Source organism: Aliihoeflea sp. 40Bstr573 (assembly GCF_024105655.1).
In the GTDB taxonomy this organism is placed as follows: Bacteria; Pseudomonadota; Alphaproteobacteria; order Rhizobiales; family Rhizobiaceae; genus Aliihoeflea.
This window is the reverse complement of record NZ_JAAAMH010000011.1, coordinates 1-54,248: the sequence shown is the minus strand read 5'-3', so window position 1 is coordinate 54,248 and position 54,248 is coordinate 1. Positions and strand designations below refer to the sequence as shown.

Genomic DNA, 54,248 nt, shown 5'->3' with positions numbered 1-54,248 from the left:
GGAATGCTTACAAATGCAGGCGTTTCGCGATCGAGACCCGACAGTAGGCGCTGCGCGACGGCCGATTGGACCGGGTCGTCGTCCAGCATCGCACGTAGGAGGATATTGGTGTCGAGACCCCTCAAGAGTCCTGCTCGCCATGCAGAGAGGAGACGTGGTCGCTAATTCCTTCGCCGACCGCTCGTTTGTAATCCTCGATCGTCGTATTTGGAATTGCATAAGCGGCGAGCAAGCCGAAAAGGCTCTCGGCGGGTCGGTTGCGAGGAACGACGAGAAACCCATGCTCGACTTCAATGAAGGCGATGCGATCGCCGGCATGTAATCCAAGCCGCTCGCGAACCTCCACTGGAATGGTTGCCTGCCCCTTGCTGGTTATCTTTGCTTCGAAACCCATGTCGACCTCGTTTCCTTACCTTTATCAAAATGTAAGGAAAAATGCGAGTGTGATACTCACCGCGCCAGTTCTTTCAATCCAAGCCGGATCAGCTTCGACGAATCTGCATCCTCGCCGGCCGCCTTGAGGGCGGCCGAGACGGCGTTGGCGGCAATGTCGCGGGAGTAGCCGAGATTGACGAGCGCGGAGACGGCATCGGCTATGGGAGCGGGGGCGACGCCTTCGCCAAGTTCCTGCTTGAGGCCGATCGTGCCGGTGGCCTCGCCTGCATAGGCGGGCGCCTTGGTGCGCAATTCGGTGACGATGCGCTCGGCGACCTTCTTGCCGACGCCGGGCGCGCGGGCGACCATGGTAACGTCGCGCAGGGCAATGGCGTTGGCGAGTTCGGACGGGGTCAGCGTGGAGAGGACGGCGAGCGCGACCTTGGCGCCGACGCCCTGGACGTTGTTCTGCAACAGGCGGAACCACTCGCGCTCGAGCTGCGATTTGAAGCCGTAGAGCCGGATCATGTCCTCGCGGACATAGGTTTCGATGAATAGCGTGGCCGCTTCGCCGACCTTGATGCCAGCCAGCGTGCGCGTGGAGCAGTAGGCGACATAGCCGACGCCGTGGATGTCGACGATGCAATGGTCCTCGGCGATCTCGTCCACGGTGCCTTTGAGCTTTCCGATCATCGGCGCAGGTCCTAACCGGCCATCGCGGCGGCCATTGCCAGGCGGCCGGTCACGCTCTGGCGGTGGTGGGCGTGGCAGATGGCGATGGCGATCGCGTCGGCCGCATCGTCCGTGTCGAAGGTCGCGCGCGGCATCAGCACCTTCACCATCATGTGGATCTGCTTCTTGTCGCCGTGACCGACGCCGATGACGGACTTCTTGACCGCGTTGGGCGCGTATTCGGCGACGCGCAGGCCGCTGCGTGCAGGGACGAGCATGGCGATGCCACGGGCCTGGCCAAGCTTCAGCGTCGCGGTCGCATCCTTGTTGACGAAGGTCTGCTCGACAGCCGCCTCGACCGGCATGTGCTCGTGGAGAATGGCTTCCAGCCCGTCATGCAACTGGCAAAGCCGCGAGGCGAGGTCCATCTCGGAGTCCGAGCGGATGGTGCCGGAGCCGACAAAGCGCAGCGAATTGCCGATGGCGTCGATGATGCCCCAGCCGGTGCGGCGCAGGCCCGGGTCGATGCCGATGATGCGAATCGTCTCTGCCATGAAGTCCCCGTCTTTCACATCCGCTATGACATGAAAGCGTGAACAAAGCAGCAACGAAAATTCGGAGAATCCGGTTTAGCGCATTTGCACGACGCCGGACGCAAGCGCGCCGGCTGCGAAATGCTCAGCGCCCGAAGGCGGTCTTCAACAGCGTGATCTGGTCAGAGACGGGATTGAGGGCACGACGCTCGAAGCTGTCGTCGGCCCCATAGACCTCGCCATCCATGCGACGAACGAGCGACTGGAGGCGCAGCGAGCGGTCGACGAGATCGCGGAAGGCGGCCGGCAGTTCCCCCCAGGAATTGTCGGTATCGAAAGCCGACGCGGTGTCGAGGCGGACCTTGGACTTCTCGGCGGCGACCTGGTCGCGCGTCATTTCGCCGGAATTGGCAGCGCGCTGGAGGAGGAGCCACGAGGCGATCTGCATCAGGCGCGTGGTGAGGCGCATCGATTCGGCTGCATAGAGCGTGGCGGCAATGCGCGTCAGCGACTTCGCCTCGAGCCGGCCCTGGCCGTCGAGATACTCGGCAGCTTCCTCGACGAGATGCATGCCTTCGCCGTAGAGCTTCTTGAACGAGCCGGAAAAGACGCGGTGTTCCGCCAGATTGATCGTCGCGGCCTGGCCGCTTCCGGCTTCCATTCTCATCAAAATGCCCCGATGTTCTTGATTTTCCGCGCCTGCGTGCCGACAACGGCGAGGCGGAGCCTGAGGTTCCACGAATTGCCGCCGGTCACAAGGACGATCATGCGCCTTGTCCACGACAGGGGCAACCGGATGTTTAACAAAGGGTTAACGCGCTTCGTGCCGCTCGTGCCGCCCCTTGCCAGGCGGGCAAAAAAAAGAGCCACGGGAAGCGCGGCTCTCAGGAGTTTAACAGGGAGGCGTCAAACGGAGTGGTCCGACCACTCGGTAAGAATCCAGAAGACTGGATGGGGACAGTAAACACCCGTAAAGCTTAACGATCGGTAAAATTCTCAGAAAATCCGTCGAAAACTGTCCCGTTTTGACCGATTCCGTCAAAGCTGGCGTGCCATCTCCCGCAGGCGGAACTTCTGGATCTTGCCGGTCGAGGTCTTGGGCACCTCGCCGAAGATCACCGTGCGCGGGCATTTGTAGCGCGCGATCAGCGTGCGGCAGTGCTCGATGATCTCGTCCTCGCTCGCCGTGCGACCGGGCTTCAGTTCGACATAGGCAACGGGTGTCTCGCCCCATTTTTCATCGGTGCGGCCGACGACGCCGCAGGAGGCGACTGCGGGGTGCTTGTAGAGTGCGTCCTCGACCTCGATCGACGAGATGTTCTCGCCGCCGGAAATGATGATGTCCTTGGAGCGGTCCTTCAGCTGGATGTAGCCATCGGGATGCATGACGCCGAGGTCGCCCGAATGGAACCAGCCGCCGGCGAAAGCTTCGTCGGTCGCCTTCGGGTTCTTGAGGTAGCCCTTCATGACGATGTTGCCGCGGAACATGACCTCGCCCAGCGTCTCGCCGTCGGCGGGCGTGTCGCGCATCGTCTCGGGGTCCATGACGGTCAGGCCCTCGAGCGCGGCATAGCGCACGCCCTGCCGGGCCTTCTTGGTGGTGCGCGCGCCCTTGTCGAGTTCGTCCCACGCGCCCTTCCACTCGTTGACGGTCGCGGGGCCGTAGGTCTCGGTCAGCCCGTAGAGATGAACGACGGCAAAGCCCGCATCGGCCATGCCGGAGAGTACGGCCTCGGGCGGCGGGGCGGCGGCGGTGTTGAAGGTCACGGTCTGCGGGAAGTCGCGCTTGTCCTTGTCCTCGGCGTTGATCAGCGTCGCCATGACGATCGGCGCGCCGCACAGATGCGTGACGCCATGGTCGGCGATCGCGTCGTACATGGGCTTGGCGCGCACCCAGCGCAGGCACACATGCGTGCCGATCTGGACGGCCAGCGTCCACGGGAAGCACCAGCCGTTTGCGTGGAACATCGGCAGCGTCCACAGATAGACGCAGTGCTTGCCCATGCCGGCATGGATCGTGTTCGCATAGCACATCAGGGCCGCGCCACGATGGCTGTAGACGACGCCCTTGGGATTCCCGGTGGTGCCGGACGTGTAGTTGAGCGAGATCGCGTCCCACTCGTCGTCGGGCATCGACCAGGCGAAGTCCGGGTCGCCGCCGGCGAGCAACGCCTCGTAGTCCTCGGTGCCGATGCGCTCGCCCTTGGGGTGAGGCGCTTCGTCGGAATAGTCAGGGTCGTCGTAGTCAATGACGAGCGGCTTCACCGAGGCCAGCGCCAGCGCGTCTGCGACGACCTTCGAATGCTCGCGGTCGACGATGAGCACCTTCGTCTCCGCATGGTCGAGCTGGAAGGCGATGGCGGCCGCATCGAGCCGCGTATTGAGCGAGTGGAGCACCGCCTTGACCATCGGCACGCCGTAATGCGCCTCGAGCATCGGCGGCGTGTTGGACAGCATCACCGTCACCGTATCGCCCTTGCCGATGCCGCGGTCGGCGAGCGCCGAGGCGAGGCGAAGCGCGCGCTCCCAGAACGCCTTGTAGGTCGTGCGGGTCCTGCCGTGGACGATCGCGACGTGATCGGGGAAGACCTTCGCCGCGCGCTCCAGGAAGGTGAGCGGCGTCAGGGGCTGGTGGTTGGCTGGGGTCTTGCCGAGATGCTGCTCGTAGACGTTCATGCTGGTCGTGTCCTCCCGAAATCGGACGCCGAGAAAAGCGCCCCGGCTCCTATCCGTCAAGCAGCGCGGAGAGCCCGTCCCAGATGAGCTTGAGCGCGACGATGAAGACCATGGCGTACATGAAGGGGTAGAAGACCTCCGCGCGCATGCGCCGGACGATCCACGCCCCGGCGATGGTGGCGAGCGGGGCGATGGGCATCAGCACGGCGGAGGCCGTCAGGTTCGCCGCGTCGAACTGGCCGAGCGCGAAATAGGGCACCAGCTTCACCGCGTTGACGATGGCAAAGAAGATGACGCTGGTGCCGACATAGATGCGCGGCTCCTGCCCGAGCGCCAGGGCGTAGACCTGGAAGGGCGGCCCGCCGGCATGGGCGACGAATGAGGTGAAGCCGCTGACCGCGCCCCAGAAGGTGCCGCGCGCGACGGAGTGCCCGGTGCGGTGCTCCGTGCCTGCCATGCGGGTGGCGAACCAGCGCAGGAAAAAGGCGAGCGCGACGACGCCGACGATGAGACGCACCATGGCCTCGGTGACGATGGCGGCGGTCAGCCAGCCGATGGCGATGCCGAGAAGCGCGCCGGGCAGCATGATGCGTAAGGTCGCCCCGTCGCGATTGCCGCGCCAAAGCCAAAGCGAGACGATATCCATCAGGATCAGGATCGGCAGCAGAATCGCGGCGGCCTGGACGGGCGGTACGACCAGCGCCATCAGCGGCACGCCGATGAGCGCAGCGGCGCCGCCGAGCCCGCCTTTCGACAGGCCGACGAGCAGGACGGAGGGGATGGCGGCGGCGTAGAACCAGGGATCGGTCAGCAAGGCGCGGGGTCTTCGTGGCTTCTGGTCAAGTCGTGTCGCATGGCTTATGCCGCAATCACAACAAGATCGCGCGCCAAATCGGCGTCCAACGCCCAGAGAGTGCAATGCCAGACGCCTTACCCACCCGCTGCCGCCTCGTCCTGATCGCGCCCTCCACCGGCAATGTGGGCGATGCGATTTCCTCGGCGCTGGCCGGCGGCGACGTCGCCTCGGTGATCCTGCCGCGCGGCGAACGCTCGGAGCAGGAATACCTCTCCTTCGTCGAAACCGTGACGCCTGCCATTCAGGAGAAGGGCGTCGCCGTCATCGTCGAGGGCGATGCGCGCGTCGCCATGAGGGCCAAGGCAGACGGATTGCATTTCGAGGGGTCGAAGGCGGACCTCGCCGACATGATCGAGCGCCACGGCAACAAGATCATGGTTGGCACCGGCGGTGTAAAGACGCGCGACGACGCGCTGGAATTCGGCGAGACGCAGCCCGACTACATGTTCTTCGGCCGGTTCGGCTACGACACCAAGCCCGAGGCGCATCCGCGCAATCTGGCGCTCGGCGGATGGTGGGGCGAGATGGTGGCGGTGCCGTGTATCGTCATGGCGGGCTCTTCGGACGAGAGCGTGGCGGTGGTGGCCGAGACCGGCGTCGATTTCGTCGCCGTCGAGCAGGCAGTCTTCGCCCATGATAATCCGTCCGCGCGAGTTGCAGCGCTCAACGCGCTTCTTGACGAAAGGGCGCCGCGTCTCGATGAGGAATGATCCGCTTCTCGCGCTCCTGATTGTCGCCGCGCTGGCAACGCCCGCGCTCGCGCAGGATGGTGGCCAGGTGACCGGACCGCAGGCTTCCGAAGTCGCGCCCAGCCGGTTCGGCGGACGCGAGCCAGACCTGGCCTATGGCGCCTATCAGCGCGGCCTCTACATCACGGCGCTAAAACTCGCGCTGCCGCGCGCCGAGGCCGGCGACAAGGCCGCGCAGACGCTGGTCGCGGAAATCTATGCACGCGGGCTCGGCGTTCGCCGCGACGGCGCGCAGGCCGCCAAATGGTACGAGGCGGCGGCGGAACAGGGCGTGCCCGAAGCGCAGTTCCAGACCGCACTGATGCTGATCGACGGCGAATTCCTGCCGCGCGACCGGACGCGGGCCTACGAGCTGATGAAGGCGGCGGCGGATGCTGGCAATCCGATGGCGCAGTTCAATTTCGGCCAGCTCCTGATCAACGAAGCCGGCAACGAGGCGGACGAGCGCGAGGCGAGGGTCTATTTCGAGCGCGCGGCGCGCACCGGCCTTGCCGACGCGCAATATGCGCTGGCGCTGATGCTCACGCAGGGCGGGGAGCCCGACCTCGAAGCCGCGCGCGGCTGGCTCGCCCGGGCCGCGCAGCAGAATTTCGACACGGCGCAGGTGGAACTCGGCTCCTGGCTCGTCGAGGGCATCGGCGGGCCCCGCGACATGGAGGCCGGGTTCGGCTGGATCCAGCTTGCCGCCAATGGCGGCAATGTCGCCGCGCGCAACCGGCTCGCCAAGCTCTACTGGGCCGGCATGGGCGTCGAGGGCGATTCGATCGCAGCGGCCGCCTGGTACATGCTCGCCAAGCGCGAGGGGCTGGTCGATCCGGTGATGGAGGACCATCTGGCCGGACTGGGCGAGGCCGAGCTCGATGCGGCGCGCGCGCGCATGGCCGAGATCGAGCAGGGCGGTTCGGGACCGTCGGCGCTGACGGAAACGCAAGATGGCGGGGCCGCGGCCGAAACCGAGGCCGAGAACACGCGGCAAGATCAGCCTTAGCCTTGCCTGACGGCGCGTTTTATGGTCTTGGAGGCCGCAATTGCGGCCCTGCGCCCATTTCCCCATTTTGCGAAAGACGATCATGGCGAAGATCAACGGCAATGAAATCCGTCCCGGCAATGTCATCGAGCACGATGGCGGGCTGTGGGTCGCGGTCAAGACCAATGCGGTGAAGCCCGGCAAGGGCGGCGCCTACAACCAGGTCGAACTCAAGAACCTCATCAACGGCACCAAGCTCAACGAGCGCTTCCGCGCCGCCGAGACGGTCGAGAAGGTCCGCCTCGAGCAGAAGGACTTCTCCTATCTCTACGAGCAGGGCGAGGCGCTGGTCTTCATGGACGACGAGAGCTACGAGCAGCTCGAACTCGACAAGGAGTTCGTCGGCGAGCGTGCCGCCTTCCTGCAGGACGGCATGAAGGTGACGGTCGAACTCTACGAGGACAAGCCGATCGGCATCTCGCTGCCCGACTACGTCACGCTGACGATCGCCGAGGCCGATCCTGTCGTCAAAGGCCAGACGGCGGCGTCGTCCTACAAGCCGGCAGTCATGGAAAACGGCGTGCGCGTCATGGTCCCGCCCTTCATCTCGTCGGGCGAGAAGATCGTCGTCGATACCAACGAGATCACCTACGTGCGCCGCGCCGATTAGGCTGCACCGCTATTTCGGCCGGGACGGCCTGCAAATGGCTGCTCGCTGCGCTTCCGGCGCTCACGTACTGATGTACGCTTTGCTCCGGTTCTCGCGATCAGCCATTTTCGCCTCGCCCCGCCCAAAATCCCGGCGCACCCGGCTCGCGCCCAACCTTGGAACATTCTGATGGCACGCTCTGCTCTTCTCAACGTGATGGTTCAGGCCGCAATGAAGGCCGGGCGCTCGCTTTCGCGCGATTTCGGCGAGGTGCAGAACCTTCAGGTCTCGCTCAAGGGACCGGGAGACTATGTCAGCCAGGCGGACCGCAAGGCCGAGGAAATCATCCACGCGGAACTGTCGCGCGCGCGGCCGGGATATTCCTTCCTGATGGAGGAGCGGGGCGCAATCGAGGGCGATGACGGCCAGCATACCTGGATCGTCGATCCGCTCGACGGCACCACCAACTTTCTGCACGGCATCCCGATCTTCGCCATCTCGATCGCGCTCGAGCGCCAGGGCCAGGTGGTCGCCGGCGTGGTCTACAATCCGGCGATGGACGAGCTTTACACGGCGGAGCGGGGCGGCGGCGCATTCATGAACGACCGGCGCCTGCGCGTGGCGGCGCGTTCCAAGCTTTCCGACGCGGTGATCGCGACCGGCATCCCGCATCTTGGCCGCGGCCATCACGGCAAGGCGCTGGTCGACCTGCGCAACGTGATGGGCGAGGTGGCCGGCATCCGCCGCATGGGCGCAGCCTCGCTCGACCTTGCCTATGTCGCCGCCGGCCGCGTCGACGGCTACTGGGAAGACTGGCTGTCGGCCTGGGACATGGCGGCCGGCATGCTCATCGTGCGCGAGGCGGGCGGCTTCACCTCCGACCGGACCGGCGGGCAGGACGTGCTTTCGGGCGGTTCGATCGTCGCCGGCAACGAACAGATCCACAAGGCGCTCCTGAAGACGCTGGCGAAGCCGGTTTAGGCGGCATCCCGATCTTCCCCGGCATTCGGACGGCGCGTTCTTTCAATTTCGCCATGATTGCGTTTACAGTCGTGAACGATTGAAAATGCGGCACGAATCCGGGGCGGCAGGCATGGCCTTATTCAGAACCCTGGGTGCAGACAGCGCGGCCGAGGATGCGGATTACGATCCGCGCGGCCTGTCCAGCCCCCAGGTCTTTCTCTTTTCGATGATCATCTTTCTGGCGATCGTCGGCTTCATCGCCGCCATCCTCTATCGCCAGATCTCGTCCGCCTTCCAGACCAATCCGGGTCTCAACGGCTTGATCCTGGGCGTTCTGCTGATCGGCATCCTGCTCGCATTCGGCCAGGTCATCCGGCTGTTTCGCGAGGTTAAATGGGTCAATTCGTTCCGCGCCGGTTCGGCCGAGACGGAGCCTGTCCTGCTTGCGCCGATGAGGACCTTGCTGTCGCGTTCGCAGACCATGGCGCTGTCGACCTCGTCGCTGCGCTCGATCCTCGATTCGATCGCGACGCGCCTTGATGAAAGCCGCGACATCTCGCGCTACCTGATCGGACTTCTCGTCTTTCTCGGCCTGCTCGGCACGTTCTGGGGCCTGCTCGGCACGATCGGTTCGATCGGGAGCACGATCCAGTCGCTCGACCCGGGCTCGGGCGATGCCAACGACGTGCTCAATTCCCTGAAATCGGGCCTTTCCGCTCCGCTCGAGGGCATGGGTACGGCCTTCTCGTCCTCGCTCTTCGGCCTTTCCGGCTCGCTGGTGCTCGGATTCCTCGATCTGCAGGCAGGGCGGGCGCAGAACCGATTCTACATCGAACTGGAAAACTGGCTTTCCTCGGTGACCGACCTCGGCTCCGACATGGCGGTCGCGGACCCCTCCAAGGTGAGCTCGGCGGAAGAGATCAAGGCGATGTCGGAGCGGCTGCGCGCCATGCAGGAGCAAGGCGGCGGCTCGAGCCCGCGCGTGGCAGCCGCGATGGCCAACCTTGCCGACGGCATTTCGGGCCTCGTCAAGAACATGCGCTCAGAACAGCAGATGATGCGCGACTGGGTGGAAAGCCAGGCGGCCGAGCAGCGCGAACTGCGCGCCACGCTGGACCGCATCGCCGGCGCCCTCGAAAAGCAGGACAAGATCTGACATGGCGCTCGCGCGCGGCAGGCGCAGCCAGCGCAACGTCGACTACTGGCCGGGCTTCGTCGACGCCCTGTCGACGCTGCTGCTCGCCATCATGTTCCTGTTGTCGGTCTTCGTGCTGGCGCAGTTTCTTCTCAGCCAGGAAATCAGCGGCCGCGACCAGGCGCTGATCCGGCTCAATGCACAAATCAACGAACTGACGCAATTGCTGGCGCTCGAGCAGTCGAGCAGCCAGGACATGGAGGATGCGTTGTCCTCGCTGCAGGCCTCGCTGGCCGATGCCGAAAGCGAACGCTCTCGATTGCAGCAGCTTCTCGATGCGGGATCAGGCGCGGGCGCGCAGGCCGAGGCGCAGATCGGTTCGCTGTCGGGCCAACTCGACGAGGAGCGGCAGGTTTCTCAGCGCGCGCTCTCCCAGGTCGAGCTTCTCAACCAGCAGATCGCGGCGCTCAGGAGCCAGATCGGTGCGCTCGAAGCCGCGCTCGACGTCTCCGAGGCGCGCGACCAGGAATCCAACGCCAAGATCGCCGATCTGGGGCGCCGGCTGAACGTGGCGCTCGCGCAGCGTGTGCAGGAACTGAACCGCTATCGCTCCGACTTCTTCGGCCGCCTGCGCGAAATCCTGTCGGACCGCGAGAACATCCGCATCGTCGGCGACCGTTTCGTGTTCCAGTCGGAGGTGCTGTTCGCCACCGGGGCGGACGTGATCAACCCGGCCGGGCAGGAGGAAATGGCCAAGCTCGCCGATGCGATCCTCGACCTGCAGCGCGAAATCCCGCCAGAAATCAACTGGGTGCTGCGCGTCGACGGCCACACCGACAACATCCCGCTTTCCGGCACTGGCCGCTTCCGCGACAATTGGGAACTGTCGGCCGCGCGGGCGATTTCGGTGGTCAAGTTCCTCGTCAGCGAGGGCGTGCCCGCCGAACGGCTGGTCGCGGCCGGCTTTGGCGAATTCCAGCCGCTCGACGAGGCGAACACGCCGGAGGCGCGCGACCGCAACCGCCGCATCGAGCTGAAGCTCACCGAAAGGTAGCATCTGCAACTTGAACGGTTGCAGCGGTCATGCTTGCCTTTGGCAAAAGGGAGGCATGCCATGGATTGCGACGTGATCATCGTCGGTGAAGGGCTGGCGGGGCTGGTCGCGGCGGCCGAACTCGGCGATCGCGGAAAACGCGTGGTCATCCTCGACCAGGAGGGCGAGAATTCGCTGGGCGGGCAGGCCTTCTGGTCGCTCGGCGGCTTGTTCATGGTCGACACGCCCGAGCAGCGGCGCATGCGCATTCGCGACAGCCGCGAACTTGCCCTGTCCGACTGGATGGGCTCGGCCGCGTTCGATCGCGATGAAGATCATTGGCCGCGAAAGGTCGCCGAAGCCTATGTCGATTTCGCTGCCGGCGAGATGCGCTCTTGGCTCGGTGAAATGGGCATGCGCTGGTTTCCCATCGTTGGTTGGGCCGAGCGCGGCGGGGCGCTTGCCACCGGGCATGGCAATTCGGTGCCGCGCTTCCACCTGACATGGGGAACAGGACCGGGCGTCGTCGCGCCGTTCGAACGACGCGTGCGCGCGCATGTTTCGGCCGGGCGGATTTCTCTGAAATTTCGCCATCGTGCGAGCCGCCTGGTCAAGATCAATGGCGCGGTGACGGGCGTCGCCGGCGAGGTGCTGGCGCCGTCGACAGTCGGGCGCGGCGAGAAATCTTCGCGCGTGGTGACCGGAGATTTCGAGCTGTCGGCCGGCGCGGTGATCGTCGCCTCCGGCGGCATCGGGGGCGATTTCGAACTGGTGCGCAAGAATTGGCCGGTCGAGCGGCTCGGGCCTGCGCCGAAGTCGATGGTCGCCGGCGTGCCGCACCATGTGGACGGACGGATGATCGGCATTGCGCGCGAGGCTGGCGCGGCGGTCATCAACGAGGACAGGATGTGGCACTATACGGAGGGGCTGAAGAACTGGAACCCGATCTGGCCGAACCACGGCATCCGCATCCTGCCCGGCCCGTCCTCGCTCTGGTTCGACGCTTTCGGCTCGCGTCTCGAGGCGCCCTGCATGCCGGGCTTCGATACGCTCTCGACGCTGAAGCGGATTCTCGCGACCGGGCGTGAGCATTCCTGGTTCGTGCTGACGCAGAAGATCATCGAGAAGGAATTCGCGCTGTCGGGCTCGGAGCAGAACCCGGACCTGACCTCCGGCGAATGGCTGCAGGTGGTCAAGAGCCGGCGCGGCAAGGGCGCGCCGCCGCCGGTGGAAGCGTTCAAGCGTAACGGGGAAGACTTCGTCGTCTCTTCCTCGCTCGGCGAACTCGTCGCTGGCATGAACCGGCTCGTCGGCGAGGAACTGATCGACCACGACCGGCTAGAGGCCCAGATTGCCGCGCGCGACCGGCAAATCGACAACCCCTTTGCCAAGGATACACAGGTGACCGTCATTCGCGGCGCGCGCGCCTATCTCGGCGACAGGCTGATTCGCACGGCCAAGCCGCACAAGATCCTCGATGCGAAGAACGGACCGCTGATCGCGGTGCGGCTCAACATCCTCACGCGCAAGACGCTGGGCGGCATCCATACGGATCTCGACGCGCGCGTTCTGGATGGATCGGGCGAGGCGATTGCGGGGCTCTATGCCGTCGGCGAGGCGGCGGGGTTCGGGGGCGGGGGCTATCACGGCTACAACGCGCTGGAAGGCACGTTTCTCGGTGGCTGCATCTTTTCGGGACGCGTCGCCGGGCGCACAGCGGCGCAATGAATTCGAGCAGGGACAATTTCATGCAACTGACCAACAGCGACATCGCGGAACTGACGGCATGGCGGCGCAAGCTGCACGAGCAGCCGGAAATCTCGGGCGAGGAGGAAGAAACGGCGCGCGAGGTCGTGTCCTTCCTGACGCCGACCGAGCCGGACGAAATCCTGACCGGGCTCGGCGGGCACGGCGTCGCCGTCATCTATGACAGCGGCAAGCCGGGACCGACCGTGCTGTTCCGCTCCGAAACCGACGCGCTGCCGATCGAGGAACTGGGCGACGTGCCGCACCGCTCGAAGGTGCCGGGAAAGTCGCATATGTGCGGCCATGAAGGCCATACGACCATCCTCGTCGCCGTCGGGCGCCAGCTCGGGCGCGAGCGGCCGGCAAGGGGCCGTGTGGTGCTGATGTTCCAGCCCGCCGAGGAGACGGGCGCGGGGGCAGCCGGCGTCGTCGCCGACCCGCGCTATGATGCGATCCTGCCCGACTTCGCCTTCTCCTTGCACAACCTCCCCGGCACGCCGCTGGGGCATGTGCGACTGAAGGAAGGCGTCGTCAATTGCGCCTCGCGCGGGATGCGGGTCGTCCTGACCGGCAAGACCGCGCATTCGTCGATGCCCGAGACGGGCGTCTCGCCGATGCAGGCGGTCGCCGAACTGATGCCGAAGCTTACCGCGCTCGGCGGGGGGCGGTTCAGTGAAGACGATTTCGCGATGGTCACCGTGACCCACGTGTCGATGGGCGAGGCGGTGTTCGGCATCGCTCCTGGCCGTGCCGAGGTCTGGGCGACCTTGCGGACAAGGCTCGACGAACGCATGGCCGATCTCGTCGCCTCGGCCGAGGCGCTGGCCAAGGACGCCGCGACGCGCGCGGGGCTTTCCTGCGAGATCGACTATCACGAGGTTTTCGTCGCCAGCCTCAATGCGCCGGAGGCGGTCTCGCACCTGCGCGCGGCGATGGACGCTGAGGGCATTTCGCACGACGAGGCCGAACTTCCGATGCGCGCATCCGAGGATTTCGGCCATTTCGGGCGGCGGGCGAAATCGGCGATGCTGTTCCTTGGAGCCGGTGAGAACCATCCGCAACTGCACAATCCGGACTATGATTTCCCGGATGATCTGATCCCGATCGGCGCGCGCATATTCATGCGGACGGCGCGGAATCTGCTGGGGTGAGGCGTGGTCCGCGTCAGCCGACGATCTGGCTTTCGGATGACGAACGCCCGGAGCCACAGCGAAGGACCGAAGGCTATTCGGCTGCCCTCTTGAACGCCTCGGCGCCTGCATCGAACTGGAGGCTGGCGAGGCGGGCATAGACGCCCCCCTGGCGCACCAGGCTTTCATGCGTGCCGGTCTCGACGATGCGGCCCTGGTCCATGACGAGGATGCGATCGGCCTTGAGGACGGTTGCCAGACGGTGGGCGATGACGAGGGTGGTGCGGCCATCCATCAGGCGTTCGAGCGCGGCCTGCACGAGCGTCTCGCTTTCGGCGTCGAGTGCGGACGTGGCTTCATCGAGGAGCAGGATGGGCGCATCGCGCAGGATCGCGCGGGCGATCGCGACCCGCTGGCGCTGCCCGCCGGAAAGGGTGACGCCGCGCTCGCCGAGTGCGGTGTCGAAGCCGGCGTCGAGATTGCGGATGAACGTTTCGGCATGGGCATCGCGGGTGGCCGCCTCGATCTCGGCGCGGGTCGCACCGGGCCGGCCGAAGCCGATGTTTTCGGCAGCGGACGCGGCGAAGATCGTCACGTCCTGCGGCACGATGGCGATGCGCGCGCGCAGCTCGTCGAGCGCGGCCTTCCGTATGTCGACGCCGTCGACACGGATGGCGCCAGCGGACGGATCGTAGAAGCGCAGGAGCAGCGAGAAGATCGTGCTCTTGCCGGCGCCGGACGGGCCGACGATCGCGACAGTCTCACCAGGCTGGACGGTGAAGTCGAGCGACTGGATGGCCGACTGGCCGGGCCGGACCGGGTAGGCGAAGGAGACGTTTGAGAAGACGACCTCGCCGCGCGCCGGGGCGGGCAGGGGCGTGGGGTTGGCGGCCTCGGCGACGTGCGGTTCTTCGGCGAGGAGTTCCGTCAGGCGCTCGGCCGCGCCGGCTGCCTGCGAAAGCTCGCCCCAGACCTCGGACAGCGCGCCCAGCGCACCTGCGGCGAAGACGGCATAAAGCAGGAACTGCGACAGCGTGCCCGGGCTCATCTCGCCGGTCAGAACATCGCGCGAGCCGAACCAGAGGACGCCGACAATCGAGGAAAAGATCGTCAGGATGGCGAAGAAGGTGAGAAAGGACCGGGCGAAGACGGAGAGCCGCGCGGCCTCGAAGGCTTCCTCGACGGCGCTGGAATAGTGGCCCGTGACCAACGCCTCATTGGTGAAGGCCTGGAGCGTACGCACCGAGCCGATCTGCTCGCTTGCATAGGCGGTGGCGCTTGCGAGCGTGTCCTGCGCGTGGCGCGATTTCGCCCTGACCGAGCGCCCGAACGCCACGAGCGGCAGGACGATCAGCGGGATCGCGGCGATGACGAGGGCGGAAAGCTTGGGGCTGGTGACGACCATCATCGTCAGCGCGCCGGTTCCCAGGATGACGTTGCGCAGCGCGACGGAGGCCGTCGCCCCCATGGCCGACTTGATCTGCGTCGTGTCGGCGGTCAGGCGCGAGATGATCTCACCCGACTGCACCGTGTCGAAGAAGCCCGGCGACAGGCGTGCCACATGGGCGAAGACGTCGCGGCGCACGTCGGCGACCACGCGCTCGCCCAGCGTGATGACGAAATAGTAGCGCCCGGCGGAGGCGGCGGCCAGCACCACCGCGATGACGATCAGCATCGAGAAGTAGTTGGTGATGAGCTGGTCGTTGGAGCCGGTGAAGCCGTGGTCGATCATGCGGCGCACGGCCAGCGGCAGCGTGAGCGTGGTCAGCGCCGCCAGCGACAGGAAGAACAGAGCGCCCGAAACCTTGCCGCGGTAGCGCAGCATGTAAGGCAGCATGGTGCGCAAGGGGCGAAGCGAGCGCCGTCGGGCTTCGGCTTCAGCGTCTGCGGGTCTCATGATCGCCTGGGCTTCCTCGGGTCGGCGCGCCTTGCGATTTCGCCGGCGCGCTCTTGTGATTCAAATTCGGCTCCTGTATAGGCCAGCCGACGTTTTTCGAAGCCGTAGACCCAGACGGTCACCGCTTCAAGTGTTCGGAGCGGGCGCAATCGCCGCAGGCATTGGCTGCGTGCTCCCCATCGAGAATTAGGACAAGACCGATGAAAGCCGATATCCACCCCGATTACCACACGATCAAGGTCGTCATGACCGATGGCACCGAGTACCTGACGCGCTCCACCTGGGGCAAGGAAGGCGACACGATGAACCTCGACATCGACCCGAGCACGCATCCGGCCTGGACCGGCGGCAACCAGTCGATGCTCGATCGCGGCGGCCGCGTCTCCAAGTTCAAGAACAAGTTCGCCAATCTCGGCATCTAAGCCGGAGGCGAAACTCCATCTGCGAAAAACCCGCCCGCGTGGCGGGTTTTTTTGTTGGGCGCAGGTGAAGCGTCGCATGGCGTGCGAAGCGCAAGGCGAGGCTCGACCCTCGCCTATCGATCCGAATGGCCCAGATCGCGCTCGGGCCAGACGACGTCGCGCACGCGCTGCTTCAGCACTTTCGCCTCGGGAAAGCCGCCATCTTGCGTGCGATCCCAGATCGTCTTGCCGTCGACCTTGATGATGAATACGCCGCCGGTGCCGGGAACGAGCGCGACTTCGGCCAGATCCTGGCCGAAAGTGGAGAGCAATTCCTGCGCCATCCAGGCCGCGCGCAGCAGCCAGCTACATTGCGTGCAGTAGGTGATCGCGACGCGGGGAGGGACCGTCTGGCTCATCAGGCGGCCGAGAGCTTGGCCATCGTGGCCTCGTCGACCTCGAAATTGGCGTAGACGTTCTGGACGTCGTCGTCGTCGTCGAGCGTGGCGACGAGCTTCAGGATAGACTGCGCCTTTTCCTCGTCGACCGGGGTGCCGGTCTGCGGACGCCAGATCGCCTTGACCGATTCGGCCTCGCCGAGCGCGGCCTCCAGGCCCGAGGTGACGTCGCCGATATCCTCGAAGGCGCAATAGATGGTGTGGCCGTCCTCGTCCGACTGGACGTCCTCGGCCCCGGCCTCGATCGCCGCTTCCATCACCTTATCTGCATCGCCGGCTTCGGGCTTGTAGACGATCTCGCCGACGCGATCGAACATGAAGGCGACCGAGCCGGTTTCGCCCATCGCTCCGCCGGCCTTGGTGAAGGCCGCGCGCACGTTGGAGGCGGTGCGGTTGCGGTTGTCGGTCAGGGCCTCGACGATGACGGCGACGCCGCCCGGTCCATAGCCCTCGTAGCGCACCTCCTCGTAATTGTCGCCCTCGCCACCTGCCGCCTTGTTGATGGCGCGCTGGATATTGTCCTTCGGCATGGACTGGGCCTTGGCGTTCTGGACGGCAAGGCGCAGGCGCGGGTTCATCGCCGGGTCGGGCGCGCCCATCTTGGCGGCCACGGTGATTTCGCGCGCGAGCTTGGAAAACATCTTGGAACGCACCGCATCCTGGCGGCCCTTGCGGTGCATGATGTTCTTGAACTGTGAATGGCCGGCCATGGCACCCCTGTCGATCGTTCGGCTGAATGGAAATTTGGCCGGGTTATAATGAAAACGGTCTTGGGCGTCCAGAAGCCCGGGCTCGCGCAATCGTGACCCAGCCCGCTGTGCTCAGACGGTACGCTGCGGCAGGAATCGATTGGAGTTTTGCCGATGATGCGCCTCCTTGCCGCCTGCCTGTTCACGATGCCGGCCTTTTCGGCCATGGCGCAGGACGCGCCCGTCCCCAGCCAATGCCTGGCGATTGCGAGGACGACGCCGAACGTCGTCTATGCGAACTTCACGCCGGCGCAGGCGCAGGACGAGGCGATCACCATCACCTATGCCGGACACTCGACCTATCTGATCGACACGCCGGCGGGCGTTCGAATCGCGACGGATTTCTCCGGGGCCTATGGCGGCGATCCGGTGCCCGTCGTCGTGACCATGAACCGGGCCCACGGGACGCACTTCACGCTCAATCCCGATCCGCGCATCGCGCATGTCCTGCCCGGCTGGGGCGAGGAAGGGCCGGCGAGCCATGCAGTCGTCGTCGATGACGTCTACATCCGAAATGTGCCGACCGACATCCTGCGCTGGGGCACGAGCGAAGAGGGCGGCAATTCGATCTTCATCTTCGAGGTGGCGGGGCTGTGCATCGGGCATCTGGGCCATCTGCACCATGCGCTTTCGCCCGAGCATTACGGTGCGATCGGACGGCTCGACGTGGTGATGGTGCCCATTGACGGGGGCATGACGCTGTCACTGGGTGACGTGTCGGAGATCACAACGCGGCTGCAATCCTCGATTGTCCTGCCGATGCATCGCTTCTCGACGCCGATCGCGACCTTCTCGGCGATGCTCGGCGAGACTTTCGAGGTGGAGTATCGAGAAAGCCGCTCATTCGAGGTGTCGCGGCGTTCGCTGCCGCGTCGGCCGACCGTGCTCATCCTCGAAGGCGTTTGAGCACGGCCGGCGCGCGCTGTTTCAGTGCTTCGGCGCGGCGGGGTCGGCGGCGACCGAGGAAGCCTTCGCCTTCCTGCTCCGGGCCAGCATGTTCAGACCCTCGACCAGGGCCGAGAAGCCCATTGCCGCGTAGATGTAGCCCTTGGGCACATGGAAGCCCATGCCTTCGGCAATCAGCGTCATGCCGATCATCAGCAGGAATGCCAGCGCCAGCATCACGATCGTCGGGTTCTTGCCGATGAAGTTTGCAAGCGGGGTGGCGGCGATCAGCATCACGGCGACCGTGATGATGACGGCGATGTACATGATCGCAATATGCTCGGTCATGCCGACGGCGGTGATGATCGAATCGACCGAGAAGACGAGGTCGAGCAGCAGGATCTGGAGGATGGCGCCGCCCAAGGTGACGGTCGCCGTGCGGGAGACCATGTCTTCCTTGTGGTCGACCGGGTCGACCGTATGGTGGATCTCCTTCGTCGCCTTCCAGACGAGGAAGAGGCCGCCGACCAGGAGGATGATGTCCTTCCAGGAGAACGGTTCGCCGAACAGAGTGAAGACGGGCTGCGTCAACTGGACGATGAATGCGACCGTCGCCAGCAGCAGAAGGCGCATGACGAGCGCGGCGCCGATGCCGAGCCGGCGCGCGCGCTCGCGCTGATGTTCGGGCAGCTTGTTGGAGAGGATCGAGATGAAAATCAGGTTGTCGATGCCGAGCACGACTTCCAGGGCGATAAGGGTGGCGAGTGCGACCCAGGCGGTGGGGTCATTGACCCAGTCGAAGTAGCCGGTAAGCCATTCCATGTTCGATTATCCAGCCGCAAAGGATAGGGTGCGGGTGCCCTCAGGTCGCGGATCGCTGAACGCTGGCGCAATCAACGGTTCGCAACAATGGCGCGATATGCGCTTTAGTTCCAGAAGGGGGGAACGGTTTCTTCCAGCCGGGGCCCGAGCCGCAGCGGCGCGATCTTCTCGGCAAGGCCCGTCCGGTCGGAAATCTCGACGCTGACGCCGCAGATCGTCGCCGGGCCCGAAGCGGCCTCGAAGCGGCCCTTCGCCACCTTGGAGAGGAAGCGGTTGAGCGGCTCTTCCTTGTCCATGCCCAGCGAGGAATCGTAGTCGCCGCACATGCCGGCATCGGTGAGATAGCCGGTGCCGCCGTTCAAGATCTGATGGTCGGCAGTGGGGTGGTGCGTGTGCGTGCCGACGACGAGGCTGGCACGTCCGTCGACGAAATGGCCGAAGCACATCTTCTCCGATGTCGCCTCGGCATGGAAGTCGATCACGACCGCGTCGGCCTGTTCGCCGAGCGGGCAGACGGCGAGTTCCTCTTCGGCGCATTTGAACGGGTCGTCGAGCTCCGGGTGCATGAAGACCCGGCCCATGATGTTGGAAACGAGTACGCGCGCGCCGTTCTTCGCGATATAAAGCCCGGTGCCGCGCCCCGGCGTGCCCTTCGGGAAGTTCGCGGGCCGCAGGAAGCGCTCCTCATGCGGGGCGAACTGCAGCGCCTCGCGCTGGTCCCAGACATGGTTGCCGGTGGTGACGACATCGGCGCCGGCGTCGAGCGTCAGGCGGAAGATCTCTTCCGTGATGCCGAAGCCGCCGGCGGCGTTCTCGCCATTGACGATGACGAAGTCGAGCTTGAAATCGGAAATGAGGCCCGGTAGCCGGTCCCAGACCGCCGTCCGGCCCGTCCGGCCCACCATGTCGCCCAGAAAAAGAAGTCGCATCGCCTCCCTATAGCCCGTTCGGAAAGGGGCGCAACCCGCTTTCGGTCAGGATCTGCGGCAGTTGCACGTCATGATCCTGGTCAGGCACGCGCGTTACCTCCTGGCAGTCAAAGGCGATGGCGACGAGGCGCGGGTCGCGTCCGCTCGCCTTCATCTTGTCGATCGCGCGGTCATAATAGCCCGCACCATAGCCGATCCGGTGGCCGCGATCGTCGAAGGCGGCGAGCGGAATCAGCATCAGATCGGGATCGAGGACGGCGGCATCGGGGCCGGGACCGTAGGTGCCGAAGCCCATGTCGACCATTTCGGCCCCGCGCACGAGTTCGCGAAAGACGATGGTCTGCTTGTCCAGAATCGCGGGCAGGCACAGCCGCGCGCCGCGCTCACTCAACGCGAACATCAAGGGACGCACATCGACCTCCGAGCGCATGGGCCAGAAGCCGGAGACGACCATGCCCGGCTCGACGCCAAGGAGTTCGGCGGCCTCGGCCATCCGAAGCGATGCTTCGATGCGCCATTGCGGATCGAGGCCGTCGCGCCGCGCAAGCGCTTCCTCGCGCAGGGCCTTCTTGAGTTCACGTGGGTTCATGCTCTGCCCTCCTGTCCACTCCCGATTACAGATCGAAGCGGGAAAACGGAAGGGGAGAAGGCGACATGGCGGCGTCGCGGGCGAGCGAATGGAAAGAGGAAAAAGCGAACCGCGACATCCGATGGAGAGGTTGATCCCGGGTGCCTACAAAGTAGGTGGGCGCCGTGTGCCCGAACCCACGGGTCCGGCCAGGGACAGCTCCCTTGAGATCAGTAAGGCCCCGAGAATTAAGTTACTCCTGTCGAGAAGCGCAGAACGCCGTGACCAATATAGGCGGGCGGGCACCGTTTCGCCAGCCGGCTTCACGCAGCCGCGCCGGATTTCGTGACGAAGCGCGTGAGGCGCGTCACGAAGCGTCGACGGCGAGGTGCGTGCGCGTCCCGGCGGGTTGCTTTGCCAGTGAATTCGCAAGCGCTCATATTCCCGTCCATGCCAAGTGGCCTTGGGCGGACGGTTCCAGGGGTTTGGTCACGAAGCCGCGATGAAACCGGTGACAGATTGTTCAACGTTGAACACATTGCGAGCGATTAGCCGGTTTCCCAAATGCCACCCATCGGACGGCGACAGCGCCGCCTCGAAATTCAACGGCCAAACGGCGCATCCTCCCAAGGGCGTCAGGTCACTATCAAGGAGTACCACCATGAACCGCATTCTTCTCGCTTCCGCCCTCGTCCTCGGCGTTTCCGGCGCAGCCTTCGCCCAGCAGGCTCCCTACTATGCCGGCAATTACGACGACGCCGTCCTGACGCAGCTCAACGACGCCCTTTCGGGTTCGAACACCGCAGTCGCTCCGGCCGGCAACGCCCAGACGATGACGACCGCTTCGATCGACGACATGTCGACCGCCTCGGCCGTCGATCAGGGCACGTCCTCGGCATCCGGCGAACTGGATGTCTACGACGCCTGGCAGGAAACGGCTGGCCGCTAATCGCGACCCGCTACCGTCTCAAAGCCCCGCAGCGCTTCGCGCCGCGGGGTTTTTTCATGGCGGTTCTTGCGCCGCCGAAAGCGTCTCCGTACTGTCCGGACCTGTTTGAAAACGGAGTTCGCGGATGCGTTTCGAAGGGACATCGTCCTATGTCGCCGACAAGGATCTGATGGTTGCGGTCAATGCGGCGATCGCGCTGGAAAGGCCGCTGCTGGTCAAGGGCGAGCCGGGCACCGGCAAGACCGAACTGGCCAAGCAGATCGCAGCCGCGCTCGGGCTCGATCTTCTGGAATGGCACGTCAAGTCGACCACCAAGGCCCAGCAAGGCCTCTACGAATATGACGCCGTCTCGCGCCTTCGCGACAGCCAGCTCGGTGACGAGCGCTTCAACGACATCAAGAACTACATCAAGCGCGGCAAGTTGTGGGAGGCGTTCGCGACCGACCGCAAGGTCGTGCTGTTGATCGACGAGATCGACAAGGCCGACATCGAGTTTCCGAACGATCTCCTGCAGGAACTCGACAAGATGGAGTTCTATGTCTACGAGACCGGCGAAACGGTGAAGGCCGTGCACCGGCCGATCGTGATCATCACCTCCAACAACGAGAAGGAACTGCCGGACGCTTTCCTGCGCCGCTGCTTCTTCCACTATATCCGCTTTCCCGACGCCGAGACGCTCGGCAAGATCGTCGACGTCCACTATCCGGGGATCAAGCAGGAACTGGTACGCTCGGCGCTGACGCAGTTCTACGAGGTTCGCGAGGTGCCGGGGCTGAAGAAGAAACCCTCGACCTCCGAGGCGCTGGACTGGATCAGGCTGCTCGTCGCCGACGACGTCGATCCCGCCGACCTTCGCGCCGACCCGAAGAATGCGCTACCGAAGCTGCACGGGGCGCTTTTGAAGAACGAGCAGGACGTGCACCTGTTCGAAAAGCTCGCCTTCATGGCGCGCCGGCAGGGCTGATATGGCGGGCGTCACGGTCCGCGACCTGACGCGGGACGACCAGGCTGACTGGAAGCGCCTGTGGACCGGATATCTCGCCTTCTACAGAACGGAACTGCCTGAAGAGGTCTACGAGACGACGTGGCGACGCCTCTTCACGCCGGGCGAGTTCGAGCCGCGCGCAATGCTGGCGATCGCCGACGGCAGAGCCGTCGGGCTCGTCCATTTCCTCCAGCATCGGACCTGCTGGTCGACCGCGAACAATCTCTATCTGCAGGATCTGTATGCCGCGCCGGACATGCGGGGCAAAGGCGTCGGCCGGGCGCTGATCGAGGCCGTCTATGCGAAGGCGGACGCTGCCGGTATTCGCAACGTCTACTGGATGACCGAGGAAGACAATACGGTGGACCGTCAGCTCTACGATCGCGTTGCGCGACGTACTGGCTTCATCGAATACGATCGCGGGTGACGCGCACGAAAAAGCCCCGCTGAAAAGCGGGCTCGATCGTTGCGAAAGCTTGTTACTCGGCCGGTGCGGGCGCCGGAGCCGTCTCGGTGGAAGCCGGAGCGGTATCTTCGGCGGCAGGTGCGGCCGGAGCGGCATCAGCCGGCTCTTCCGCTGCCGGTGCCGGAGCGGCCGTATCGCCGGCCGGAGCGGGCGCCGTCGCCGCCGGTTCCTCGACGATCGCGCCGCCGGGATCGACCGGGGTGTCCGTGCCGGGCGACCAGTTCATGAATACGAGAAGCGCGACGACGATCGCGGCGGCAACGACGCCGAGAACAAGCGCGTTAGACCCGCCGCCAGAACGGCCCGTATTATCGACAACGATCGTGTCCGACGGGCGCGCGGCGCCGGTCGCGGGATCGACCGCACGCGGGTCGTTTGCTACATAATTGGGGTCCGCCGGATCGGCGGGGTTCACCGGATCATGCGCGCCAGGATCGCGGTTACGCAGGGGGTCGGCCATGGTTCAGGCTCCTCAAGATGACTTATCGTAACCCAAACGTGCGTAACGGCCCGCAGTTCCCGCGTCCCTAGTTGCGGGCAGGCAGGGCGGTGGCCGCATAGCCGGCCTTTTCAAGCAGCGCGACCACGCCGTCCTCGCCTGGAAGATGCAGCGCGCCGATCGCCACGAAGGCGCCGCCGGCATCGAGCATCGGCGCCAAGCGCCCGGCCATGGTGCGGTTGCGGTCGACGATCACCGACTGTTCGAAGCCGGCGATGGCGACGCCGTCCGGCGCGTCACCCGGTAGCGCGGCCTCGAAGAATGGCCAGAAGAGGCCCGTTTCGCCGCGCGCATGGATGACGACCATCGTCTCGATGACGTCGTCGATCGCATCGCCCAGCGCCAGCGTCTCGGTGAGCGCGCGCATGTGGAAGTCGAGAGGCAGGGCGGCCATCGCGCCGAGCTGTTCGGCGGTCGTCTCGAGCCCTTCGATCTCGATACCGGCGGCCTTGGCGCGGGTGGCAAGGGCGACATCGAGGATTTCGGCGCCGGCGGACTTGCGAGCGAGTTCGCAGGTCGGCAGCGTCACCATCGCAGCGATCATCCACGGCTTCATCTTGTCGACGGCACCGAGCGTGAGACCGCGCTCGTCGAGGGCCTGCTCTACCTTCTTGCGGTCTTCGTCGGCGAGCAGCGAGGAAAGGGTGGTCGCGTCGGTGAACATCATCAGGTCGGGATGCTCGGCCATCGTCGCCATGATCGCGGCCGGGTCGAGGATATCGGTCGTCTCGATGACCAGCGTTGCGGAAGTATCAAAGGCGGCGCTCGCCTCGGCGTCCAGTTGGACGATACGCGGATCGGTGACGTGCATGGTGCCGTAGAGATGCGAGACGGCGCCGTTCGGCGCCTTGATGCGCCAAAGCATCGCCTCGCCGTTCGGCGTTTCGGCGGATGCCGCGAGCAGGCGGGCATAGGAGGCCGGATCGTCGCGTTCCATCGCGGCGAGAAGGTCGTCGCCGGTGCAGACGGCCTCGGCCTGCGCGGCCCAGGTTCCGGCGAAAAGGATGAGCGTGAAGCTTGCAAAGGCGAGCGTCGTCAGCGCGGCAAGGAGGCGCAGCGCGGCATCTGCAAGGCGGTCGGGATCGAAACGCAGCAACATGCGTGCGAGCCTAGCGTGCATATGAGGCGAAATGGTTAAGCGGCGGCCGGCTTCGACAAGTGCCCGCGGGGATGGGTCTTGTCGTAAATCTCGAGGAGGCGGGCGGAATCGACTCCCGTATAGATCTGCGTCGTCGACAGGCTCGCATGGCCGAGCAGTTCCTGGATCGCACGCAGATCGCCGCCGCGGGCGAGAAGGTGCGTGGCGAATGAATGGCGCAACGCGTGCGGCGTCGCCGTATCGGGCAGGCCGAGCGCAGAGCGCATCTTCTTCATCTCGCGCTGGACGATGGCGGCGGCAAGTGGCCCGCCCTTTGCGCCGCGAAAGAGAGGCTTGCCGGCGTCCAGATGGTAGGGGCAGAGCCGGCGGTAGGCGGCGATGGCGGCGAGTGCCGCGGGCAGGACGGGGACGAGCCGCGTCTTGCCGCCCTTGCCCGTGACGCGCAGGACCGTGTCGGCTTCGGTTGACAGATGGTCGCCGGTCAGACCGAGCGCTTCTGAAATGCGCAGGCCGCAGGCATAAAGGAGCGTCAGCACGGCCGCGTTGCGGGCCGCGATCCAGGGCTCCTCTGCGAGCTGGTCGCCGGCCGAGACGACGCGGCGCGCGTCTGGTGCCGTCAGCGGCTTGGGCAGCGATTTTGGCTGCTTGGGCGAGCGCAGCGCCGACGCGCCGGCAGCGTTGACGAGGCCGCGCCGCTCCAGAAACCTGAGCAGCGATCGGACGCCGGCAAGGCCACGCCCAAGCGTGCGCGCACCTGCGCCCTCGCCGCGCCGTGCGGCAAGCCAGGCGCGCAGGTCAACCGGGCGCAGATCGGCGATATCGCGGATTGCAGGCGGGGCGCCCAGATGGGCGGTGAGGAAGACGAGGAACTGGCGCGTGTCGCGCTCGTAGGCCTCGACCGTCAGCGCAGCCAGGCGGCGCTCGACGGCCAGGGATTTCAGCCAGGCCGCGCGGGCGTCCTGCAGGTCGTGCCGGGCGATGACGAGAAATTCGGACATGGGGCCATCTTCGTCGTGCAAGGTTGACAGGCGGTGAAGGGCGGCGTTTGAAGCTGCCCCAAAAGGAAGAGAGTGAAATGAGCGACGACCAGCGAGTTCTGATGGCGGTGATCGGCGCGCCGCACGGCGTGCGCGGTGAGGTGCGAATCAAGACCTTCACCGGCGATCCGCTGGCGCTCGGCGACTATGGAAAGCTGACCGACGCCAAGGGCGCGGTCTACACGATCGCCAATCTGCGCCCGTCCAAGACCGTCGTGGTCGCGCGCATCAAGGAGATCACCACGCGGGAAGCTGCGGAAGCCGCGAACGGAACGGAACTCTACGTCGCCCGCAGCGCCCTGCCGGACGATCTCGACGAGGACGAATACTACCATGCCGACCTGATCGGCCTCGAAGCTGTCGACGCGGCAGGCGCGAAGGTCGGATCGGTGAAGGCGATGCACGATTTCGGCGCCGGCGACATCATCGAGCTGACGCTTTCGACGGGCGGTACGGCGATGGTGCCGTTCACCCGCGCCGCGGTGCCGCAGGTCGCGCTCGCCGATCGGCGGATCGTCATCGACCCTGCAGCGGCAGGGCTGCTGCCCGACGAAGACGAGCAAGAGGAAAGGCAGTGACCTTCCGCGCGACCGTTCTCACGCTTTATCCGGAGATGTTTCCCGGCACGCTTGGCCTGTCGCTTGCCGGCCGCGCGCTCACCGAGGGCACGTGGTCGCTCGACACGCTTCAGATCCGTGAATTTGCCACCGATCGCCACCGCACCGTGGACGACACGCCGGCAGGAGGCGGCGCGGGCATGGTGCTGAAGGCCGACATTATCGCCAAAGCGGTGGACCATGCCTCGCCGCAGGGCGATCCGCGGCCGCGCCTCCTGATGAGCCCGCGCGGGCGGCCGTTGACGCAGGCGCGGGTGCGTGCGCTTGCCGATGGACCCGGCGCGGTGATCCTGTGCGGCCGCTTCGAGGGGGTCGACCAGCGCGTCATCGACGCGCGCGGCCTCGAGGAAGTATCGATCGGCGACTACATCCTGTCGGGCGGAGAAATCGCCGCGCAGGTGCTGCTCGACGCCGTCGTGCGGCTTCTTCCGGGCGTCATGGGCAACTTGGCCTCGGGCGAAGAGGAAAGCTTCGAAAGCGGCATGCTGGAGCATCCGCACTATACGCGTCCGGCCGAGTTCGAGGGCATGGCGATCCCGGACGTCTTGACCTCTGGAAATCACAAGAAGATCGCCGAATGGCGGCGCGCGCAGGCGCTGGCACTGACGCGGGCGCGGCGGCCGGATCTCCTGGACGAAAAATGACGCGGCGGGCGTGACAATCGCGCCAAAGCCATGTATGAGCGCGTCGCTGAGCCCGGATTGCGTGTCCGGACCCGTCAAGAATTACTGACCACCGCTCCTGCTTCCGGCCCTGGCCGGTTCGCATAGCCTGCCGGTCCATCGAGACTGAGAAGGCGAGTGCCGAGCGCTCTGGCTGTTCGAAGAACAAGAAGAGGTTTAGTCCGATGGACATCATCCGTCAGCTCGAGGCCGAACAGGCCGCCAAGATCGAAGAAAAGCGCAAGCTCCCCGAATTCCAGCCGGGCGACACCGTCCGCGTCATGGTCCGCGTCACGGAAGGCACGCGCACCCGCGTGCAGGCCTATGAGGGCGTGTGCATCGCCCGCTCCGGCGCCGGCCTTAACGAGAACTTCACCGTCCGCAAGATCTCCTATGGCGAAGGCGTGGAGCGTGTGTTCCCAGTCTATTCGCCGATGGTCGAGGGCGTCGAAATCGTCCGCCGCGGCAAGGTGCGCCGCGCCAAGCTCTATTACCTGCGCGATCGTCGCGGCAAGTCGGCCCGCATCGTCGAGAACACGAGCGTTCGCGCCCGCAAGCTCAACGACGCCGAGCGCGAAGCCGCCAACGCAGAGAAGGCCCGCATCGAGGCCGAGAAGGTCGCAGCCGCACAGGCGCTCGCCGCCGAAAAGGCCGCGGCCGACAAGGAAGCCGCTGACAAGGCTGCTGCCGAAGCCGACAACGCATAAGCTTCCTGCCTTTCAGGCAGATCGCAAAGGGCGCGGGTTTCCGCGCCCTTTTTCGTTTTTCGGCGGGAGAAAGCCGGCTATGGATGACGACGCCGTCAACCGGACAACGACATAAACATGAGTGACATCCTCGCCGATTTCGGCCATCCGACCTACCTGCCATTTGGCGTCATCACGGCCCGGCTGCTCGTCGCCGCGCTGTTCGGAGCGATGATCGGCTTCGAGCGCGAGTGGCGCGACCATCCAGCGGGCCTGCGCACGCATATGCTCGTCTCGCTCGCGGCCGCATCCTTCGCGATCCTCGGCATCGAGATCGTTCATTCCTCGCAGTTCGACGCTGATGCCTCGCGTCTCGATCCGCTCCGCCTGATCGAGGCCGTGACGGCGGGCGTCGCATTCCTGGCCGCCGGCACGATCATCTTCGCGCGCGGCAAGGTGAAGGGCCTGACGACCGGAGCGGGGCTCTGGCTTTCCGGCGCGATCGGGCTCGCGGCCGGGCTCGGCTTCTGGCAGGTGGCCGCACTGGCGACCGTGCTCGCCATCATCGTGCTCGGCGCGATGCACGTTCTGGAAAAGAAGGTCGGGCGCATCGACGGCAGGGACGGCCCGCCCGACGATTGAGGTATCGACTACGCAGTCGAGGATGACTGAACGCCCGATTGAAGGCCGGCCGAAAGGCTGGTAATGAAGCCTTCCATGGAAAAGCTCTTCGGGAACCCGACCTACAAGAGGTTCGTGCTGCAGGACCACAAGCGCCTGCCGTCCCGTTTCTTCGCGCGGTTTTCCGGCGCGACGGCGAGCCTCGCGCGCTAGGCGCGCGCCTCGCCCTTCGCCCTTTTCCGCCTGCTTCTTCGACCGAACGGACTTCGCACCATGAGCGCACCGCGTACACTTTACGACAAGATCTTCGACGACCACGTCGTCGACCGTCAGGATGATGGCACCTGTCTTCTCTATATCGACCGTCACCTCGTTCACGAGGTGACGAGCCCGCAGGCCTTCGAGGGGTTGCGCATGGCCGGCCGCAAGGTGCGCCATCCCGAGCGCACGCTGGCCGTCGTCGATCATAATGTGCCCACCTCTCCCGACCGCAAGCTCGGCATCAACCGGAACGAGGAAAGCCGCATCCAGATCGAGGCGCTGGCGAAGAACGCGGCCGATTTCGGCGTCGAGTACTATGATGCGGCGGACATTCGCCAGGGTATCGTCCACATCATCGGGCCGGAACAGGGCTTCACCCTGCCGGGCATGACGATCGTGTGCGGCGACAGCCACACCTCGACGCATGGCGCGTTCGGCGCGCTCGCTCACGGCATCGGAACGTCGGAGGTCGAGCATGTGCTTGCCACGCAGACGCTGATCCAGAAGAAGGCGAAGAACATGCTGGTGCGTGTCGACGGGCAGTTGCCCCAAGGCGTCACGGCCAAGGACATCATCCTCGCCATCATCGGCGAGATCGGCACGGCCGGCGGCACCGGCTACGTCATCGAATATGCCGGCGAGGCGATCCGCGCGCTGTCGATGGAAGGGCGGATGACGATCTGCAACATGTCGATCGAAGGCGGCGCGCGCGCCGGCCTGATCGCGCCTGACGAGACGACCTTCGCCTACGTGAAGGACAAGCCGCGCGCGCCGAAGGGCAAGGCGTGGGAGATGGCCGTCGACTACTGGAAGACGCTGATCTCGGACGAGGGCGCCCACTACGACAAGGTCGTGGTGCTCGACGCCGCCAACCTGCCGCCGATCGTCTCGTGGGGCTCCTCGCCTGAGGACGTCGTTGCGGTGACGGGCGAAGTGCCAGATCCGGCCGGTATTCCCGACGAGAACAAGCGTACCTCCAAAAAGCGCGCGCTCGACTATATGGGCCTGACGCCGGGCACGAAGATCACCGACATCACCATCGACCGCGTCTTCATCGGCTCGTGCACGAACGGCCGGATCGAGGATCTGCGCGCGGCGGCAGCCGTCATCGAAGGCCGCAAGGTCGCGGCGAATGTCGACGCGATGGTCGTTCCAGGCTCGGGCCTCGTCAAGCAGCAGGCCGAGGCCGAAGGGCTCGACAAGGTCTTCATCGAAGCCGGTTTCGACTGGCGCGAGCCGGGCTGCTCAATGTGCCTCGCGATGAACGACGACCGCCTGAAGCCGCACGAGCGCTGCGCTTCAACCTCGAACCGCAATTTCGAGGGCAGGCAGGGTTTCAAGGGCCGCACGCATCTCGTCTCGCCGGCAATGGCCGCTGCGGCGGCGATCGCGGGGCATTTCGTCGACATTCGAGACTGGAAATAATCATCGGACAGGCCCGCTTCGGCGGGCCTTCCTTTCGACCACCATCTTTTCCCGTTACGGAATATTGAGATTTCGCCGTCAGGATACGACGAAATCAAGGGCGGGTAGACGATGAGCGGCGCGGCATTTCTCATGGCGATCAATTTCGCCATAGCCAGCTTGCTGGCCGCTGCCTTCGTCACCATCGCGCTGTATGACCGCAGCCGCATCGCGGCCAAGTACTTTGCCGGCGGCTACGTTCTCGGCGCGGCATATTTCGGCGTCGAGTTCCTGATCCCGATGCTGATCGGCGGCAACCGGTCGGTCCTTTTGGGCTATGCGCTCTTCCTCGCCGCTCTGGTCGTCTTCAACCGCGGTCTCGCGCGGCTCTACCGTGTGCGCATGCCCTGGAAGGTGGTGGCGGCGATCTTCGTTCTCTCGATCCTGGCCAAGGTCGCGAGCGACCAGCTGCCGCGCGAGTCCTTCACGCGAATGATGATCTACCAGTTGCCATACTTCGTCATGCAGACTATCGGCGCGGGCATCATTTTCGCCTCGGCCAAGCGGCGGCCGATCGATTTCGTTCTCGCCTCGCTCCTGACCGTCACAGCCATCCACTACATCATGAAGCCGGTCGTTGCGCTGCAGGCGGGCGGTGTCGGCTCCTCGCCGTCACACTACGCCTCGACCCTCTACGCCTTCATCGGGCAGACGACGGGGGCGATCCTGTCTGTCGCCGTGGCGCTCTTGCTGATGGTCATTCTCGTGCGGGACCTTCTGGCGGAAATCACGATACGCTCGGAAACCGACCCCCTTTCAGGGCTCTTCAATCGACGCGGCTTCGAGCTGCGTTTCGAGCGGCTGCTGCAGGCGACCGAAAGCAAGGGGCTGCCGATCTCGCTCGTCCTTTGCGACCTGGATCATTTCAAGTCGGTCAACGATACGCATGGCCATGCGGGCGGCGACCGGGTCATCACGGCCTTTGCCGACGTGCTGCGCGCCGCGACCCTGCCGAACCATGTCGTGGCGCGGATCGGCGGCGAGGAGTTCGCAGTGGTACTCCCGGGCTGCAACCTGGCGGCCGCGCGGCTCTTTGCCGAAAGCGTACGCATCTCCCTGGGGGAATTGCAGGTCGAGACGCTGCCGGACGACGCTCGCTTTACAGCCAGCTTCGGCGTTGCCGAGAGGACCCGCGACGAAGCGTCGGAGGCCGTCCACTATCGCGCCGACGCCGCGCTCTATCATGCCAAGGACGCAGGCCGGGACCGGGTGCGGGCCTCGATTGCGGACGGGACGCGGACCGGCAAGATGATTGGCGAGGACCGTAAACCCGCCTACGGTGGGACCCTCAGCTTTCCCGGTGCGGCGAGCGCCCATTCCTGACGGAAAGCCATCGGCCCGGTCGAGGTGACGGCCGGCAGCTTAACGGCTTGTTCGGGTTTCCCGCCTAGGTTCGAACGAGCTTGGGTGAGGCCGTCGGTTTTGAATTCATCGTTGTTTGTTGCGCTTGTCGTCCCGACGCTAAGCGGTATCTTTTCGGCTTCACTGTTCCTGCTCGCACGGCACCAGGTGGACCGCGTCGTTGAACGGGCGGCCTTTGCCTATGCCGGCTTCGCAATCGGCATGTCGCTGCAGTATTTCGAACCGTTCGGCTTCGCTCTGTCGCGCTTTCTGTCGAACGCGATCTTTCTCGCCAGCATGGTCGTTCTGTCGACAGCTCTGATGGCGCGGCATGGCAGGCGCGCGCCCTTGGTGGCGATGTCCGCAATCGTCGTCGTCGCCCTGACAGCCCTTGCTTGGGGCCTGATCGGCGAGCCGAACCTGACGCTGAGGGTCGCAGCCGCCAGTCTCGGATTTGCCGCGGTTTCGGGCCTCCTGGCCTACAAATTGTGGCGGATCAGCGGGCCGACGCTCGTCGATCGCATCCTGCTCGGAGCGGCCGTCTTCATTACGGCGGGTTCAGTGATCCGGCCGGCGGTGATCTACCTGCTGCAGGGTGGCCTCGGCACGGAACAGCTGTTTTTCCAGTCGCTCTACTGGCTGTCGCTCGTTCTGTCGGCCGTATTCTTCCTTTCGATCATCGCGCTGACCCTCATCTCCTCTGCTTCTCTCGATACGATCGAGACGTTGCGGACCGAGGCGGGCACGGACATGCTGTCTGGCGCGCTCAACCGGCGCGGCTTCGAGCAAGGGGCGATCCGGCTGATCCGCAAGGCGGAATGCCAGGGCCAGCCGGTGTCGCTCGTTCTTGCCGATCTCGATCATTTCAAGCAGGTCAATGACCATTTCGGCCACGCCTGCGGCGATGCTGCGATCCGCAAGTTTGCCGAATGTCTGGTTGAGCAGGCCGGAGCGGATGTGCTGGTCGGGCGGCTGGGTGGCGAAGAGTTCGCCATCCTTGCCAGCGGCGTCGCGGCCCCGGCCGCGCGGTTGATGGCCGAGGGCATGCGGGTGGGACTGTCGCTTTACGCACTCGACGGCATGCCGGCGGATAGGCGATTGACGGCGAGCTTCGGCGTGGCGCAACTCACCCCCTCCGAAACGCTTGCCAGTCTGGTCGAACGCGCCGACCAGGCCCTTTACGCTGCCAAGGCAGCAGGCCGCGACCGCGTCCGCGTGTCAGCTCTCCCGGAGGAAGCGCGCGAGGGCGAAGAGGCACTGGAGCCTGCCCGCGCCGGGCACGGTCACTGAAGGCTGGCCATCGGCCCGGTGGAGGTGACGAGCTTGTACGCGGCCATCTCCTCTGCCGAAAGATAGTAGAGCGCGCGCGGCGGCGTATCGAGCGCGTGCAGCCACATGGCCGGGTCGACGCCCATTTCCGACAGGTAGCGCGAGATGCGCGCGGCAGTGATCTGCGCGTCCGACATCGCCTGTTCGGGCGCCGGCAGGTTCGTCGTGCCGGCATAGAACTGGTGCAGGCCGATCGCAGCCTTGTCGCCGACCGTGCGCGTCGTGCCGCCGGCGAAGACCAGCGGGCAGGAGGAGGCGCATAGCGCACCATCGGGAACGAGCGTCGCCAGATCGCGCTCGCGGATCATCCGCGCCATCGCCATCGCGTCTTCCAAAGAGCCGCCCGGAGAGTTGAGCGAAACCGTCTGAACATATTCGCCGCGCGCCTCGAGTTCGGCGGCAAGGCGAGCAGAGGAGCCCACATCAATCGAGCCGGTCGCGGAGAGCACGCCTCCCGGCTTGAGCTCGAAGCGCACGGCGTCCTTGAGCAGATCCTCGTCGGTCTGTACGTTTTCGCGCGGGTCCTGCGAGCCCGATGTCGAGCCGTCTGTCTCGACGGCCGGGGGCAGGATCGGCTCGGTGACATGAACTGATGCCTGGTCCGAAGGCCAAAGACCGCCGGTTTCCTTCTGCAGTTCGTAAAGGTCGAAGGCGAGGACGCCGACGACGCCGGCGAGCATCGCGCCGAAGGTGAACCGCATGACATTGCCGTCGTCGATGCGATCGACCAACCGGGCGAAGCGGCCCTGCGGCGCGATGGCGGAATGGTGCACGTGGTCGGTCATGGCTCGAACCGCTTGCGTTCGTTGAGGGAAAGAGGCGTGACGTTTTCGCTCGACGCCGCTGGCGCGGACGGCGAAGCGGGGACTGCGGGCCGCGTCTCGACGGGTACAGGCTCTGGCTCGGGCACTGCTGCGGGCTGGCGTGCGGCGCGGACGGCGGCAAGCGTCTCGTGCAGCTCGATGGAGCGCAGCATGTCGGCCGCGGTGATGCGGTCGGCATCGGACAGGCCATCCTCGTGGCGGCGAAGCGCCGCCATCACGACGGCCATGACCGCGACGAAGACGCCGGGCAGGAGATCGATCGAGATCGCGCCGGCCCAGCTCGGCAGGAAGCTGGTCGCGTAGACCAGAACGGCTTCGGCCGATGACAGCGGCACGAAGCGGCGCTCGTCGACGCGCGGCTGCGCGAGAATTTCGCTGGCTGCTTCCGAGAGCGCCGCCGACTGCGCGGCGACCGAAGCGCGAACCGTTTCCATCACGGTCGACTGGCGGCCGGCCAGATCGGCGTCGGCGCCGCTCGTCACCGGGGCGATGAAGCCCATCGACAAATCCTGCGCGGCGCGGACAACCGAGGGCGCGATTGAGGTCTGCTCGAGCGAGGCGATGACGCCCGACAAGGCGACGGTTTCCTGTGCGAACTCGTTGGCGCGCGGCTCGACCGGGCCGGCGGCCGAGACGAGCTGGCGCATCGCCGTCAGATGAAGCTGGCCTTCCTCGAACAGCGTCTGCACGCGCTCGCGCGAGCCCTCGATGGTAGCCTGCAATTCGTTCATCTGCGCGGACATCTGCGTCAGAAGCTGGACGACGCTGCCCGAACCGGATGTGCCCGTCAGGGCGCCCGATGCGCGCTCGTCCTCGGCGAGGCGGGCGAACCGGTCCTGAGCGCGCTGGATGTCGGGCAGGAGCGAGAGCGCGCCGAGCGCATTCGAGTGCGCCTGGTCGAGATCGGCCGTGTATTCCTGCTGGGTCGTCGCCAGATGCTGCTCGACCGCGGCGGAGCCGGCGAGCGCGGCCGCATTCAGCCATGACGACATGGCAATGATCATCACCGAGCCGATGACCATGATCCCGAAGAGGGCAACGCGGGAGACACCGTCCCGCATTTCGGGAACGAATCGGATGAGGTACGTCCAGAAACCGTAGATGCCGACCGAGACGGCGACCGAATAGATGATCGCGCCGAGGAAGACGAGCGTTGCCGATCCGTCGAGCAGGCCGCGCACGCCGAGATAGGTGTAGACGCCGCTGGCCAGCGCGAGCGTGGCCAGGACGAAGCGCGTCATGGTCTGCAGCGAGGCGATGTGGTTGCGCAGGCGGCTCGCGGATGCCGATGTCGAATGGTTACTCATTTCTTAACCTCTTCATCCGCAATGGCAAAAGAAAGGTGTCGAAATGTGGACGCGCATGCACGCGGCGACTTCACGAGGCTGTGTGCGCTCAGCGGCAAAGGACTTCCGCCGGGGTCGGTACGACGTGATCGGGCAGGCCGTACATGTAGCTGCGGCCATGCAGGAGCACCGCGCCATAGTCGCAGTTGCGATAGGGGCGCAGCTGCAACCGCTGGCCGCCATGGTAGGCGATGCGCGGCGCGTCCGTCTCATTGTAGGAGCCGGTGGCGCGGTAGCCCGAAGCCTCTTGGCCGGCGCCCACGACAATGCGCTTGTAGCCGGCCGGCGCGTAGATCACGAGATTGCCGAAACTGTCGGTATGGACCCGGTCCTGGTAGAGGCTGCCGGCGCCGGCGACCGTAGCGGAGGCGGCTAGGAGCATGGCTGCGAAGGCGTAGGCGCGTCTGTTCATCACGATCCTCCGGAACGGGTGCTGCGGCGTCCTGCCGTCATCTTAAGACAAGTTAACGCTTTCTTAACTCTTGTCACCCGAAACGGGACGCTTGCCGGCGCGTCTTTCTGGGGACATGGTTAATGCCGACGGTCCCGACGACGCCCCCCGCCACAAGGACACGCATGAAACGCATCGAAATTCCGCTGGCTCTTCTCGCCATCCTTTTCGTCTCGGGTTGCGTCGCCGATCTTGACGACGTTGCAACGGGGTCGGTGCCGGCCCAGCCGCCACTGGCGACCTATGCATGCGAGGATGGAAGCCAGCTCAAGGTCGCTGCAACCGGAGCCTCTGTCGTCGTCGAGGCGCAAGGCGAGGAAGATCCCGTCGCGTTGCCGGCAAGCCCGCCCAACCAGTTCTACCGATTCGCCGAGGGTCTTTATTCACTCGTCGTCGAAAACGGGGAGGCGCTGTGGATGAAGAATGGCGAGGGCGCTCTTGCCTGCCGCGCTTGAGCGATTGTTACATCGGTTAATCGATTGAACCGGCAGAGCACCACTTTTCCTTCGCAGGGGCGTCGCTAAATGGGTGCGGGTCCAGCGTTTTCCGGCTTTGACGCATTGCAAAAAGCGAATTAGAAAGCGCCAACACTTCACGTCGCAGTCCGGCGACGGCATGACGCATTCAAGGTCCGTGCCGCCGTCGAACGGGGGAGCCATGAGCAAGACCACAGCCACCCGTGCGAGACCCCTGTCTCCGCATCTCCAAATCTACAAGCCGATCCCGACGATGATGATGTCGATCATTCATCGCATTACCGGCTGCGCGCTCTATTTCGGCGTTCTCCTGCTCGCGATCTGGCTGATGGCCGCCGCCGGCACACCCGAGGGCTTCGCGCGCGTGCAGAACATCTACGGCTCGTGGCTCGGGCTGGTGGTCCTGTTCGGCTTCACCTGGGTGCTCGTCCATCACATGCTGGGCGGTATCCGCCACCTGGTGATGGACACGGGCGCCGGGCTCGGCAAGGAAGAATCGACGAAGGCGGCGATCGCCATGCCGATCGTCTCGATCGTGCTGACGATCCTCGTGTGGGTCGTCGCCATCATGGCGCGGGGAGCCTGACCATGAGCGACATGCGCACTCCGCTCCGCCGTGTCCGCGGCCTCGGCTCCGCCCGCGAGGGCACGCTGCATTTCTGGCGCCAGCGCCTGACCGCCATCGCCAACGTGCCGCTCGTCCTTTTCATGGTCGGGCTGATGGTGGCGCTCGTCGGGGCGCCTTACGAAGAGGTCCGAGCGACGCTCGCCAATCCGTTCGTCACGCTTGTGGTGATCCTCTTCCTCGTCTCGGTGCTTTACCATATGAAGCTCGGCATGCAGATCGTCATCGAGGATTACGTGCATGGCGAGGGAGCGAAGGTCGCGCTGATCGCGCTCAACACCTTCTTCCCGCTCGTCGTCGGCGTCGCCTCCATCTTTGCCCTTCTCAAAATCGCATTCGGAGGCTGACCAGTGGCCGACGCTGAAACCAGAATGAACGCCTCGCGGCCCGCGAGCGACGGCTATACCTATGTCGATCACAAATACGACGTCGTGGTCGTCGGCGCCGGCGGCGCGGGCCTGCGCGCCACGCTCGGCATGGCCGAGCAGGGCCTGAAGACGGCCTGCATCACCAAGGTCTTCCCGACGCGCTCGCATACGGTCGCGGCGCAGGGCGGTATCGCTGCCTCGCTGCAGAACATGGGCGCGGATTCGTGGCAGTGGCACATGTACGACACCGTCAAGGGGTCGGACTGGCTCGGCGACGTCGACGCGATGGAATATCTGGCGCGCGAGGCGCCCGCCGCCGTCTACGAACTCGAGCATTACGGCGTGCCGTTCTCGCGCACAGAAGAGGGCAAGATCTATCAGCGCCCCTTTGGCGGCCACATGCAGAATTTCGGCGACGGCCCGCCGGTCCAGCGCACCTGCGCGGCGGCCGACCGCACCGGCCATGCCATCCTGCACACGCTTTATGGCCAGTCGGTCAAGAACAACGCACAGTTCTTCATCGAGTATTTCGCGCTCGACCTGATCATGACGGACGGGGTCTGCACTGGTGTCGTCGCCTGGAATCTCGACGACGGCACGATCCACCGCTTCTCGGCCAAGATGGTGGTGCTGGCGACGGGCGGTTACGGTCGCGCCTATTTCTCCGCGACGAGCGCCCACACCTGCACCGGCGACGGTAACGGAATGGTGGCGCGCGCGGGCCTGCCGCTGCAGGACATGGAGTTCGTCCAGTTCCACCCGACGGGCATCTACGGCGCGGGCTGCCTCATCACCGAGGGCGTGCGCGGCGAGGGCGGCTATCTCGTCAATTCGGAAGGCGAGCGTTTCATGGAGCGCTACGCGCCCTCGGCGAAGGATCTCGCCTCGCGCGATGTCGTCTCGCGCTGCATGACCATGGAAATCCGCGAGGGACGAGGCGTCGGCAAGGCGAAGGACCACATCTTCCTTCATCTCGACCACCTCGACCCCGCCGTGATTCACGAGCGGTTGCCGGGCATTGCCGAATCGGCGCGCATCTTTGCCGGCGTCGACGTGACGCGCGAGCCCATCCCGGTGCTGCCGACGGTCCACTACAATATGGGCGGCATCCCGACGAACTACTGGGGCGAGGTGCTGAACCCCACCGCAGAGAACCCCGATGCCGTCGCGCCGGGCCTGATGGCCGTCGGCGAAGCGGCTTGCGCCTCGGTTCACGGCGCCAACCGCCTCGGCTCCAATTCGCTGATCGATCTCGTCGTCTTCGGACGCGCCGCCGCCATCCGCGCCGGCCAGGTGATCGATCGCGACGCGTCCATCCCGGCCATCAACAATGCTGCCTGCGACAAGATCATGGAGCGCTTCGACCGCATCCGTCACGCCAACGGCTCGACGCCGACGGCGAAGTTACGCGACCTGATGCAAAAGGCGATGCAGGAAGACGCGGCCGTGTTCCGCACGCAGGAATCGCTCGAGAACGGCTGCAAGCGCATTTCGGAAATCTGGAACGGGCTTGCCGACATCAAGGTCACCGACCGCTCGATGATCTGGAATTCGGATCTCGTCGAGACGCTCGAGCTCGACAATCTGATGGCGAATGCGATCACCACGGTCTATTCGGCCGAGGCGCGCAAGGAAAGCCGCGGCGCCCATGCCCGCGAGGACTACTCCGAGCGCGACGATGCTCATTGGCGCAAGCATACGCTTGCCTGGGTCGACGAGGCCGGCCATGTCCGCCTCGACTACCGCCCGGTCCACACCGAGCCGATGCTCGCAGTGGCCGATGGCGGCATCGACCCGGCGAAGATCGCCCCGAAGAAGCGCGTTTACTGAGGATCGGCAGAATGGTCGAAATCACCCTTCCCAAGAATTCGCGGATCAACGAGGGCAAGACCTGGCCGAAGCCGGCCGGCGCCACGAACCTTCGCGAATACAAAATCTATCGCTGGTCGCCGGACGACGACGAGAACCCGCGCACCGACACCTACTATGTCGACATGGACGATTGCGGGCCGATGGTTCTCGACGCGCTCCTGTGGATCAAGAACAATATCGATCCGACGCTGACGCTGCGCCGCTCCTGCCGAGAGGGCATCTGCGGTTCGTGCGCGATGAACATCGACGGCACCAACACGCTCGCCTGCACCAAGGGCGCGGACGAGGTGTCGGGCGTCGTCAAGGTCTATCCGCTACCGCACATGCCGGTGGTCAAGGACCTCGTGCCGGACCTGACCGTACCCTACGCGCAGCTTTCCTCGATCCAGCCCTGGCTGCAGACGGTTTCGCCGGAGCCTGCCAAGGAATGGACGCAGAGCCACGAAGATCGCCAAAAGCTCGATGGCCTCTACGAGTGCATCCTGTGCTTCTGCTGCCAGACCTCGTGCCCGTCCTACTGGTGGAACGGCGAGCGCTATCTCGGGCCCGCCGTGCTGTTGCAGGCCTATCGCTGGCTGATCGACTCCCGAGACGAGAAGACCGGCGAGCGCCTCGACAATCTGGAAGACCCCTTCCGGCTTTATCGCTGCCACACGATCATGAACTGCACGCAGGCCTGCCCGAAGGGGCTGAACCCGGCCAAGGCGATCGCGGAGATCAAGAAGATGATGGTCGAGCGGCGGGTTTAATTCGCTACTGAACGCGTCATCCCGGAAAGGTTTCGCCGCTCCGCGCGGCTGCGGTCGGGATGACTGCGTGTGCCAGATCACGCCTTCTTCCCGCAGCCTTGATTTGAAACTGGCGGGTGTGGCGCTACGTTCCTTCGCCTCATCCCGGAGGACGACCATGCTTCGCACTTTGGCGCTCGCGCTCACCCTAGCCTTCACTGCCATCCCGGCGTCTGCCCAGAATACTGAGCGGGCGGTCTTCGCCGGCGGCTGCTTCTGGTGCGTGGAATCCGACTTCGACAAGGTTGGCGGCGTCATCTCGACGACGTCCGGCTATATTGGCGGACAGAACGCGAACCCGACCTACGAGAACCATCCTGGCCACCGCGAGGCCGTCGAGATCGTCTACGATCCGGGGCGGGTTTCCTACGAGGCGCTGCTGTCCGCCTTCTTCCGCTCGGTCGATCCGACCGATGGCGGCGGGCAGTTCTGCGATCGCGGCCACGAATACTCGACAGCGGTCTACGCGGTCGGCAATGCGCAGCTCGCCGCTGCTCGGAATGCGAAATCGGAAGCAGCGCAAGCGCTCGGCGGCGTACAACTGGCGACGGAGATCGTGCCTGCGCCGCAATTCTGGCCGGCCGAGGAATACCACCAGGACTATTACACCAAGAACCCGCTGCGTTACCGCTACTACCGTAGCGCCTGCGGGCGAGACAATCGGGTAAGGGAGGTCTGGGGCTCCGAAGCCATGGCGGGCATCAAGGGCAGCTAGGTGATTGCCCGGCCGGTGTCGCTTTTCCGATCTTCCGGCCGATTCCCCTCGGGGCCGGGCAATCAGTGGCGGGCGGCGATGCGCTCGTCGGCGATTTCCTCGGCGATCGCGTTGGTCGGGCGCTTTTCGGCGTCCGCGCGGGCGAAGATGTCCACTAGCGTGGCGGGGATCGTCTCGACGAGTTCCATCGCGCGGGCGCGCACATACCCACCGGGCAAAAGTTCGCTGGCGACATTGATCAGGCCGCCGGCATTGATGACATAGTCGGGCGCGTAGAGAATGCCGCGTCCAGCGAGAAGCGCGGCGTCGTCCTCGTTCGCAAGCTGGTTGTTGGCGGCGCCGGCGATCACTTTGGCCTGAATGGCATCGATCATGCCGGCATGTATGACTCCGCCGAGCGCGCATGGGGCAAACACGTCGAGATCGGCTGTGGCCAAGGCGTCGGAGGCAAGCATTGTTGCGCCGAAATCGCGAACGGCCCGTTCCACGCGCGCCTGGTCGATGTCGGCGACGACCAGATTTGCGCCGGCCTCGTGCAGTTCCTCGCACAGCCGGCGGCCCACCGAGCCAAGTCCCTGCACGCCGATGCGCCGACCGGCGAGATCGTCGCGGCCGAAGCGGTGCTTCACGGCTACCTTGAGGCCAAGGAAGACGCCATGAGCGGTGACGGGGGAGGGGTTCTCGCTGCCGCCAATGGTGGTGCCGGTGACGTTGGGGGTGCGCGCGCGCAGGAAGTCCGCGTCGGCGAGCGTCAGCCCCACATCCTCGCCCGTGTAGTAGTCGCCGTCGAGTTCGGCCAGCATCTCCGCATAGGCTTCGAGGAGCCCCGGCGTCTTGTCCGTCTTCGCATTGGCGAGGATGACGGCCTTGCCGCCGCCGAATGGCATGCCGGCGATGGCGGATTTATAGGTCATTCCGCGCGAGAGCCGCTGCGCATCGGTGATCGCGGCTTCAAGGCTTTCGTGCTTCCAAACGCGCGTGCCGCCGAGCGCGGGGCCAAGCTTCGTATTGTGGATCGCGACGATGGCGATCAAACCGCGCGTCTCGTCGCGGCCAAGCACAATGCGTTCATGACCGTCGAAGCCGGGCAGGAGCTTGGCGTCGTCGGTGATGTCGGTGAGTTCGAGCGTGGAGCGCAAAATGGGGCGCTGGGTGGGTTTGTCGGCCTGCAACATGGCGTTTCCTCCCGGTTGTTACATGCGCAACAGTCTAGAAGAAATGCCCGGTTCTTTGGTTGCGAAGACGCAAGGGAAATAGACGTTCCCTTGCGTCAAGATCGGCGCGCTGATCAGTTAATTACGCGAGTTGCGCGTCGAGCGTGACCTTGATCGCACCGAGCGCCTTGGAGACGGGGCAACCGGTCTTGGCCTTCTCGGCCAGTTCCTTGAACTTGGCCTCGTCGATGCCCGGCACATTCGCGGACAGCTTGAGCGCGCTTTCGGTAATCTCGAAGCCACCGCCCGAAGCCGGGCCATAGGTCACGGTCGCCTTGGTGTCGAGCTTTTCGGCGGGCGTGCCGTTCTCCGCCAGAAGGTGCGAGAGCTGCATGGAAAAACAGCCGGCGTGGGCGGCGGCGATCAGCTCTTCCGGATTGGTGCCCGACTTGCCGCTCTCGTCCTCGAAGCGGCCCTTGAAGGAATAGGGCTGCTTGGAGAATGCCCCGCTCTGCATGTCGAGCGTGCCCGAGCCATCCTTGAGCGCGCCCTGCCAGATTGCCGTTGCGTGCCTGTTCATGTTGCTCTCCTTGGGAGTGGTTGGTGTTGTCCCTCAACCTAGGAGCCGCAACGGCGGTTTCCAGTGCATGGCAGCACTATTGGCAGACGTCGATCCATTCTGCGCCCGTCAGCGTGACCAGCCGATCGGTCGGCAGGCGGATCGCGGCGTTGGTGGCGCCGGCGGCGGGCACGACCTCGTCGAATTTCTGCAGCGAGACGTCGCAGTAGATGGGCAGGGCGGAGGGCAGGCCGAACGGGCAGACCCCGCCGACAGGGTGGGAGGTCACCTCCACCACCTCGTCCGCCGGCAGCATGCGCGCCTTGCCGCCGAAGCGGTCCTTGAACTTGCGGTTGTCGAGCCGAGAAAGGCCGGAGGCGACGATCAGCATCGCCTCTTCGCCGACACGCAGGCAGATCGTCTTGGCGATCTGGTCGGGCTCGACGCCATGGGCTTCGGCCGCGAGCGCTACGGTGGCCGAACTCTGCTCGGTTTCGATGACGGAAATGTCGGGGGCGTTCTCGGCGAGAAACGCGCGCACGCTTTCAAGGCTCATGTGACGTCCTGGATTTTCAGATGGCTTCGCCGCGCAGGAGGCGCGGGGCGGCGGGAGACAGGCCCGAGGCCTGGCGGATGAAGAACTCCTTGAGGCGCGGCATCCGCTCGACGAGGCCGAGCCCGATGTCGCGAACGGCGCGAACAGGCGCGATGTCGTTGGAGAACAGACGGTTCAAGACGTCCGTCGTCACGCCCATCTGCACGGTGTCGAAGCGGCGCCAGCGCTCGTAGCGCTGGAGACCGTCGAGCGCGCCAATGTCCTGGCCGAGCCGGTCGGCTTCGACCACCGTTTCGGCAAGGGCGGCGGCGTCCTTGAAACCGAGATTGAGTCCCTGGCCGGCGATCGGGTGAATGCCGTGCGCAGCGTCTCCGACCAGCGCAAAGCGCGGCTTGACGAAGTCGCGCGCGAGCGTCAGCCCGAGAGGCCAGGCGCGGGGCCTGCCCTCGACATGAATCTCCCCGAGTTCGAGACCGAAGCGCTGCTCGAGTTCGTGCTCGAAGACGATCAGGTCGTCGGCGACGAGGCGGTCGGCGTCGTCGGTGCGCTCGGTCCACACGATCGACGAGCGGTTGTTACCTTCCTCGTCGGGCGCGAGCGGCAAGGTGGCAAAGGGGCCGGCCGGCAGGAAGTGCTCTTCGGCGCGGCCATGATGCGGGCGCTCGTGGCGGACGGTGCAGACGATGCCGGACTGGCCGTAGTCCCAGTGAACCGTTCGGATGCCGGCCATGTCGCGCAGGCGCGACTTGACGCCGTCGGCGGCGACGAGCAGCCGCGCCTCGACGCTCGTGCCGTCGGCGAAATCGATGAGGGTTGCGGCCGGCAGCGTGGCGAAGCCCGTGACGCCCACACCCTCACGCATCACGACGCCAAGTTCGCCGGCGCGGCGACGCAGCGCGCCGTTGAGATTCTTGTTGGCGACCATGTGGGCGAAAGCTTCGCCGGGGCCAACCTCGCCGTCAAAGGTCAGGAAGACGGGGCGCACCGGGTCGGAGGTGCGCGAATCCGTGACGATCATCTCGGTCATCGCCTGTGCGCCCGGTGCGATCTCGGCCCAGCAGCCGAGCTGGTCGAGCATCCGCGTCGCTGCTGCGGCGATGGCGGAGGCACGGGTGTCGCGCTCCCAGACGCCCTCGGGCGCCGCATCGACGATCAGCACCGACAGGTTGGGCCGCGCGGCCTTGATAGAGACCGCCGTCGCCAGGCCGACATAGCCCGCGCCAGCTATCACGATGTCGACCGCGCGCTGTTTCGTATCCTCAACCATGGCTCGGTCCTTCCAAATGCTGTCTGGCCAAATGCCTGTCTTCTTGACTTCGCGATGCGTAGCTGGTGCAAACCGCGCATCTTCAGGAATGTCGGCCTTCGCCGGAGGATTTCAACATGACGACTGCCATGCAGGAACTTCTGTCCATACTCGATCTCGAGCGGCTGGAACACAATCTGTATCGTGGTCGCAGTCCCCAGGCCGGCTGGCAGCGCGTTTTCGGCGGACAGGTGATCGGCCAGGCGCTCGTCGCCGCGCAGCGCACGGTGGAGGCCGAGCGCCACGTCCACTCCCTGCACTGCTATTTCATGCGGCCGGGCGACCCGTCCGTGCCGATCATCTACGAGGTCGACCGCATCCGCGACGGCGGCTCGTTCACGACGCGGCGCGTGGTCGCGATCCAGCACGGACATGCGATCTTCTCGCTCGAAGCTTCCTTCCAGGCGGAGGAGGAGGGGTTGGAGCACCAGATCGACGGTCCGACCGACGTGCCCGAACCGGAGACGCTGAAGTCCCAGACTGAACTCATCGAGATGATGGGCGACAACGTACCCGAAGCGATCCGCAAATTCTGGGCGCGCGAGCGGCCACTCGAAATCAAGCCGGTCGTCCTCGAACATTACACCACGCGCAAGAAGCTGCCGCCGCAGCAGCGCGTATGGGTGCGCACCTCGGGCGACGTGCCGGACGACAGGGCGCTGCAGGCGGCGATCCTCGCCTACCTCTCGGACATGACCCTGCTCGACACCTCGACCTTCGCGCATGGCCGCACCGGCTTCGACCCGGACCTGATGATGGCGAGCCTCGACCACGCCATGTGGTTCCACCGCCCGCACAAGCTGGACGACTGGCTGCTCTACAGCCAGGACAGCCCGAACGCGATTGGCGCGCGTGGGTTCACCCGCGGCTTTCTTTATGGCCGCGACGGGCGGCTGATCGCTTCAGTGGCGCAGGAAGGACTCGTTCGCGTCAAGACGCAGCCTAAAAAATAGGCAAAACTGGCGCTGTTCTGCAAAATTGAGTAATTATTGAGCGGCTGCTCAATTTTTGCAGGCCGCCAACGCCCCATTCAAGCCCTGATTGCGGCTCGCGCGCCATTTGGCACGCGACTTGATTCCCTTTTGGTTGATCGTCAGCTCGCACGGCCGGCCGGCGATGTCACGCAACGGCGGGGGACCGCAGGGAAAGGGCGAAAGCTTATGAAAATCGTGATGGCTATCATCAAGCCGTTCAAGCTCGACGAGGTGCGCGAGGCGCTCACGGCGGTCGGCATTCAGGGCCTGACCGTGACCGAAGTGAAGGGCTACGGTCGCCAGAAGGGGCACACTGAAATCTATCGCGGCGCCGAATACGCCGTGTCGTTCCTCCCGAAGATCAAGATCGAGGTCGCCGTGGGCGCCGAACTCGTCGACAAGGCCGTCGAGGCGATCTCTTCGGCAGCCAAGACCGGCCAGATCGGCGACGGCAAGATCTTCGTCTACGGCATCGAGCAGGCTGTGCGCATCCGCACCGGCGAAACCGATACCGACGCGCTCTAAGGCCCGGCAAAGTTCTCAGGAGAAAATCATGACCAACAGGAATTACCTGGCTCTCGCGCGACCTGTGCTTGGGGCACTCGCGCTGACCGGCCTGACCATGCTGCCGGCTGGCGCGCAGGAGGCGGCCCCCGAGGCAGCCGAAGTGGTTGCGGGCGAAGCCGCCCAGCACACCCAGTTCATCCTCAACTCGCTGCTGATGCTCATCGGCGGCATTCTCGTCTTCTGGATGGCAGCGGGCTTTGCCATGCTGGAAGCCGGCTTCGTTCGCACCAAGAACGTGTCGATGCAGCTTCTGAAGAACATCACGATGTATTCGCTGGCCTGCTTCGCCTACTACCTGATCGGCTATCAGATCATGTATCCGGGCGACGCCTGGACCATGGCCGGCGTGCTCGGCGCATTCGGCATCGCGGTGCTCGAGCCCGTCGCAGTGGGCGCGGACGGCGTCGACCTCACCTATGCGTCGGTCAGCGCCGACTTCTTCTTCCAGGTGATGTTCTGCGCCACCGCCGCCTCGATCGTCTCCGGTACCGTTGCCGAGCGCGTGCGCCTTTGGCCGTTCCTGGCCTTCACTCTGTTCCTGACCGCGCTGATCTACCCGATCCAGGCTTCCTGGAAGTGGGGCGGCGGCTTCCTCGACGAAGCGGGCTTCCTCGACTTCGCCGGCTCGACGGTCGTCCACTCGGTCGGCGGCTGGGCAGCGCTTATGGGCGCGCTCATCATCGGCGCGCGCAAGGGCAAGTACAATGCCGACGGTTCGGTCAACGTTCTGCCGGGCTCGAACATGCCGCTCGGCGTGCTCGGAATGTTCATCCTGTGGATGGGCTGGTACGGCTTCAACGGCGCGTCCCAGCTTGCCATGGGCACGATCGGCGACATCGCCGATGTCGGTCGCGTCATGGCCAACACCAATGCCGGCGCCATCGGCGGCGCACTGGCGGCGGCCATCCTGACCCAGCTCCTGTACAAGAAGGTCGACCTGACATTCGTCATCAACGGCGCGCTCGCCGGCCTCGTCTCGATCACGGCTGAGCCGCTGACGCCGGGCCTCGGTTCGGCCACGCTGATTGGTGCGATCGGCGGCGTCATTGTCGTCTTCTCGGTGCCGCTCCTCGATAAATTCAAGATCGACGACGTCGTCGGCGCCATCCCGGTCCATCTTCTCGCGGGCATCTGGGGCACGATCGCGGTTGTCTTCACCAATGCCGAAGCAAGCCTCGTCACCCAACTCTACGGCATCGTCGTCGTTGCGATCTTCGTGATCGTGACCAGCGCGGTCGTCTGGCTGATCCTCAAGGCCGTCATCGGCCTGCGCCCCTCCGAGGAAGCCGAGTATCTGGGCCTCGACAAGGCCGAGGTCGGCGTGGAAGCCTATCCGGAATTCCCGGGCGCGACGATCCGCTGATCGTCATCCAATCCCGTCGCAATGTCCGGACCTCCGGCATTGCAACTTTGGGGCCCGGTTCGCCGGGCCCCTTTTTTCCTTTTTTCGAACCGGAGATTTGAAATGATCCGCAACACGCTTCTCGCGCTGGCCGCGACCACTGCCGCCGCGGCCGCCCAGACCGCGACGCCTGTCGACCAGACCGCGCGCACCGCCGTCATCTCCGCCTTCCAGCCGGAATGGACGCTCCTTCAGGAGATGATCGAGGATCGCGAAGATCACCTCATCAACGGCACCGCCTTCGTTACCGGCACGCTGGAGGACAAGCCGATCGTGCTGTTTCTCTCGGGGGTGTCGATGGTCAATGCGGCGATGACGACGCAGATGGCGCTTGACCATTTCGAGATCGAGAACATCGTGTTCTCGGGCATCGCCGGCGGCGTCGATCCGGCGCTGACCGTGGGCGACGTCGTGGTCGCCGAGGAATGGAGCCAGTATCTGGAGGCCGTGTTCGCCCGCGAGACCGACGGCACCTTCGCGCCGCCTTCCTTCCTGCCGACGGAGCTTCCCAATTATGGCATGATCTTCCCGCGGCCGGTCGACATCGCGCGCGCTGAGGACGGCATCGAGGAACGGCAGTGGTTTCCCGTCGACGCCACCCTCCTGGAAACCGCGCGCAAGGTGGCCGACGAGATCGAACTGGAAGATTGCGTCGACCAGACGTGCCTTTCCAAGGCGCCTTCGGTGGTCGTCGGCGGCAAGGGCGTTTCCGGTCAGGCCTTCGTCGACAATGCCGATTTCCGCGAATACGTCTTCGAGACTTTCGACGCACAGGTCCTCGACATGGAAAGCGCGGCGGTCGCGCATGTCGCCTACGCCAACGACGTGCCCTTCATCGCCTTTCGCTCGCTCTCCGACCTTGCCGGTGGCGGCGAGGGCGAAAACGAGATGGGCACCTTCATGCAGGTCGCCTCGGACAATTCGGCCGCCGTGGTGAAGGCCTTCATCGCCGCGCTGCCGGAGTAGGCGGCAGAGCTATCTGTAGCAAATTGTGGACGGGCGCGGCGGATCGCGCCTCGCCCGCATCCTTTCCGCCCATGGTTAATGCGGCCTTAACCCCCTGCCGCTAGCGTCGGGCGAATCTGGCGCCGATCACGCGGCGCGACGGGCATTACGGGGTCAGCCATGCGTTCGCAGTCACACGCGCTCACATTGAACGAGGGCGAAAGCGGTTTCACCGGCTTCCTGCGCCGGCAGGTGCGCAAGCTGGCGGGCACTGCGATCCTCGTCGGTGTGGCGGCGATCGTCGCGAGCCTGGCGACATGGAACGTCGCCGACCCGAGCTTCAGCCACGCGACCAGCAACCCCGTAACCAATGCTGCCGGATATCCGGGCGCGGTCGTCTCCGACCTCCTGATGCAGTTCTTCGGGCTCGGCTCGGTCGTCGCGCTGGTGCCGGCCATCGTGTGGGCGATCGGGCTGGTTCTTGGCCGCGGCATCGTGCAGCCCGGCAAGCGCGCCTTCGCCTGGTTCGGCGCCGCCGCGCTTGGCGCGGGCATTATAGGCTGCATGGAAGCGCCGCCAACCTGGCCATTGCCGTCCGGCCTCGGCGGCGTCTTCGGCGATATCGTCCTGGCCTTGCCGGGCAAGTTCATCGGCGCCTATCCAAGCGGCCTTGCCGGCTTCGTCACCGCATCGCTTCTCTTCATTCCTGCCGGCGCATTGCTCTACGTCGCCTGCAACGCCCTTACCGCCAAGCCGGTCGAGCGCAAGAAGCTTGCCCGCAAGACGGTCGAGGAAGAGGTCGACGAAGACGACTACGAGGACGACGACCTGGACGAGGAGGGCACCGAAGGCCGGTTCCTGGCGCTCGGCGCGGTCGCCCATATGTGGCTTTCGGCGCAGGCGTTCTTGCGTCGCCATGGCGGCGGGGCGCTTGCCGCCCGCACGCGCCACCGCGACGACACGCTCGACGCGCTGGACGAGATCGAGAACCGCCCGGCTCGCCCGCAAGGCCGCGTCGAACCCGGCTTCGAACCGGCCGCGCGGGCTGCGGCCCCCTCGATCGAGCCGCCCTTCGACGTTGACGATATCGGCCTCGACGAGGACGACCTTGACCCCGACACGCCCGTGCCGACCCCGCAGGAGATCGCTGCGCGCCGGGCTCAGGCGGCACGCCCGGCTTCGCCGCCCGCCTCGGCGCGGGTCGAGCAGGCCGCGCCGCGTCCCATGCCGAGCGTTTCGAGCGCGCGCGCAGCCGTCTCGAACGGCTTCGAGATGCCGGACCTTGCATTCCTCTCCGAGCCGAAGGCGATGGCGCGCGACGCCTCGCTTTCCAAGGATGCACTCGCTCAGAACGCGCGCATCCTCGAAGGCGTGCTGGAGGATTTCGGCGTGAAGGGCGAGATCATCCAGGTCCGCCCCGGTCCGGTCGTCACGCTCTACGAACTGGAACCGGCGCCCGGCATCAAGTCTTCGCGCGTCATCGGCCTTGCCGACGACATCGCGCGCTCGATGAGCGCCATCGCCGCGCGCGTCGCCGTCGTGCCCGGCCGCAACGCGATCGGCATCGAACTGCCCAATGCCAAGCGCGAGACGGTCTATCTGCGCGAAATCCTCGCCAGCCAGGATTTCGACCAGACCAAGGCGAAGCTGGCGCTCGCGCTCGGCAAGTCGATCAACGGCGAGGCGGTCATCGTCGACATCGCCAAGATGCCGCACGTCCTCGTCGCCGGCACCACCGGCTCGGGCAAGTCGGTTGCCATCAACACGATGATCCTCTCGCTTCTCTACCGGATGACGCCGGACGAGTGCCGCCTGATCATGATCGATCCCAAGATGCTGGAACTGTCCGTCTATGACGGCATCCCGCATCTCTTGACGCCCGTCGTCACCGATCCGAAGAAGGCCGTCGTCGCGCTCAAATGGACCGTGCGCGAGATGGAGGACCGCTATCGGAAGATGTCGAAGGTCGGAGTGCGCAACATCGACGGCTTCAACCAGCGTGTGGCGCAGGCGGAAAAGAAGGGCGAGCAGATCAGCCGAACGGTCCAGACCGGGTTCGACCGCGAGACGGGCGAGGCGATCTACGAAACCGAGACGCTCGAAATGGAGCGCATGCCCTATATCGTCGTCATCATCGACGAGATGGCCGACCTGATGATGGTCGCGGGCAAGGACATCGAGGGCGCCGTGCAGCGCCTCGCGCAGATGGCGCGCGCAGCGGGCATCCACGTCATCATGGCGACGCAGCGCCCCTCGGTCGATGTCATCACCGGCACGATCAAGGCCAACTTCCCGACCCGCATGTCCTTCCAGGTGACGTCGAAGATCGACAGCCGCACCATTCTCGGCGAGCAGGGCGCCGAGCAGCTTCTTGGCATGGGCGACATGCTCTACATGGCCGGCGGCGGCCGTATCCAGCGCGTCCACGGCCCCTTCGTCGCCGACGACGAGGTGGAGAAGGTCGTCGCTCACCTGAAGCTCCAGGGCGTGCCGGAATATCTCGATTCGATCACCGAGGATGACGAGGAAGACGAAGGCGGGGCTGGTTCGTCGGGCAAATCCGGCGGCGGCAACAGCAATTTCGACGATTCGGACGATCCCTACGACCAGGCGGTCGCAGTCGTGCTGCGCGACGGCAAGGCGTCGACGTCCTACATCCAGCGCCGTCTCGGCATCGGCTACAACCGAGCCGCCTCGATCATCGAGAAGATGGAGCAGGAAGGCATTGTCGGCCCCGCCAATCATGCCGGCAAGCGCGAGATCCTGGTGCCGACCGAGGAAGAGACCTACTGATGGCGCTCAGGACGCGTGACAAATTTGGCGCGCGCACGGCCAAACTAAAGCCCCACTGGCGCGTTATCGGCTTCAGTCGAGGGCAACACAGATGATTTCGCGAGTTTCAAGAATGGCAATATCCAGTTCGAAGACCCGCCGCGGCGTGCTAACACTCAGCCTGGGTGCCGCGCTTTTCGCGGCTTCCAGCACCCTGCCGCAGGGTGGCCAGGCGCTGGCGCAGCCCGCCGAGGCGCAGGCAATCGCCGACCATTTCTCCTCGGTCAAGACGATGATGGGCGACTTCGTGCAGTTCGGTCCGGGCGGCGAGCAGACCGGCGGCAAGTTCTTCATCGAGCGTCCGGGCAAGGTGCGCTTCAACTACGAGAATCCGTCGACCTTCAAGGTGACGGCAGACGGCACGTCGGTCGTGCTCGAGAATGCGCGGATGAATACGGCGGATCTTTATTCGCTGTCGTCGACGCCGCTGAAGCTGCTGCTCGACGAGCGCATCGACCTTTCGGGCAGCAAGGTGCAGGACGTGCGACAGGAGGCCGATGCCACCACGATCACGCTCGCCGACCGCTCGGTCTTCGGCAATTCGACCATCACCATGATGTTCGACCCGCAAAGCTACGAGTTGAAGCAGTGGACGATCCGCGATGCGCAGGGCAAAGACACGACGGTGATGATCTACAACGTCCAGTCGGGCGTCACTTTCGACCGCTCGGTCTTCGCGATCAACTACGACCGTATCAACGAGATGGTTTCGCCCGAACGCTGACCTGTGGACGAGCGGCGTTCAAGGCCGGTTCTCGTCGCCTGAGCTTGAGTTCGACGGATGCGGCTGGCAGGGTCCAGCCGCATTCTTCATTTCAGGCCCAACTCATCCATGCCGTTTTCCATCGCCACCTGGAACATCAATTCCGTGCGCCTGCGCATGCCACTCGTCGAGCAGTTCCTGACTGCCCACAGGCCGGACGTCCTGTGCCTGCAGGAAACCAAATGCCCGGACGACCTGTTTCCGCTGAAGGCGCTGCGCGCGCTTGGCTACGAGCATATCGAGATCAGCGGGCAGAAGGGCTATCACGGCGTCGCGACCATCTCGCTGCGCCCGCTCGAGATCGTCGAGAAGCGTGATTTCTGCGCCATGGGCGACTGCCGGCACCTTGCCGCCAATGTCGAGGCGGGTGGGCACAAGATTCTCGTCCATAATTTCTACGTGCCGGCCGGCGGCGACGAGCCGGACCCCGGCATCAACCCGAAATTCCGTCACAAGCTCGACTTCGTCTCGGAGATGCACGGCGTTCCGGCGACGAGCGACGAGGCGACTGCGTCGATCCTCGTCGGCGACCTCAACATCGCCCCGCTGGAAGCCGATGTGTGGTCGCACCGCAAGCTTCTCAACGTCGTCAGCCACACGCCGATCGAGACGGAGAGCTTCGAAGCGATGCGCCGGGCCGGCAACTGGGTCGATCTGATGCGGCAGGCGATCCCCGAACCGGAAAAAATCTACACCTGGTGGAGCTACCGCGCGAAGGACTGGGAAGCGTCCAATCGCGGCCGCCGGCTCGACCACGTCTGGTCGTCAGGCAACCTCGCTGCCAAGCTCTCGTCGATCGAGGTGTTGAAGGAGGCGCGCGGGTGGGAGCGCCCGTCGGACCATGTGCCGGTGATCGCGCGGTTTGAACTGGAGTAGTTTTTCGAGGGGGACCCCCACCCTTTATCCCTCCCCACAAGGGGGAGGGAGGGCATTGACGTTGTGCCTTATCCATCAGCCAAGCACGATCTTGAAGAAAAATGCGCAACGTCTGCGACTCCCTCCCCCTTGTGGGGAGGGATAAAGGGTGGGGGTCTCCTTCGGGAAAAACTACTCCGAAAACCGCGGCGCCAAGCTTTGGATATCCGCCAACAGCGTCCCCAGATTGTCCGTGATGCGTTGGTGCAATAATGCCGCCGTCTCGGGATATTCCGTGAGGATGCGGCGGAAGAGGGTGCGGTTGAGGCGGATCAGTTCGACGTCGCTCGTCGCCAGCGCGCCGGTCAGGCGGTTGGTGGGGGCGATGATCGCGAGTTCGCCCAGCATGGTGCCGGGGCCGACCTGAGCAAGCGTCACGCGCTCGCCATCGTGCTCGCGATAGAGCGCCACCGTCCCCGAGGTCACGACATAGCCGCTTTCAGCCGACTGGCCTTCGCGATAGAGGACGCGACCGGCTGCGAGGCGCAGGCTTTCGGCGCCGAAGGCGAGCAGGCGCAACTGCTCCGACGTGAAGCCGGTAAAAAGCTCCACGCCCGAGAGAATGCGAATGTCGTCGTCCAAGGCCATCGGCGTCCCCGTCTGCGCGCGCCGACCCCCATCGGCAGCGGCAGTGCGTCAGTGCCCGAAATCAGGGCACGAGCTTGTATCCGCCGCTTTCTGTCACAAGAATTTCGGCATTGGAAGGATCGCGCTCGATCTTCTGGCGCAGGCGGTAGACGTGCGTTTCGAGCGTGTGCGTGGTGACGCCCGAATTGTAGCCCCACACCTCCTCGAGCAGCACGTCCCGCGTGACGACCTTCTTGTCCGCGCGGTAGAGATACTTGATGATCGAAGCCTCCTTCTCCGTCAGGCGGATCTTGCCGCCCTTGGCGTCGGTCAGGAGCTTCTGGCTCGGCTTGAAGACGTAGGGACCCACATTGAAGGTGGCGTCTTCGCTCTGCTCATGCTGGCGAAGCTGGGCGCGAATGCGTGCCAGGAGGACGGCGAAGCGGAAGGGTTTCGTCACGTAGTCGTTGGCGCCGGCTTCGAGGCCGAGGATGGTGTCGGAATCCGTATCCTGCCCGGTCAGCATGATGATGGGCGCCTTGTAACCGCCCTTGCGCAACATCTTCACCGCCTCGCGGCCGTCCATATCCGGCAGGCCGACATCCATGATCAGAAGGTCGACGATGCCGCTGCGCGCCGTGTGCACGCCCTTGGCGGCGGTCGGCTCCTGCAGCACGTCGAACTCCTCGTAGAGCGACAACTGGTCGGCGAGCGTTTCGCGCAGGTCGTTGTCGTCGTCGACGATGAGAATGGTGCGTGACGTCATCGTTCAGTCCATCTTGTTGAGATATCTGGCGGTTTCGCCTATCGCTCTAGGCTGGGCAGGTAGGTCTGGAAAGACTCTCACGGTGATTTGCTTGAGCAATCGATCATACTCCAAAAACCGTGAGTGCAATGGCGGTGCGGCGAAAAAAGGACGCGCTGTCAGGCATATGGTAGTGCGGCCCCGGCCCGGCGACCAGAGGCAGGGGCTGCTCGTCGTCGGAAACAGGGTCCTGCGCTGCGCACTCGGCAAGGGCGGCATCCGCTCGATCAAACGCGAAGGCGACGGTGCGACGCCGCTCGGGTCCATGCGGCTCCTTTCCGCCTTCGTGCGCCGCGATCATCCGCGCCGCCTTGTCTCCCGCCTCGCGCTCGATCCGTTCCGGCCCGGCGACGGCTGGTGCGACGCGGCCGGCGACCGCAACTACAACCGCCCCGTCCCCCTCCCTTATCCGGCCAGCGCAGAGCGGATGCGGCGCGACGACCACCTCTACGACGTCGTGATCGTGCTCGACGCGAACATCCGACCGCGCCGGCGCGGCATGGGCAGCGCAATCTTCTTCCATCTCGCCCGGCCAGGCTACGCGCCGACGGAGGGCTGCGTGGCGATCCATCCGCGCGACATGCAATGGCTCTTGCCGCGCCTTTCGTCGCGTACCGTCATGACGGTGACACGCTAGGGTCGCCGATGCTCAACCAGCCGATGACGGCGCCCATGATCAGTGCGACGCCCAGCCAGTGGCCGCCGTCGATGGCGGTCAGGTCCCAGCCATAGGACTGGTAGCGGTGGTTGACCGCCATGATCGTCACCATGAAGCCGAGCCAGACGAAAAATCCCGAGACGATGCCGTTGGCGAGCGTCACTTCGCCCGTGCCCAGATGGCCGATCACTCCGGCCAGAGCCCAGGCCATCACAAGCTCCGCGCCGAACGTGATGCCGAGGATCGCGGCGCCGGGCTTGGCCTGCACGGGGTCGATCCGGCCGGCCTTCATCCACGCCTTCGACAGGACGCCGTAATATCCGGCACCGAACACGAAGCCGGCGATAGCCGCCAGCAGGACGGCGAGATAGTTGATACCCGCGAAGTCCATCGCTTCCTCCCACGTTTGAGGGGCGATGCTGACACGATTGCGACGACGGTCAAGCTAGGGTCAGGACCCATTAATTTGTTGAGTTGATGGCTGTTGGGTGATTCAAGGTGGCAGGAGGTGCTGCCTTGAGTGATTTGCTGATGCTGACGGCGGCGCAGATGCGCCGGATTGAGCCGTACT

The 54,248-nt window shown here is 65.1% G+C and carries 60 protein-coding genes and 1 other RNA gene (1 of these 61 running past the window's edge); 34 read left to right on the top strand and 27 right to left on the bottom strand.

The features are described from left to right. The 7 genes from GTK01_RS14295 to GTK01_RS14265 form a co-directional block, all read right to left on the bottom strand. Positions 1-125 carry the 5' end (the start) of a PIN domain-containing protein gene (locus GTK01_RS14295; protein ID WP_256483874.1) on the bottom strand. 274 nt of this gene lie to the left of the window's left edge, so the window shows 125 of its 399 coding nt (coding positions 1-125); its start codon is at positions 123-125; its stop codon lies off the left edge, out of view. After that, a complete protein-coding gene (locus GTK01_RS14290) occupies positions 122-394 on the bottom strand; it encodes an AbrB/MazE/SpoVT family DNA-binding domain-containing protein (RefSeq protein WP_252926910.1) in 273 nt (90 codons plus the stop codon). Before GTK01_RS14290 ends, GTK01_RS14295 begins: the two co-directional genes overlap by 4 nt. Before the next feature lie 56 nt (positions 395-450). Then, the gene (ruvA, locus tag GTK01_RS14285) at positions 451-1,068 is read right to left on the bottom strand and encodes a Holliday junction branch migration protein RuvA (protein ID WP_252926908.1); all 618 of its coding nucleotides are present in this window, start codon (positions 1,066-1,068) and stop codon (positions 451-453) included. An 11-nt stretch (positions 1,069-1,079) separates the two neighbouring features. Continuing rightward, entirely contained in the window at positions 1,080-1,601 is a 522-nt protein-coding gene (gene ruvC / locus GTK01_RS14280; RefSeq protein ID WP_252926906.1) for a crossover junction endodeoxyribonuclease RuvC, read from the bottom strand. A 124-nt stretch (positions 1,602-1,725) separates the two neighbouring features. Continuing rightward, positions 1,726-2,247 carry a DUF1465 family protein gene (locus GTK01_RS14275; RefSeq protein ID WP_371924354.1) on the bottom strand — a complete coding sequence of 174 codons (522 nt, stop codon included), beginning with the start codon at positions 2,245-2,247 and terminating at the stop codon, positions 1,726-1,728. Between the two features lie 371 nt (positions 2,248-2,618). Continuing rightward, the gene (locus GTK01_RS14270; protein ID WP_252926904.1) at positions 2,619-4,256 is read right to left on the bottom strand and encodes an acyl-CoA synthetase; all 1,638 of its coding nucleotides are present in this window, start codon (positions 4,254-4,256) and stop codon (positions 2,619-2,621) included. A 49-nt stretch (positions 4,257-4,305) separates the two neighbouring features. Beyond that, the gene (locus GTK01_RS14265) at positions 4,306-5,070 is read right to left on the bottom strand and encodes a sulfite exporter TauE/SafE family protein (protein ID WP_252926902.1); all 765 of its coding nucleotides are present in this window, start codon (positions 5,068-5,070) and stop codon (positions 4,306-4,308) included. A gap of 104 nt (positions 5,071-5,174) precedes the next feature. Between GTK01_RS14265 and GTK01_RS14260 the strand changes: the two genes are divergently transcribed. The 8 genes from GTK01_RS14260 (at position 5,175) to GTK01_RS14225 (ending at position 13,505) form a co-directional block, all read left to right on the top strand. Further along, the gene (locus GTK01_RS14260) at positions 5,175-5,822 is read left to right on the top strand and encodes a thiamine phosphate synthase (RefSeq protein WP_252926900.1); all 648 of its coding nucleotides are present in this window, start codon (positions 5,175-5,177) and stop codon (positions 5,820-5,822) included. Continuing rightward, a complete protein-coding gene (locus GTK01_RS14255) occupies positions 5,812-6,849 on the top strand; it encodes a tetratricopeptide repeat protein (protein ID WP_252926898.1) in 1,038 nt (345 codons plus the stop codon). Before GTK01_RS14260 ends, GTK01_RS14255 begins: the two co-directional genes overlap by 11 nt. Positions 6,850-6,931: 82 nt before the next feature. Further along, positions 6,932-7,498 (top strand): elongation factor P, encoded by a 567-nt coding sequence (gene efp, locus GTK01_RS14250; RefSeq protein ID WP_252926897.1) that lies wholly within the window; start codon positions 6,932-6,934, stop codon positions 7,496-7,498. Between the two features lie 168 nt (positions 7,499-7,666). Beyond that, a complete protein-coding gene (locus GTK01_RS14245; RefSeq protein ID WP_252926895.1) occupies positions 7,667-8,458 on the top strand; it encodes an inositol monophosphatase family protein in 792 nt (263 codons plus the stop codon). Between the two features lie 112 nt (positions 8,459-8,570). Next, positions 8,571-9,596 carry a MotA/TolQ/ExbB proton channel family protein gene (locus GTK01_RS14240; protein WP_252926892.1) on the top strand — a complete coding sequence of 342 codons (1,026 nt, stop codon included), beginning with the start codon at positions 8,571-8,573 and terminating at the stop codon, positions 9,594-9,596. 1 nt (position 9,597) lies between these two features. Then, complete coding sequence (locus GTK01_RS14235; protein WP_252926890.1) at positions 9,598-10,629, top strand: peptidoglycan -binding protein; 1,032 nt, start codon at positions 9,598-9,600, stop codon at positions 10,627-10,629. A 60-nt stretch (positions 10,630-10,689) separates the two neighbouring features. Continuing rightward, the gene (locus GTK01_RS14230) at positions 10,690-12,336 is read left to right on the top strand and encodes an FAD-binding dehydrogenase (protein WP_252926888.1); all 1,647 of its coding nucleotides are present in this window, start codon (positions 10,690-10,692) and stop codon (positions 12,334-12,336) included. Between the two features lie 20 nt (positions 12,337-12,356). Then, a complete protein-coding gene (locus GTK01_RS14225) occupies positions 12,357-13,505 on the top strand; it encodes an amidohydrolase (RefSeq protein WP_252926878.1) in 1,149 nt (382 codons plus the stop codon). Between the two features lie 73 nt (positions 13,506-13,578). Here the strand turns inward: GTK01_RS14225 and GTK01_RS14220 are convergent, their stop codons facing one another. After that, positions 13,579-15,381: an ABC transporter transmembrane domain-containing protein gene (locus GTK01_RS14220; protein ID WP_252926876.1), complete on the bottom strand. Its 1,803-nt coding sequence runs from the start codon at positions 15,379-15,381 to the stop codon at positions 13,579-13,581. A 200-nt stretch (positions 15,382-15,581) separates the two neighbouring features. Here GTK01_RS14220 and rpmE point away from each other — a divergent pair, with 200 nt between their 5' ends. Continuing rightward, complete coding sequence (rpmE, locus tag GTK01_RS14215) at positions 15,582-15,803, top strand: 50S ribosomal protein L31 (protein ID WP_252926873.1); 222 nt, start codon at positions 15,582-15,584, stop codon at positions 15,801-15,803. Between the two features lie 113 nt (positions 15,804-15,916). Here rpmE and GTK01_RS14210 read toward each other — a convergent pair whose 3' ends face one another. Beyond that, positions 15,917-16,201 (bottom strand): SelT/SelW/SelH family protein, encoded by a 285-nt coding sequence (locus tag GTK01_RS14210; protein WP_252926871.1) that lies wholly within the window; start codon positions 16,199-16,201, stop codon positions 15,917-15,919. Then, entirely contained in the window at positions 16,201-16,950 is a 750-nt protein-coding gene (locus GTK01_RS14205) for a YebC/PmpR family DNA-binding transcriptional regulator (protein ID WP_252926869.1), read from the bottom strand. The genes GTK01_RS14210 and GTK01_RS14205 overlap by 1 nt, the downstream gene beginning before the upstream one ends. Before the next feature lie 153 nt (positions 16,951-17,103). Between GTK01_RS14205 and GTK01_RS14200 the strand changes: the two genes are divergently transcribed. Further along, entirely contained in the window at positions 17,104-17,895 is a 792-nt protein-coding gene (locus GTK01_RS14200) for an MBL fold metallo-hydrolase (protein ID WP_252926866.1), read from the top strand. A gap of 21 nt (positions 17,896-17,916) precedes the next feature. On the opposite strand, the gene GTK01_RS14195 is transcribed toward GTK01_RS14200, so the two are convergent. From GTK01_RS14195 to ssrS, 4 genes are all read right to left on the bottom strand, one after another. Then, the gene (locus GTK01_RS14195; protein ID WP_252926863.1) at positions 17,917-18,696 is read right to left on the bottom strand and encodes a TerC family protein; all 780 of its coding nucleotides are present in this window, start codon (positions 18,694-18,696) and stop codon (positions 17,917-17,919) included. A gap of 104 nt (positions 18,697-18,800) precedes the next feature. Continuing rightward, positions 18,801-19,625: a YmdB family metallophosphoesterase gene (locus GTK01_RS14190; protein ID WP_252926860.1), complete on the bottom strand. Its 825-nt coding sequence runs from the start codon at positions 19,623-19,625 to the stop codon at positions 18,801-18,803. A 7-nt stretch (positions 19,626-19,632) separates the two neighbouring features. Then, positions 19,633-20,214 carry a 5-formyltetrahydrofolate cyclo-ligase gene (locus GTK01_RS14185; RefSeq protein ID WP_252926857.1) on the bottom strand — a complete coding sequence of 194 codons (582 nt, stop codon included), beginning with the start codon at positions 20,212-20,214 and terminating at the stop codon, positions 19,633-19,635. A gap of 102 nt (positions 20,215-20,316) precedes the next feature. Continuing rightward, positions 20,317-20,474: non-coding RNA, 6S RNA (gene ssrS / locus GTK01_RS14180), on the bottom strand. A 380-nt stretch (positions 20,475-20,854) separates the two neighbouring features. Here ssrS and GTK01_RS14175 point away from each other — a divergent pair. From GTK01_RS14175 to GTK01_RS14165, 3 genes are all read left to right on the top strand, one after another. Then, positions 20,855-21,142 carry a hypothetical protein gene (locus GTK01_RS14175; RefSeq protein ID WP_252926854.1) on the top strand — a complete coding sequence of 96 codons (288 nt, stop codon included), beginning with the start codon at positions 20,855-20,857 and terminating at the stop codon, positions 21,140-21,142. Between the two features lie 124 nt (positions 21,143-21,266). Beyond that, the gene (locus GTK01_RS14170; protein ID WP_252926851.1) at positions 21,267-22,106 is read left to right on the top strand and encodes a MoxR family ATPase; all 840 of its coding nucleotides are present in this window, start codon (positions 21,267-21,269) and stop codon (positions 22,104-22,106) included. A gap of 1 nt (position 22,107) precedes the next feature. Then, a complete protein-coding gene (locus tag GTK01_RS14165) occupies positions 22,108-22,554 on the top strand; it encodes a GNAT family N-acetyltransferase (protein ID WP_252926848.1) in 447 nt (148 codons plus the stop codon). Positions 22,555-22,606: 52 nt separating this feature from the next. Here GTK01_RS14165 and GTK01_RS14160 read toward each other — a convergent pair whose 3' ends face one another. From GTK01_RS14160 to GTK01_RS14150, 3 genes are all read right to left on the bottom strand, one after another. Then, a complete protein-coding gene (locus tag GTK01_RS14160) occupies positions 22,607-23,053 on the bottom strand; it encodes a hypothetical protein (protein WP_252926845.1) in 447 nt (148 codons plus the stop codon). A 67-nt stretch (positions 23,054-23,120) separates the two neighbouring features. Next, positions 23,121-24,191, bottom strand: a complete 1,071-nt coding sequence (locus tag GTK01_RS14155) for a TraB/GumN family protein (RefSeq protein WP_252926842.1) — start codon at positions 24,189-24,191, stop codon at positions 23,121-23,123. A 35-nt stretch (positions 24,192-24,226) separates the two neighbouring features. After that, positions 24,227-25,189, bottom strand: a complete 963-nt coding sequence (locus GTK01_RS14150; RefSeq protein WP_252926839.1) for a tyrosine recombinase XerC — start codon at positions 25,187-25,189, stop codon at positions 24,227-24,229. A gap of 77 nt (positions 25,190-25,266) precedes the next feature. Between GTK01_RS14150 and rimM the strand changes: the two genes are divergently transcribed. From rimM to GTK01_RS14115, 7 genes are all read left to right on the top strand, one after another. Further along, positions 25,267-25,806: a ribosome maturation factor RimM gene (rimM, locus tag GTK01_RS14145; RefSeq protein ID WP_252926836.1), complete on the top strand. Its 540-nt coding sequence runs from the start codon at positions 25,267-25,269 to the stop codon at positions 25,804-25,806. Continuing rightward, complete coding sequence (trmD, locus tag GTK01_RS14140; protein WP_252926828.1) at positions 25,803-26,489, top strand: tRNA (guanosine(37)-N1)-methyltransferase TrmD; 687 nt, start codon at positions 25,803-25,805, stop codon at positions 26,487-26,489. The genes rimM and trmD overlap by 4 nt, the downstream gene beginning before the upstream one ends. Positions 26,490-26,692: 203 nt before the next feature. Next, the gene (rplS, locus tag GTK01_RS14135) at positions 26,693-27,214 is read left to right on the top strand and encodes a 50S ribosomal protein L19 (protein ID WP_252926819.1); all 522 of its coding nucleotides are present in this window, start codon (positions 26,693-26,695) and stop codon (positions 27,212-27,214) included. 117 nt (positions 27,215-27,331) lie between these two features. Then, on the top strand, positions 27,332-27,835 hold the full coding sequence (locus GTK01_RS14130; protein WP_252926817.1) for an MgtC/SapB family protein: 504 nt from the start codon (positions 27,332-27,334) through the stop codon (positions 27,833-27,835). A gap of 252 nt (positions 27,836-28,087) precedes the next feature. Further along, positions 28,088-29,500, top strand: a complete 1,413-nt coding sequence (leuC, locus tag GTK01_RS14125; protein ID WP_252926803.1) for a 3-isopropylmalate dehydratase large subunit — start codon at positions 28,088-28,090, stop codon at positions 29,498-29,500. A 111-nt stretch (positions 29,501-29,611) separates the two neighbouring features. After that, positions 29,612-30,862, top strand: a complete 1,251-nt coding sequence (locus GTK01_RS14120) for a diguanylate cyclase (RefSeq protein ID WP_252926800.1) — start codon at positions 29,612-29,614, stop codon at positions 30,860-30,862. Positions 30,863-30,973: 111 nt separating this feature from the next. After that, a complete protein-coding gene (locus GTK01_RS14115; protein ID WP_252926797.1) occupies positions 30,974-32,170 on the top strand; it encodes a GGDEF domain-containing protein in 1,197 nt (398 codons plus the stop codon). On the opposite strand, the gene GTK01_RS14110 is transcribed toward GTK01_RS14115, so the two are convergent. The 3 genes from GTK01_RS14110 to GTK01_RS14100 all read right to left on the bottom strand — a co-directional run bounded on the left by GTK01_RS14110 (position 32,164) and on the right by GTK01_RS14100 (position 34,791). Beyond that, positions 32,164-32,994, bottom strand: a complete 831-nt coding sequence (locus GTK01_RS14110; RefSeq protein ID WP_252926794.1) for a hypothetical protein — start codon at positions 32,992-32,994, stop codon at positions 32,164-32,166. The two genes, GTK01_RS14115 and GTK01_RS14110, sit on opposite strands and share 7 nt — an antisense overlap. Next, complete coding sequence (locus GTK01_RS14105) at positions 32,991-34,340, bottom strand: hypothetical protein (protein WP_252926791.1); 1,350 nt, start codon at positions 34,338-34,340, stop codon at positions 32,991-32,993. Before GTK01_RS14105 ends, GTK01_RS14110 begins: the two co-directional genes overlap by 4 nt. 88 nt (positions 34,341-34,428) lie before the next feature. Continuing rightward, positions 34,429-34,791, bottom strand: a complete 363-nt coding sequence (locus GTK01_RS14100; protein WP_252926786.1) for a hypothetical protein — start codon at positions 34,789-34,791, stop codon at positions 34,429-34,431. Between the two features lie 164 nt (positions 34,792-34,955). Between GTK01_RS14100 and GTK01_RS14095 the strand changes: the two genes are divergently transcribed. The 6 genes from GTK01_RS14095 to msrA all read left to right on the top strand — a co-directional run bounded on the left by GTK01_RS14095 (position 34,956) and on the right by msrA (position 39,674). Next, positions 34,956-35,285, top strand: a complete 330-nt coding sequence (locus GTK01_RS14095) for a hypothetical protein (RefSeq protein ID WP_252926783.1) — start codon at positions 34,956-34,958, stop codon at positions 35,283-35,285. Positions 35,286-35,487: 202 nt separating this feature from the next. Continuing rightward, a complete protein-coding gene (gene sdhC / locus GTK01_RS14090) occupies positions 35,488-35,892 on the top strand; it encodes a succinate dehydrogenase, cytochrome b556 subunit (protein WP_252926780.1) in 405 nt (134 codons plus the stop codon). A gap of 2 nt (positions 35,893-35,894) precedes the next feature. Continuing rightward, positions 35,895-36,278, top strand: a complete 384-nt coding sequence (gene sdhD / locus GTK01_RS14085) for a succinate dehydrogenase, hydrophobic membrane anchor protein (RefSeq protein ID WP_252926777.1) — start codon at positions 35,895-35,897, stop codon at positions 36,276-36,278. 24 nt (positions 36,279-36,302) lie between these two features. Next, the gene (sdhA, locus tag GTK01_RS14080) at positions 36,303-38,129 is read left to right on the top strand and encodes a succinate dehydrogenase flavoprotein subunit (RefSeq protein WP_252927095.1); all 1,827 of its coding nucleotides are present in this window, start codon (positions 36,303-36,305) and stop codon (positions 38,127-38,129) included. A gap of 11 nt (positions 38,130-38,140) precedes the next feature. Beyond that, a complete protein-coding gene (locus GTK01_RS14075) occupies positions 38,141-38,920 on the top strand; it encodes a succinate dehydrogenase iron-sulfur subunit (protein ID WP_252926774.1) in 780 nt (259 codons plus the stop codon). A gap of 157 nt (positions 38,921-39,077) precedes the next feature. Then, positions 39,078-39,674 (top strand): peptide-methionine (S)-S-oxide reductase MsrA, encoded by a 597-nt coding sequence (gene msrA, locus GTK01_RS14070; RefSeq protein ID WP_252926771.1) that lies wholly within the window; start codon positions 39,078-39,080, stop codon positions 39,672-39,674. Positions 39,675-39,736: 62 nt separating this feature from the next. Here msrA and GTK01_RS14065 read toward each other — a convergent pair whose 3' ends face one another. The 4 genes from GTK01_RS14065 to GTK01_RS14050 form a co-directional block, all read right to left on the bottom strand. Further along, positions 39,737-40,849 (bottom strand): amino acid dehydrogenase, encoded by a 1,113-nt coding sequence (locus GTK01_RS14065; RefSeq protein ID WP_252926768.1) that lies wholly within the window; start codon positions 40,847-40,849, stop codon positions 39,737-39,739. A gap of 121 nt (positions 40,850-40,970) precedes the next feature. Then, complete coding sequence (locus GTK01_RS14060; protein WP_252926767.1) at positions 40,971-41,408, bottom strand: OsmC family protein; 438 nt, start codon at positions 41,406-41,408, stop codon at positions 40,971-40,973. 76 nt (positions 41,409-41,484) lie between these two features. Further along, positions 41,485-41,943: a YbaK/EbsC family protein gene (locus GTK01_RS14055; RefSeq protein ID WP_252926763.1), complete on the bottom strand. Its 459-nt coding sequence runs from the start codon at positions 41,941-41,943 to the stop codon at positions 41,485-41,487. 16 nt (positions 41,944-41,959) lie between these two features. After that, positions 41,960-43,210, bottom strand: coding sequence for a ubiquinone biosynthesis hydroxylase (locus GTK01_RS14050; protein ID WP_252926760.1), 1,251 nt, complete (start codon positions 43,208-43,210; stop codon positions 41,960-41,962). A 116-nt stretch (positions 43,211-43,326) separates the two neighbouring features. Here GTK01_RS14050 and tesB point away from each other — a divergent pair, with 116 nt between their 5' ends. The 7 genes from tesB (at position 43,327) to GTK01_RS14015 (ending at position 51,608) form a co-directional block, all read left to right on the top strand. Then, entirely contained in the window at positions 43,327-44,202 is an 876-nt protein-coding gene (gene tesB, locus GTK01_RS14045; RefSeq protein WP_252926758.1) for an acyl-CoA thioesterase II, read from the top strand. 207 nt (positions 44,203-44,409) lie between these two features. After that, the gene (locus GTK01_RS14040; protein ID WP_252926754.1) at positions 44,410-44,748 is read left to right on the top strand and encodes a P-II family nitrogen regulator; all 339 of its coding nucleotides are present in this window, start codon (positions 44,410-44,412) and stop codon (positions 44,746-44,748) included. Between the two features lie 28 nt (positions 44,749-44,776). Then, positions 44,777-46,153 (top strand): ammonium transporter, encoded by a 1,377-nt coding sequence (locus GTK01_RS14035; RefSeq protein ID WP_252926751.1) that lies wholly within the window; start codon positions 44,777-44,779, stop codon positions 46,151-46,153. Between the two features lie 102 nt (positions 46,154-46,255). Further along, a complete protein-coding gene (locus GTK01_RS14030; protein WP_252926749.1) occupies positions 46,256-47,158 on the top strand; it encodes a 5'-methylthioadenosine/S-adenosylhomocysteine nucleosidase in 903 nt (300 codons plus the stop codon). Between the two features lie 159 nt (positions 47,159-47,317). Then, positions 47,318-49,930, top strand: a complete 2,613-nt coding sequence (locus GTK01_RS14025; protein ID WP_252926748.1) for a DNA translocase FtsK — start codon at positions 47,318-47,320, stop codon at positions 49,928-49,930. 112 nt (positions 49,931-50,042) lie between these two features. Next, on the top strand, positions 50,043-50,693 hold the full coding sequence (locus GTK01_RS14020; protein WP_252926746.1) for an outer-membrane lipoprotein carrier protein LolA: 651 nt from the start codon (positions 50,043-50,045) through the stop codon (positions 50,691-50,693). A 108-nt stretch (positions 50,694-50,801) separates the two neighbouring features. After that, on the top strand, positions 50,802-51,608 hold the full coding sequence (locus GTK01_RS14015) for an exodeoxyribonuclease III (protein ID WP_252926736.1): 807 nt from the start codon (positions 50,802-50,804) through the stop codon (positions 51,606-51,608). A 171-nt stretch (positions 51,609-51,779) separates the two neighbouring features. Here GTK01_RS14015 and GTK01_RS14010 read toward each other — a convergent pair whose 3' ends face one another. Beyond that, positions 51,780-52,235 carry a cyclic nucleotide-binding domain-containing protein gene (locus tag GTK01_RS14010; protein WP_252926726.1) on the bottom strand — a complete coding sequence of 152 codons (456 nt, stop codon included), beginning with the start codon at positions 52,233-52,235 and terminating at the stop codon, positions 51,780-51,782. A 61-nt stretch (positions 52,236-52,296) separates the two neighbouring features. Next, positions 52,297-52,980, bottom strand: coding sequence for a response regulator transcription factor (locus GTK01_RS14005; protein ID WP_252926724.1), 684 nt, complete (start codon positions 52,978-52,980; stop codon positions 52,297-52,299). Between the two features lie 166 nt (positions 52,981-53,146). Here GTK01_RS14005 and GTK01_RS14000 point away from each other — a divergent pair, with 166 nt between their 5' ends. Beyond that, on the top strand, positions 53,147-53,656 hold the full coding sequence (locus GTK01_RS14000; protein WP_252926722.1) for a L,D-transpeptidase: 510 nt from the start codon (positions 53,147-53,149) through the stop codon (positions 53,654-53,656). Here the strand turns inward: GTK01_RS14000 and GTK01_RS13995 are convergent. Beyond that, positions 53,637-54,068, bottom strand: a complete 432-nt coding sequence (locus GTK01_RS13995; RefSeq protein WP_252926719.1) for a DUF1761 domain-containing protein — start codon at positions 54,066-54,068, stop codon at positions 53,637-53,639. The genes GTK01_RS14000 and GTK01_RS13995 overlap by 20 nt on opposite strands. Positions 54,069-54,248 lie beyond the last annotated feature (180 nt).

Coding starts and splice junctions, on each gene's coding strand:
- GTK01_RS14100 (WP_252926786.1), bottom strand. CDS start 34,791: ATGAACAGACGCGCCTACGCCTTCGCAGCCATGCTCCTAGCCGCCTCC.
- GTK01_RS14230 (WP_252926888.1), top strand. CDS start 10,690: ATGGATTGCGACGTGATCATCGTCGGTGAAGGGCTGGCGGGGCTGGTC.
- GTK01_RS14170 (WP_252926851.1), top strand. CDS start 21,267: ATGCGTTTCGAAGGGACATCGTCCTATGTCGCCGACAAGGATCTGATG.
- GTK01_RS14185 (WP_252926857.1), bottom strand. CDS start 20,214: ATGAACCCACGTGAACTCAAGAAGGCCCTGCGCGAGGAAGCGCTTGCG.
- GTK01_RS14275 (WP_371924354.1), bottom strand. CDS start 2,247: ATGAGAATGGAAGCCGGAAGCGGCCAGGCCGCGACGATCAATCTGGCG.
- GTK01_RS14025 (WP_252926748.1), top strand. CDS start 47,318: ATGCGTTCGCAGTCACACGCGCTCACATTGAACGAGGGCGAAAGCGGT.
- GTK01_RS14235 (WP_252926890.1), top strand. CDS start 9,598: ATGGCGCTCGCGCGCGGCAGGCGCAGCCAGCGCAACGTCGACTACTGG.
- sdhD (WP_252926777.1), top strand. CDS start 35,895: ATGAGCGACATGCGCACTCCGCTCCGCCGTGTCCGCGGCCTCGGCTCC.
- GTK01_RS14150 (WP_252926839.1), bottom strand. CDS start 25,189: ATGTCCGAATTTCTCGTCATCGCCCGGCACGACCTGCAGGACGCCCGC.
- efp (WP_252926897.1), top strand. CDS start 6,932: ATGGCGAAGATCAACGGCAATGAAATCCGTCCCGGCAATGTCATCGAG.
- GTK01_RS14040 (WP_252926754.1), top strand. CDS start 44,410: ATGAAAATCGTGATGGCTATCATCAAGCCGTTCAAGCTCGACGAGGTG.
- GTK01_RS14010 (WP_252926726.1), bottom strand. CDS start 52,235: ATGGCCTTGGACGACGACATTCGCATTCTCTCGGGCGTGGAGCTTTTT.
- GTK01_RS14225 (WP_252926878.1), top strand. CDS start 12,357: ATGCAACTGACCAACAGCGACATCGCGGAACTGACGGCATGGCGGCGC.
- GTK01_RS14270 (WP_252926904.1), bottom strand. CDS start 4,256: ATGAACGTCTACGAGCAGCATCTCGGCAAGACCCCAGCCAACCACCAG.
- GTK01_RS14290 (WP_252926910.1), bottom strand. CDS start 394: ATGGGTTTCGAAGCAAAGATAACCAGCAAGGGGCAGGCAACCATTCCA.
- msrA (WP_252926771.1), top strand. CDS start 39,078: ATGCTTCGCACTTTGGCGCTCGCGCTCACCCTAGCCTTCACTGCCATC.
- ruvA (WP_252926908.1), bottom strand. CDS start 1,068: ATGATCGGAAAGCTCAAAGGCACCGTGGACGAGATCGCCGAGGACCAT.
- GTK01_RS14105 (WP_252926791.1), bottom strand. CDS start 34,340: ATGAGTAACCATTCGACATCGGCATCCGCGAGCCGCCTGCGCAACCAC.
- rimM (WP_252926836.1), top strand. CDS start 25,267: ATGAGCGACGACCAGCGAGTTCTGATGGCGGTGATCGGCGCGCCGCAC.
- GTK01_RS14220 (WP_252926876.1), bottom strand. CDS start 15,381: ATGAGACCCGCAGACGCTGAAGCCGAAGCCCGACGGCGCTCGCTTCGC.
- GTK01_RS14240 (WP_252926892.1), top strand. CDS start 8,571: ATGGCCTTATTCAGAACCCTGGGTGCAGACAGCGCGGCCGAGGATGCG.
- GTK01_RS13995 (WP_252926719.1), bottom strand. CDS start 54,068: ATGGACTTCGCGGGTATCAACTATCTCGCCGTCCTGCTGGCGGCTATC.
- GTK01_RS14165 (WP_252926848.1), top strand. CDS start 22,108: ATGGCGGGCGTCACGGTCCGCGACCTGACGCGGGACGACCAGGCTGAC.
- GTK01_RS14120 (WP_252926800.1), top strand. CDS start 29,612: ATGAGCGGCGCGGCATTTCTCATGGCGATCAATTTCGCCATAGCCAGC.
- sdhC (WP_252926780.1), top strand. CDS start 35,488: ATGAGCAAGACCACAGCCACCCGTGCGAGACCCCTGTCTCCGCATCTC.
- tesB (WP_252926758.1), top strand. CDS start 43,327: ATGACGACTGCCATGCAGGAACTTCTGTCCATACTCGATCTCGAGCGG.
- GTK01_RS14260 (WP_252926900.1), top strand. CDS start 5,175: ATGCCAGACGCCTTACCCACCCGCTGCCGCCTCGTCCTGATCGCGCCC.
- GTK01_RS14075 (WP_252926774.1), top strand. CDS start 38,141: ATGGTCGAAATCACCCTTCCCAAGAATTCGCGGATCAACGAGGGCAAG.
- GTK01_RS14195 (WP_252926863.1), bottom strand. CDS start 18,696: ATGGAATGGCTTACCGGCTACTTCGACTGGGTCAATGACCCCACCGCC.
- GTK01_RS14255 (WP_252926898.1), top strand. CDS start 5,812: ATGAGGAATGATCCGCTTCTCGCGCTCCTGATTGTCGCCGCGCTGGCA.
- leuC (WP_252926803.1), top strand. CDS start 28,088: ATGAGCGCACCGCGTACACTTTACGACAAGATCTTCGACGACCACGTC.
- GTK01_RS14190 (WP_252926860.1), bottom strand. CDS start 19,625: ATGCGACTTCTTTTTCTGGGCGACATGGTGGGCCGGACGGGCCGGACG.
- GTK01_RS14035 (WP_252926751.1), top strand. CDS start 44,777: ATGACCAACAGGAATTACCTGGCTCTCGCGCGACCTGTGCTTGGGGCA.
- GTK01_RS14175 (WP_252926854.1), top strand. CDS start 20,855: ATGAACCGCATTCTTCTCGCTTCCGCCCTCGTCCTCGGCGTTTCCGGC.
- GTK01_RS14030 (WP_252926749.1), top strand. CDS start 46,256: ATGATCCGCAACACGCTTCTCGCGCTGGCCGCGACCACTGCCGCCGCG.
- GTK01_RS14110 (WP_252926794.1), bottom strand. CDS start 32,994: ATGACCGACCACGTGCACCATTCCGCCATCGCGCCGCAGGGCCGCTTC.
- GTK01_RS14210 (WP_252926871.1), bottom strand. CDS start 16,201: ATGAGCCAGACGGTCCCTCCCCGCGTCGCGATCACCTACTGCACGCAA.
- rpmE (WP_252926873.1), top strand. CDS start 15,582: ATGAAAGCCGATATCCACCCCGATTACCACACGATCAAGGTCGTCATG.
- GTK01_RS14020 (WP_252926746.1), top strand. CDS start 50,043: ATGGCAATATCCAGTTCGAAGACCCGCCGCGGCGTGCTAACACTCAGC.
- GTK01_RS14155 (WP_252926842.1), bottom strand. CDS start 24,191: ATGTTGCTGCGTTTCGATCCCGACCGCCTTGCAGATGCCGCGCTGCGC.
- GTK01_RS14245 (WP_252926895.1), top strand. CDS start 7,667: ATGGCACGCTCTGCTCTTCTCAACGTGATGGTTCAGGCCGCAATGAAG.
- rplS (WP_252926819.1), top strand. CDS start 26,693: ATGGACATCATCCGTCAGCTCGAGGCCGAACAGGCCGCCAAGATCGAA.
- sdhA (WP_252927095.1), top strand. CDS start 36,303: ATGAACGCCTCGCGGCCCGCGAGCGACGGCTATACCTATGTCGATCAC.
- GTK01_RS14160 (WP_252926845.1), bottom strand. CDS start 23,053: ATGGCCGACCCCCTGCGTAACCGCGATCCTGGCGCGCATGATCCGGTG.
- ruvC (WP_252926906.1), bottom strand. CDS start 1,601: ATGGCAGAGACGATTCGCATCATCGGCATCGACCCGGGCCTGCGCCGC.
- GTK01_RS14130 (WP_252926817.1), top strand. CDS start 27,332: ATGAGTGACATCCTCGCCGATTTCGGCCATCCGACCTACCTGCCATTT.
- GTK01_RS14050 (WP_252926760.1), bottom strand. CDS start 43,210: ATGGTTGAGGATACGAAACAGCGCGCGGTCGACATCGTGATAGCTGGC.
- GTK01_RS14000 (WP_252926722.1), top strand. CDS start 53,147: ATGGTAGTGCGGCCCCGGCCCGGCGACCAGAGGCAGGGGCTGCTCGTC.
- GTK01_RS14055 (WP_252926763.1), bottom strand. CDS start 41,943: ATGAGCCTTGAAAGCGTGCGCGCGTTTCTCGCCGAGAACGCCCCCGAC.
- GTK01_RS14095 (WP_252926783.1), top strand. CDS start 34,956: ATGAAACGCATCGAAATTCCGCTGGCTCTTCTCGCCATCCTTTTCGTC.
- GTK01_RS14060 (WP_252926767.1), bottom strand. CDS start 41,408: ATGAACAGGCACGCAACGGCAATCTGGCAGGGCGCGCTCAAGGATGGC.
- GTK01_RS14065 (WP_252926768.1), bottom strand. CDS start 40,849: ATGTTGCAGGCCGACAAACCCACCCAGCGCCCCATTTTGCGCTCCACG.
- GTK01_RS14005 (WP_252926724.1), bottom strand. CDS start 52,980: ATGACGTCACGCACCATTCTCATCGTCGACGACGACAACGACCTGCGC.
- GTK01_RS14015 (WP_252926736.1), top strand. CDS start 50,802: ATGCCGTTTTCCATCGCCACCTGGAACATCAATTCCGTGCGCCTGCGC.
- GTK01_RS14200 (WP_252926866.1), top strand. CDS start 17,104: ATGATGCGCCTCCTTGCCGCCTGCCTGTTCACGATGCCGGCCTTTTCG.
- GTK01_RS14205 (WP_252926869.1), bottom strand. CDS start 16,950: ATGGCCGGCCATTCACAGTTCAAGAACATCATGCACCGCAAGGGCCGC.